We start from the raw sequence: 41,812 nt of genomic DNA on the forward strand, positions 1-41,812 counted from the left end.
GCCCTGGGCCCCAAGGGTTCTATCCGGGACCGGCTGACGCCTCCCGGATGGGTTGAGGGCCTTCGGCCCAGGGAGTTATATAATACCGCTGCGTTGGCGAGGTACGGCGCCTTACGGCGCCATTTTGTAAGCCGCTTTGCGGCAGTTTTCCGCCGTCAGGCGGTATATCATGGCGCCCGACAGGGCGCCCACATCGCCAGCGCAGCGATGCTTTATAACTCCCGAGGGCGGGAGCCCTCAACCCGCCTGTCAGGCGAAGCCGATCACAGGCAGAACCCTTGGCGCTGAGGGCCGCAGGCCCGATAGCGCCATCAACCCTCACGCCGCAGGCGTGTCAACCTTCGGGAATACAGGTAAGCACCGTAGTGCCTCAACAGTGCCACATAATTTGTCAAGGAAATTTCATTGACAGGTACCACCGACTTGTATATAATTATTCTGTTATGGTGTGCGAAAAATGGCACTGCCAGCATGTAAGGAGGTGTTACTCATGGCAAAAATGACATTCCAGCCGAACAACCACTGGAGAAAACAGACTCACGGTTTCCGCGCTCGTATGAAGACAAAAGCAGGCCGTATTGTTCTGAAAAGAAGAAGAGCAAAGGGCAGAAAGGTATTAAGTGCCTAATCTAGATGAGAAGGGAAAGGCGGATTTCAGTCTTCCCCGCTCTTCCCGTATACGACAGAATAGGGATTACCGAAGAATTTATCGCCAGGGTAAGCGTTTCAGCAACCGGGCGGGGCTTCTCTATCTGGTGAAATCCAGGAGAAGCGATGTCCGCATCGGCTTTGTGGCTACGAAGAAAATCGGCCATGCCTTTGCCCGGAACCGGGCTAAACGGCTGATGAAGGAGGTTTACCGCCTCCACAGGCATGAGCTTGCTTCCCACTATGAAGCCATCCTGCTGGCCAGTCCCTTCCTTACCGGCGCAAGCTATGGGGAAGCGGAAAAAGCGATACTGGCATTATGGCGAAAAGCCGGGATTCTGGAGCATTGATATGAAAACTGTACTCATGGCGCTCATACGCTTTTACAGAATTTTCATTTCTCCGTTGAAACCTCCCTGCTGCCGGTTTACACCTACCTGCAGTGAATATGCGCTGCAGGCGATAGAAAAATACGGTGCCCTGAAAGGCAGCTGGCTCGCAGTCAAACGGATTATCCGCTGCAATCCTTTTTGCAAAGGCGGTTATGATCCTTTGCCGTGATGTGGCTGCTTTTTTTGTACCACAAACAGCACGGCAGAAGAAATGAACAGGGATTTTCCTGCGGACATCTTTCGCAGAGGACCCATTGTACCACGGACGCAGGGCATCACCGGGCGTCCCCAATTTCCGGCATCCTTTTCCATGCCCATAACAATGAGAGCGGATTCCCGCTCATACCCACATACAGAGCAGGTTTTGAAATGCAGAGACCTGCCGTTACACGGTTGAAATGAAGACCGTACAAGGAGTTATAATGAGTGATTTTCAGATTCCGCTTCTGAGCAGTCTGGTAGGATTTCTGGCCGATATCATGCGTGTCTGCCTGGAATATGCCTATAAACTGACCGATGATCTGGGATTCCCCAGCTACGGGATTGCCATCATCGTTTTGACCATTATCATTAAGACCGCTCTCCTTCCCCTGGCCGTTAAGCAGATCAAATCCATGAAGGCCATGCAGGAAATCCAGCCTCTGATGCAGCAGGTACAGAAGAAATACAAAAACGACCCGAAGAAACTTCGGGAAGAAATGGGAAAGCTCTATAAAGAACACGGCGCCAACCCCATGTCCGGATGCCTTCCTCTTCTGATCCAGATGCCATTCCTGGTTTCCATTTACTATGCCCTCCAGGGATTCCCCTACGACCCGGCCCATGAAAGTTTCCTCTGGCTGGAAAGTCTGGCCGTACCGGACAGCACCTACATCCTGCCTATCCTTTCCGCCGCATCCACCTTCGTCATTTCCTGGCAGACCACGCCGAAAGACGCACCGGGAAACCAGAAGACCATGCTTCTCGTCATGCCTCTTATGATTGGCTGGATGTCCCTGAATTTCCCAAGCGGCCTCGTCATTTACTGGATCGTGGTGAACCTGTACCAGCTGGTACAGCAGACCATTATGTTCCGTGAAGAAATGGCGGAGCGCTTCAAAGGCAGCAAGCCCAAAAAAGGCGTTGTCACCGTTCATGGCGATGTGCAGCAGGAAAACCTGAAGGAAACGAAGAAGAAAAAAGTGATTCGCAAGAGAGTCATCAGGAAAGTGGTCAGAAAGAAAGACGATGGCCCAGAAGCGCACAAAGAAGAAAACAAAGAAGCCTCTGCAGAAAAGGATGCTCCTTCTGCTGATTCAGTGAAAGAAGAAAAGAAATCCAGTGCTGCAGATACTCCTTCCAGGGAAGAAACTGTGAAAACAGAACCTTCCGATACAAAAGAGTCCAAAGATTCCGGGGAGGCTGAAGACAAAAAATGAAAACAGTGAGAATCACCGCAAAAACCATTGAAGCAGCCGTAGCCGAAGGCTTAAAGCAGCTTGGCATCAGCCGGGAGGAAGCTGTGGTTCATGTAGTGGAACAGCCCTCCAGCGGACTTTTCGGCCTGATTCATAAGAAGATGGCCGTCGTGGACATTTCCGCTCCTGACGAAGAAGTGCCGGCAGAAGAACCGAAACAGGAAGAAGCAGCTCCTGCCGAAGCACCGAAGGAAGAAACAGAGACGAAAGCACCTTCTGCAGAAGAAACACCGGCGGAAGAGAAAACGGCCGAAGAAGCAGAAGCACCGAAAGAAGCTCCTGCTCCCAAGGCAGAGGAAACGGAGAAGAAAGGCAGAGAAGACTTCGTCTTCAAACAGGAAGAACAGGAAAAAACGGCAGAAGAAGCCAAGAAATTCCTGGCTTCCGTCTTTAAGGGCATGCACCTGGATGTGACCATGGAATGCCTGATGAACGAAGAACGGATTCTTCTGAACCTCCACGGCGAAGGCCTGGGCATCCTCATCGGAAAGCACGGCCAGACCCTGGATGCGCTCCAGTACCTCACCAACCTGGCAGCAGGCAAAGCCTTCCACCATCACTACTTCGTCCTTCTTGACGTGGAAAACTACAGGGAACGCCGCAAGGATACCCTGGAAGCCCTGGCAAGAAGACTGGCAGCCAAGGTAAAGCGCACCGGCGAACCGGTGAAGCTGGAACCCATGGCAGCCGGCGAACGCCGCATTATCCATCTGGCACTGCAGGATGACGGCGCCGTCACCACGGAAAGTGAAGGCGAAGCACCGCATCGCTATGTAGTCATCAAGAGAAACGACTGATTCTGGCGGCATCAAAAAACTCCCCTTTTTGGGGGAGTTTTTTGATGCGTCACTTACGGCAGGGGGATGTATTCCCGAAGGTTGACGCCCGCTTTCGCGGGCGAGGGTTGAGCCAGCCGCCGGGCTGACGCCCTGGGCTGGCAGGGTTCTGCCTGTGATCGGCTTCGCCTTACAGGCGGGTTGAGGGCTTGCGCCCTCGGGAGTTATAAAGCATCGCTGCGCTGGCGATGTGGGCGCCCTGTCGGGCGCCATGATATACCGCCTGACGGCGGAAAACTGCCGCGAAGCGGCTTACAAAATGGCGCCGTAAGGCGCCGTACCTCGCCAACGCAGTGGTACTATTTAACTCCCTGGGCCGAAGGCCCTGAACCCATCCGGGAAGCGTCAGCCGGTCCCGGATAGAACCCTTGCCAGCCCAGGGCCGTCAGGCCCGGCGGCTGCCTCAACTCGAGCGCAGCGAGGTTGGCCTGTTTTCCTCGGGCGAAGCCCGGTTGTCCGGTTTTCGCCGCCAAAGGCGGCATAAAAAATGGCGCCCCATAGGGCGCCCACCTTCCCAATCGGTCGGGCGATTAAAAGGAAGGCCTCCTGTTGGGCAGGCTAGAGGCCAACTTCGCCCGACTTGCGTATTCCATGCGGAATACGCACAGAGCGATACTATATACCTCCCGAGGGCGGAGCCCTCAACCCGTCCGGGAGGCGTTAGCCGGTCCCGGACAGAACCCTTGGCGCCCAGGGCCAGAGGCCCGGCGGCGCCATCAACCCTCGCGGCGAAGCCGCGTCAACCTTCGGGAATACAGGTAAGCGCCGAGCCCCGGAAGAGTGCCGCCACTTTCTGCGCGCCGCATATGTTATAATTATAATGATACATAAACCAAAGGAGAGGAGGAAAACATGGGACCTTCTGATGTGTTGAAGCGGTACTTCGGCTATGACGCTTTCCGACCCCGGCAGCGGGAAGTGATTGATGCCATTGTCAAAGGAGAAGATGTGATGGCCATCATGCCTACGGGAGCCGGAAAATCCATCTGCTTCCAGATTCCTGCCCTCCTTTTTCCCCACGGCACCATCATCATTTCGCCCCTGATTTCCCTTATGAAGGACCAGGTGGAGACGCTGACGGAACAGGGGATTCCGGCATCCTTTGTGAACAGCACCATTCCCTATGAAGAGTCCATCGAGCGCCTCCGGAATCTGTACCGGGGGAAGATCAAGCTCCTCTACATGGCGCCGGAAAAGCTGGAGCCTTCCTATTTCACCCAGTGCCTGGCCCAGGTACCTCTTTCCATGATCGTCATTGACGAGGCACACTGCGTGTCCCAGTGGGGCCACGATTTCCGCCCCTCTTATCGGAAAATCAAAGATTTCATCGATTCCCTTCCCCGCCGTCCGGTGGTCACCGCCTTTACCGCCACGGCCACGCCGCTGGTGGAGGCGGACATGAAGGAGAGCCTGGGACTGGAGAAGGCCCGGGTGTTCCGCACGGGACTGGACAGGCCGAACTTGTCTTTCCGGGTTATCCAGGGGGCAGCGAAGGAGGATTTCATCCTTCGCTATGTGAAGAGTCACAAGAAAGAAAGCGGCATTATTTACTGCGCCACCAGGAAAGCGGTGGATACGGTGTATGACCTGCTCCGCCGGCGGGGCATCAATGCAGGCCGCTACCATGCAGGCATGGAAGATGAAGACCGCCGCCAGGCCCAGGAAGATTTTTCCTTTGATAATGTGACGGTCATGGTGGCTACCAATGCCTTCGGCATGGGCATCGACAAGAGCAATGTGCGCTATGTGATTCATTACCAGATGCCCAAAAGTCTGGAAGCCTACTATCAGGAAGCCGGCAGGGCCGGCAGAGACGGGGCTAAGTCCGAGTGCATCCTCCTTTACAGCGGACAGGATGCCGGCATCCAGCGATACCTCATCGAACAGGGAAATCAGGATGAGGACCAGCGAAAAATGGACTATCACCGGCTGAACGCCATGGTGGACTACTGCCAGACCACCTCCTGCCTTCGGAATTTCATCCTTGCCTATTTCGGCGAAAAGGTGACGGAGCCCTGCGGCCACTGCGGCAACTGCGAAAGCGGGAAAGGCAGGGTGGATATCACCGACATGGCGGTGCTCGTTTTCAAAACCATCCGATCCCTTCATGAAAGGTTCGGCGCCTCCCTCATTGCCGACGTACTCCATGGCAGCCATTCCCGTGCGATTGTGGAGAGGAAACTGGAGGATACGCCGACCTACGGGAAGCTGTCCTTTGAAAAGGCGTCCCATATCAAGAGCGCATTGAACAATTTCATCGCCGACGGCTATCTCCGGCGGGAAGGGGAGCCCTATGCGGTGCTGAAGCTCACCGACAAAGCCCGGCAGGTGCTTGCAGGCAGGGAAAAGGTATACGGCCTTGCCTTCGGCGCTGAAAGCGTCATGGCCGACGCGGCGGTGGAAAAGAAGATCGATCGGAATCCGGTCCGGCGGGGCGGCCTTTTCGAAAAACTCAGAAAGCTGCGCACCCTTATTGCCAGGGAGGAACAGGTACCGCCTTTTGTGGTATTTTCCGATGCCACTCTGGAAGATATGGCAGCGGTGAAGCCAAAGAACCTGGAAGACATGGGAAAGGTGCATGGCGTGGGCGCCTTCAAGCTGGAAAAGTACGGCGCCCGGTTTCTGGAAGTGCTGCTGGATCAGAATGAGGAGGAAGAAAAGGAAGAGGAAACGGACAGTCATGAGGACAGCGCCCTTCTGGAGGAACTGAAAAATCTGCGTCGCCGTATGGCCGGCGAGGTGCACAAGGCGCCCAAGTCTATTTTCTCCGATGAAATCCTTTCTTCCATGGTGCTCCAGCGGCCCGGGACTTTGGAGGAATTAAAGCGCATCCGGGGCATCGGCTCTAAAAAGGCAGCGGCCTACGGCATGCCCTTCCTTCGTCTGCTGGGAAACAACGTGCCGACGGCTCAGCCGGTGCCAGCGGATATCAGGCAGAGTGCCTGTTTCCTCTTCCTGAAAAAGGTAAGGGACCGGCTGGCAGGCGGGAGGAAGGGGGATGCCTTCTTCTCCGACGAAAGCCTTCACCGCCTCGCTTCCGGCGACAGCTCCGTGCTTTCATCCCTTTCCGAAAGGGATGCGGCGGAATTCAGGAAAGCCCTGGAAACTTATAAAAAGATAAGAAGCTGCTGAGAGGGCGCATCATTCCGGTGGGCGCTGTCAGCCTTAGAAAATGCAAATACAACTAGAAACAGGAAAGTGAAACTTTCTATATAACCATCACAAAGGAGGACCTATGAGCCTTGCAGATAAAGAATACCTGGGAATTGTAAAGAATATCCTGGAAAAGGGAAAGCTGGGACAGAACCGCACCGGTATGCCGGCCTACAAGCTGCCCCACCAGATCATGCAGTTTGACCTGGAAAAGGAATTTCCTATCCTTACCACTAAATTCGTGGCTTTTAAGACGGCGGTGAAGGAAATCCTCTGGATATGGCAGAAGCAGTCCAACGATGTGCGGCTTCTCCAGAAATGGAACTGCCATATCTGGGACGAATGGATGAGGGAAGACGGCACCATCGGCAAGGCCTACGGCTACCAGCTGGCCAAGTATCACCAGGTGGACACCCTGCTGAAGACACTGAAGGAGGACCCCCAGAGCCGCCGCATGGTGGTGGATCTCTGGAACGCCGGTGATCTGCCGGATATGGCTCTCTATCCCTGCGCCTTCCTCACCATGTGGGATGTGTCCGATGAAGGGAAGCTGAACTGCATGCTGGTGCAGCGGAGCGGCGATATGGGCCTGGGAGTACCTTTCAACATGGCCCAGTATGCAGCCCTAATCTGTATGATTGCCCAGGTGAGCGGCCTTAAGCCCGGCCTTTTCACCCATGTCATCAATAACGCCCATATTTATGAAAACCATGCGGAGGCTCTGCAGATGCAGCTGAAGCGCCTGCCTGAGGCCTATGAAGCGCCGAAGCTGGTGCTGAATCCGGAAATTCACGATTTCTATGATTTCCAGCCCGAAGACATTGTGCTGGAAAATTATAAACATCATGACAAAATCGCCATGGAGGTATCGGTATGAGCCTTTCCATCATTGTGGCCCGGGCGGAAAACGGAGTCATCGGGAAGGACAACCGCCTGATCTGGCATCTCTCCGATGATTTGAAGCGGTTCAAATCCCTCACCATGGGTCATGCCATCATCATGGGCCGGAAGACCTTTGAAAGCCTGCCCAAAGTGCTGCCGGGACGGGTGCACTATGTACTCACAGGCAGCAGGGACTATGAAGCGCCGGAGGGTGTGCGCCTTTTCCACAGCGTGGAGGAGCTCCTCTCCGCCCTGCCGGAGGATGAAAATTTCGTCATCGGCGGCGAGCATATGTACAGGGAAATGCTTCCCTATGCCGATACCCTCTATATTACGGAAATCCGGAAATCCTATGAGGGCGATGCCTTCTTCCCTGAGTTTGACGGGAAAGATTGGGAGCTTGTGGAAAAAGAAGCAGCATCGGGGGACATTCCCCATGATTTCTGCACCTATAAAAGAATCAAAAAGTAAGAAGGGATACTATGAGGATTGCAGTTCGTTATTACAGCCGCGGCGGTTCCACGGAAAAGGCAGCCAGAGCCATTGCCCGGGAAGCGGGAGAAAGGGCGGAAACCACAGATAAGCCCCTGAACAGGAGGGTGGACCTCCTGTTCATCGGCAGCGGCATTTACAAAGGCCATATTGACAGCCATGTGAAGGATTTCATCGAAAGCCTTTCGCCGGACAAGGTGGGCAAGGCCGTTTTCTTCAGCACTGCCATGATGGGCGGTGGAAAGAGCGATGAAGAGGTGAGAAAGCTCCTGGAAAAGAAGGGGATTCCCATGGACACCAGGACCTTCCACTGTCACGGACAGTTCCTCTTCTTCCATAGAGGCCATCCGGACCGGAAGGACCTTCTGGATGCGGAAATCTTCGCCAAGAAAATCATAAGGAAATAAGAAAAGGAAAGCGCGCTCCCCGGAGGGGCGCTTTTTTTATTGGAGAAATTCCAAGATTACGTGGCAGGCAGGGAGGAAATTTTGCTGGCATATCTTAACTATACATTCAGCATATCGAATTTATTAAATTAAATATAGAGTATTTAAATTTTAGTAAATTCTACAATTAATAATTCCCTAATTATCAAAAGTAACTTAAAAGATATAAATACGGTATACCATGTAAAAATATTTTGGCATATTGACTAATAGGTTATGGGCAGCTTATTATATGTCTGCGATAACGAAAAGAATTATCAAATAGCGGAAAGCGGTGCGGCCTGTATCAGGGCGCCTGCTTTCCTGAAAGAAATGGGGTGAAGGGTATGATGCCTCTTGTTTTTGCCAAAGAAGGGGAAACCGTCACCATCCGCCGCATAGGCGGGCGGGATGATGTGCGTCAGCATCTGGCGGAACTGGGGTTCGTAGTAGATTCACCGGTTCTGATTGTGAGTCATATGGCGGGAAACCTGATTGTCCAGGTGAAAGGCAGCCGAGTGGCTCTGGATCGATCCATGGCACAGAAGATATTTTACTGAAAGAGGGATAACAGATGAAAACATTAAGAGATGTACCGGTAGGCGCCAAAGCCCTGGTGAAGCGGATTCACGGCGAAGGACCTCTCCGCCGCCGCATTATGGATATGGGCATCACCAAGGGTACGGAAGTGTATGTACGCAAGGTGGCGCCGCTGGGAGATCCGGTGGAGCTTACGGTCAGAGGCTATGAACTTTCCATTCGTAAAAATGAAGCGGAAGCTGTAGAAGTAGAACCATAATCAAAAAATGAGAGGAGAAGCTGGTATGGCTATCAGAATTGCCCTGGCGGGCAACCCGAACTGCGGTAAAACGACCTTATTTAATGAACTCACCGGCAGTTCCCAGTATGTGGGAAACTGGCCCGGCGTTACAGTAGAAAAGAAGGATGGCATCCTGAAGGGACACAAAGATGTGATTATCCAGGACCTGCCCGGTATTTATTCCCTTTCTCCCTACACCATGGAAGAAAAGGTGGCCAGGAACTACCTGGTCAATGAACAGCCTGATGCCATTCTGAACATCATCGATGGCACGAACCTGGAAAGAAACCTCTATCTTTCCACCCAGCTCATTGAAATCGGACTGCCTGTGGTGATGGCAGTGAACATGATGGACCTGGTGAAAAAGAACGGGGATGCCATTGATGTGAAAAAGATGGCGGAAGAACTGGGCTGTGAAGTGGTAGAAATTTCCGCCCTCCAGGGAAAGGGCTGCATGGAAGCGGCAGAAAAGGCGATGGCCGCGGCGAAAGCGAAGAGGACGGTTCATCTGCCTTCCGTATTCACCGGCAGCGTGGAGCATGCCATCGCTCATATCGAAGAAACCATTGCGCCGAAGGTGGAGGACCGATTCCTGCGCTGGTATGCCATCAAGGTATTTGAACGGGACGAAGATGCCACTGGCGCCCTGCAGCTGGACCCCAAAACCATGAGCCATCTGGAAGGCCATATCAAGGACTGCGAAGATGAACTGGATGACGATTCCGAATCCATTATCATCAACCAGCGGTATGCCTATATTGCCAAAATTATTGACGGCGTACTGAAGAGGAAAACCGCGGCCCACACCATGACCGTTTCCGATAAGATCGACCGGGTGGTGACAAACCGTATCCTGGCCCTGCCGATTTTCTTCCTCATTATGACGGCAGTCTATTTCATTTCCTGCTCCCTCATCGGCGGACCGGTGACAGACTGGGTGAATGATGATTTCTTCGGCGGCATCGTTACCGACACCGCATCGGACCTGCTGGAAGCCATTGAAGCGCCGGACTGGCTGGAAAGCCTTCTGGTAGATGGCATCATCGGCGGCGTAGGCACGGTGCTTGGCTTCGTGCCCCAGATTTTAAGCATTTTCTTCTTCCTCTCCCTTTTGGAAGATTCCGGATACATGGCCCGGGGAGCCTTCATTATGGACAGGATTTTCAGGAAATTCGGACTTTCCGGTAAATCCTTCATTCCTATCCTGGTGGGCAGCGGCTGCGGCGTGCCGGCAGTCATGGCTACAAGGACCATTGAGGACCAGCGGGACCGCCGCATGACCATCATGCTCTGCACCTTCATCCCCTGCTCCGCCAAGGCCGTCATCATTGCCATGATTACCTCCACCTTCTTCCCGGACTCCGTGCTCATGGCACCGTCCATGTACTTCCTGGGCATTGCCGTCATCGTGCTGGCAGGCATTGCATTGAAGAAAACATCCATCTTTGCCGGCGACCCGGCTCCCTTCGTCATGGAACTGCCGGCTTACCACATTCCGTCCATGAAGGGCGTACTGATTCATATGTGGGAAAGAGCCCGGGGCTTCATCATTAAAGCAGGCACCATCATTTTCGCTGTATGCGTGATTATCTGGTTCTTCTCCTCTTTCAACATCACCATGGATATGGTAGATGATATTGAAGACTCCATGCTGGCAGGCTTTGGCCATCTGATTTCCTGGATCTTCGCTCCCCTGGGCCTGGGCGATTGGAAAGGCGCTGTGGCCGTCATCTCTGCAGAAATGGCAAAGGAAGACGCCATCGGTACCCTGGCTGTGCTGAACGGTGTAGCCAAGGATGCAGAAGATGAAGCTGTGATGGCCGGCATTGCCGGTATGTTTACACCCATTGCCGCCTTCTCCTACATGATTCTGAACCTCTTCGACCCGCCCTGCATCGTGGCCATGGCCACCATTGCCAGGGAAATGGGCGACAGGAAATGGGCAGCCCTGGCCATCGGCTTCCAGGTCATCCTGGGCTACTCCCTGGCCTTCATTGCCTACAACCTGGGCGGCTGGCTTTTCTATGGATTTGCCTTCGGCTTTGCCCAGATTCTGGCCATCGCCCTCTGCCTTGTGGGCCTCTACTTCATCCTTCGCCCGGCACCAAAGGTCAAAGATGAAGGGGTAGAAGGCGCCGGCGCCAAGGCGTAAAATCATAAAAATGCTGCGGGAATCCCTATTCCCGAAGAAAGGAAGGATATCCATGAGTATTGGCACTTACGCAGTACTGGCTGTCATTGCCATCGGCTTCGTTCTGGCCTGCCGTCATATTTACCGAGTCACCCTGGGCGGCGGCAGCTGCTGCGGCGGTGGGGACGGGGAATGTCCTGCCTGCCGTGCCAGGAAGATGAAACTTCATGGCGGGCTGAAAAAAGAATAAATAAAAGGGCTGTGAAGAAATGAAAATCATTTCATCGCAGCCCTTTTTATGTGGTAAAAACAGGAAACCGCAGCCACCCCTGCCACCGCAAGGGGTAGATGCAAACCGCCACCACCACCCTCGCGCCAAAGGCGCGTCAAACTTAAGAACCCTCCGGCCCATAGGGCCGGTCAATCTTAAGAACCTTCCCCTATGAACCCTTTTAGGATAGCAGAACCTGCCTCATCCCGCCTTTCGGCAGGCGGCGCGGAAGTCCCTGGGCGTCATGTGGAAGCTGCGGCTGAACAGTTTGGCAAAGTAGCTCTGGCTGGAAAAGCCGCAGGCATAGGCAATGTCCGCAATGGGCGTATCCTGGTATTCCAGAAGGGTGCGGCTTACAGAAAGGCGGTACTCATTGACATAATCCATGGGCGAGGAACCCATGTAGGTCTTGAATATGGAGGAACATTTACTGCGGGATACTTTTCCAGCGGCGGCGATTTCATCCAGGGTGATTTTTTCTCCGTAATGGCGGCGGATAAAGTCGGCCATGTCCTTCAGCACGGCCCGGTCGGAAGGAGAGGGAAGAGGGATGGCCTTTTCCTCTACTGGGAACAGGGTGCAGAGACGGTAGAGGAGAAGGTGGAGGAAGGCAATGACCTGCAGGCGGCCCAGCGGATCCCTGCGCTGGCCTGCCTTTTCGATATCCTCCATGAGGGAGGATATCTCGCCGGCCCCTTTTTGAGAGGCAGGAATGTACAGAAAATCGGACCGGCGGCTGTCTAAAAAGGGATGAATGAGACGGCTTCGGATTTCCTGGTCCGCCGTCATTACCTCCTGGTTCACTAGCACCCGGATCAGGGTGGTCCCTTCCGCTTCCCTGCCGTTCCGGTGGATCACATTGGGGAAGAGAAGGAGCGTGTCTCCGGCATGAAGGGTGATGACGGCCTCATTGATTTGAAATTCCAGGGCCCCTGAAAGAAGGGTGAGACACTCTGCTTCCTCATGCCAGTGGGTGAGGAGGGTGCCTTTCCGGCCCTTTCCCTCCCGTTCGGCATAGAGGGTCTTCGTTTCAGTGCCTATGACGGAAGGGGTGCCGGGGATAAGGGAGTAAGATTTCATAATACACCTCGATTTGTAAAATCCTTATAAAAATAAAGATAATTTTGCTATTTTTATTTCATTTCTGACGATATAATTGTATCAGAAATTGAGATAAATAGATATGATTTCCAAAGAAAAGTATTCAAAATTCATCTTATTATAAGGAGGAACTATCATGGAAAAATTACTGAACAAATTACTGGCTGACCTGGTGGTGGAATACCACAAACTGCAGAGCTATCACTGGTACCTGAAGGGCTACCATTTCTTCGACGATCATCCGAAGCTGGAAAGCTACTATGACATGATTGCCGGCATGGTAGACGGCGTGGCAGAGGATATGCTGAAGCTGTCCCTGAAACCGGAATCCACCATGAAAGGATTCCTGGCCCTCACTTCTGTGAAAGAAGCAGAAAACGGGGAAGTCACCTCGGCAGAAGCCTTCGCTTCCACCCTGAAGGACTTCGAACTCCTTCGTGACGACGTGCTGGCTGTGAAGAAGGCAGCTGACGAAAGCGGCGACTACCTCACCAGCGCTCTCATGGACGACTACATCGAAAGCTTCTACAAGGAAATCTGGATGCTGCGTCAGGTACTGAAATAAGAATATCCGCTGACTGGCAGAAGGGGCTGTGGGAAATGGAAATCATTTCCCACAGCCCTTTTATTATGGCCCTGTGATGACGGGCCGCCTGCCGCCATGTGCGTGTACCATGGGGGAGTGAGATTTTGCTGCTCTGCTGCGCTTTCGTCGAAATGACGACAGGGCAAGGCGGCGTTTCTGCTATCTGAGGCGTGAGATTTCTCCACTCCGCTCCGCTACGGTCGAAATGACGAAGTGGCGAGTTGGCGTTTCTGTCATTTGCCCCTTTGAAATGACCGTATGCTGCCTGCCGCCACCGTCATCTCGAGCGGAGGGACATGGCGGTATGGGGATAAAGACCTCGGGGGCTATTGAAACGCTGAGTCGAGAGATCTCCGGTCGCTATGCTGCATACCATGGGAGAGTGAGATTTTGCTGCTCCGCTGTGCTGCGGTCGAAATGACGAAGCGGCGGGTCGGCGTTTCTGTCATTTGAGGCGTGAGATTTTGCTGCTCTGCTTTCGTTGAAATGACGGTGGGGCGGAGGGGGTTCGGTGTCCATCATTTCCCACAGCCCTTTTGGCATGGTTCCATTTCCTTCGTGAAAATGTTGCCCCACTCTGTTACAATAAATATATAAATTTCAATCTATTTTCCTTAAGGAGTTTTATATGTACGAAGAAACAACCATTGCAGCCATAGCCACCGCCCCCGGTGAAGGGGGCATAGGCATTGTCCGCATCAGCGGCAGTCAGGCTGCCGATGTGGCGGATGCCCTGTTTCATACGAAAAAAATCGCATCCTTTCATGAGGCCGAGCCTTACCGGCTCTACTTCGGCCATGTAGTCAGGAAGGACCAGAGGGTAGATGAAGGGCTGGCGGTGTACATGAAGGCACCCCATTCCTACACCGGCGAAGACGTGGTGGAAATCCAGATTCACGGCTCCACCGAAGCTCTTCGGGAGACATTGGAGCTGGCTTTGGAAAACGGCGCCCTCCCTGCCAGCCGCGGCGAATTTACCAAAAGGGCCTTCCTCAACGGCCGGCTGGACCTGACCCAGGCAGAAGCGGTGATGGACATCATCGAAGCCCGGGGCTCCGCCGCCCTGTCCCAGGCGGAAAGCCACCTTTCCGGTGCTCTGTCCCGCTTTGTGAAAATGAGCCGGGACGAGCTGACAGACCTCATTACCAAGCTGGAAGTAACCATCGACTATCCCGAAGAAGACCTGGAAGATTTGACCAATGAACAGATTGGGGAAGGACTGGACGGTATCGAAAAGAGCCTTTCCTCCCTGCTGAAACGGTCGGAAGAAGGAAGAATCATCAAAGACGGCCTTCGCACCGCCATTGTGGGCCGCCCCAACGCAGGCAAATCCAGCCTCCTCAATGCCCTTCTCCAGGAAGACCGGGCCATTGTCACCGATATCCCCGGCACCACCAGAGACACCATCGAAGAATCCATCAAAATCGGCGGCGTCCCCCTGGTGCTCATGGATACCGCCGGCCTTCGGGAAACCGATAATAAAGTAGAAAAAATCGGCATTGAAAGGGCAAAAAAATCCATGGAACAGGCAGATCTGGTACTGGCCGTCATCGACGGCTCCCATGCCCTGGAAAAGGAAGACAAGGAGCTCCTCTCTTCCCTGAAGGGCAGAAAATCCATGGTCATCCTTAATAAATACGACCTGCCCCAGGAAGTGGATGAAGAAGAAATCAAAGCTCTGGCAGGAGATGCACCGGTAGTGTCTCTCTCCGCCCGCTACGGAAGCGGCATGGAAGAACTGGAAGAAGCCCTCCGCCGCCTCACCGAAACCCAGGACAGAGATGCCGGAAGACGGCTCTTTCTCACCAACCTCCGCCATGTGGACCTGGTGAAAAAAGCGCTGGAAGCTGTCCGCCGCGCCCAGCAGTCACTCAAAGATGGCATGCCGGCCGACTGCATTACCGTGGACCTGGTGGAAGCCTGGAACCGCATGGGTGAAATCACGGGAGAAACGGTGGATAACGAACTGATTAACAAGATTTTCGAACGGTTCTGCGTGGGGAAATAGCGGGCTGGTGGGCTAGTGTACTAGTGGGCTGGTGAGCTAGTGGGAAAGTGGGAAAGTTGTCTGCTGTCCGCTATTGGCTATCGGCTGTCGGCTGTTCGCCGCAGGAAAGCGCAGAGAGGCCTATTCTGCCCCCTGAATAGGGGTGACCGTGATAGGCGGCCAATTCCCGCCGACTTGTATTTATCGGTAGATGAGACACTATCGGCATGTACAAAGATTCTTCGCTTACGCTCAGAATGACTGTGACGGAGGGAAGGTAAGCACGTAATGCAGCCTCCTTCCTTTGGAAGGAGATCCGCGGAGCGGTGAGGATAGGCCTTTGCGAAGCAAAGGCATCGCCCGACAGGGCGATACCACCTCCTCTGAACCCTCTGAACCCTCTGAACCTTCTGAACCCGGGCCGCCCCGCGGCCCCATAGTATTTCCCCCTTTTAAACTATCTCTAGATTTTATATAATAAAGTATCGGCTTATTATAAAGAGAAGCAGCGTTCTGCTGCTTCTTTCATTGAAGAAAGAAGGAAACCATGTATCTTATTGATACGTATGATGTTATCGTGGTAGGAGCCGGCCATGCAGGCTGCGAGGCGGCCCTGGCCGCTGCCCGCCTTGGCTGCAAGACCCTCCTTACCACCATTTCCCTGGAAAACGTGGCTATGATGCCCTGCAATCCGGCCATCGGGGGACCGGGCAAGAGCCATCTGGTGAAGGAAATCGATGCCCTGGGCGGTGAAATGGGCATTGCCGCAGATAAGACTGCCATCCAGATGCGCATGCTGAATCTGGGAAAGGGACCGGCGGTCTATGCCCTCCGCGCCCAGTCCGACAAGAATGCTTACCACCGCTACATGAAGCAGGTGGTGGAAAATACGGACAACCTGGACCTGAAACAGGTGCAGGTCATGGATATCATTGTGGAAGATGGGAAATGCGTAGGCATTACCACGGAGCTTCACGAAGAATATCGGGCCAAAGCAGTCATTCTCTGCACCGGCACCTACCTGGACAGTGAAATCATTATCGGCGACACCATGTATTCCGGCGGCCCCAACGGCATGCGTCCCTCCGTAGGCCTTTCAGAAAATCTGAAGAAACACGGCCTGGACATTCTCCGTTTCAAAACCGGCACCCCCAGCCGCGTGGACATCCGGAGCCTCCATCTGGACCATATGCAGCTGGAACAGGGAGATCCCAAGAACCATGCCTTCTCCTTCATGGACGAACGGGCAGACCGGAACCAGCGGAACTGCTGGCTCACCTACACCAATGAGACCACCCATGCCATTATCCGGGAAAACCTCATGAGAGCCCCCAAGTATGCCGGCCTCATCCACGGCGTCGGTGCCCGCTACTGCCCCTCCATCGAAGACAAGGTGGTCCGTTTCCCCGACAAGAAGCGGCATCAGCTCTTCATCGAACCGGAAGGCCTTGATACCAATGAAATGTATGTCCAGGGCATGTCCACGTCCATGCCCATTGACGTGCAGTACGCCTTCCTCCGCACCATTCCGGGACTGGAAGATGTGAAGGTCATGCGCCCGGCCTATGCCATTGAATACGACCTGCTGGATCCCCTGCAGCTCTATCCCACCCTGGAAGTGAAGAAACTGCCGGGCCTCTACTCCGCGGGCCAGTCAAACGGCACCTCCGGCTACGAAGAAGCCGCTGCCCAGGGCCTCATGGCCGGCATCAATGCGGCCCTTAAAATCAAAGGGAAGGAACCCTTCATCCTGGGCCGCCACGAAGCCTATACCGGCGCCTTAATCGACGACCTGGTGACCAAGGGCACCAACGAACCCTACCGCATGATGACCAGCCGCAGCGAATACCGGCTCATCCTCCGCCAGGACAATGCGGACCTGCGCCTTACCCAGAAAGGCTATGACATCGGTCTGGTTACAGAAGAACGGTACCGCCGGTTCCTGGACAGGAAGAGAAAATTTGAAGAAGCCATGCACTACATCCGTACCAAGCGCTTCACCCCCAAGGCGGACGTGAACGCCGCCCTGGAAAGCATAGGCTCTGCGCCCCTCACCACCGGCATGGGAGCCGATAAGATTCTGAAGCGTCCGGAAATGACCTACCAGAAAATGGTGGACGTCCTGGGCTGCCCTTCCTTCGACCCTGAAGCGGTGGAGGAAATGGAAATCACTGTGAAATATGAAGGCTACATTGCCCGTCAGGAAGCAGCCGTGAAGAAAGCGGCCCGCATGGAAAACGAAAAAATGCCCAAAGACATGGACTACCTCCATCTGGACGGCATTTCCATCGAAGCCAGGCAGAAACTGGACAAGATCCGTCCCCTCTCCCTGGGACAGGCCTCCCGCATCTCCGGCGTATCTCCGGCGGACATGTCGGTACTCATGGTGTACGTGAAGAGAATGAAAGCGGCGAAATAGGGGGAGACAGTGTCACCGGCGGCGGGAAACTGTATTCCCGAAGGTTGACGCGGCTTCGCCGCGAGGGTTGATGGACCATGCGCTAACGCGCTGGTCCAAGGGTTCTGTCCGGGACCGGCTTTGCCTCCCGGACTGTTTGAGGGCCTCCGGTCCAGGGAGTTATATAGTATTGTGGAGGTCCTGCATAGGACCTCCAAGTCAGCCAAAGTTGGCCCTTAGCCTGCCCATAAAAGGGCCTTCCTTTTAGTCGGCTGACCGTACCGCTGGCGAGGTGGGCGCCAAAGGCGCCATTTTAATGCCGCCAAAGGCGGCATATATGCTCATCGCTCCGAAGGAGCGATACCACAACCCTCGGCCCAAAGGGCCGTCAAACTTAAGAACCCTCCGGCCGACAGGCCGGTCCATCTTAAGAACCCTTTTTATATATCCATCCTTCTTCTCACAGGGAAATGAAGAGAAGAAGGACCATTTCATCACATATTTCTTTTTGGAAGGAGAAAAGAAAAAAGATGACAGCCTGCGAAATGATGGAGGCCCTGGGCCTTCCGGCCAATGAGGAGGCCGCAAGAAAGCTGACTGAGTACAATGCCATGGTCATTGCCATGAGCAAAAAAGTGAATCTCACAGGCATTAAGGATGTGGACGAAAGCCTCATCAAGAATGTCTATGATTCCCTTACCGTATACGATCCCAAATATTTTCCTGCAAAGGGACGGGTCCTTGACCTTGGCACCGGTGCCGGATTCCCCGGCGTGCCGCTGGCCATCCTGCGGCCTGATATGCAGTTCCTTCTGGTGGATTCCATCCAGAAAAAACTGACCTTCATTGAAGACGCCTGTGCCGATCTGGGAATCAAAAACGTGAAATGCCTCCATATCCGGGCAGAAGAAGGAGGACGGAGAAGAAAGACCAGGGAAGCCTTCGACGTGGTCACCGCCAGAGCGGTGAAGGCCATGCCCATTATAGCGGAATGGTCCCTTCCCTTCGTAGCCGTGGGCGGCGTCTTTGCCGCCATGAAAGGCCCCGGCGCCGATGAGGAAATGAAGACGGCAGGCCGGATCCTTCGGGAGCTTCACGGCACACTGGAAGAAAAGAAAGAACTTACCCTGCCGGGAGGAGACCGCCGCACTATCCTTTACATCCGGAAAACAGCGCCCTGCCCGAAAACCTATCCCCGGAAAGTGGGTATTGCAGAGAAAAAACCGGTATTGGGAGAATAGGGGCTGGTGAAACCTGCTCTCCGCTCTCCGCTCTCCGCCTGCGGAGACACTATGTATGCTGGACATTATGCTCATTTATCATAAGAAGGGTAAACACGTAAACGTCTTGCGCCCCCTTTAGGGGGAGAGGGCCGCGGAGTGGCGAGGGGGTGTACGAGGCTGCAAGCTCCCATGATACTCTATGTGGCGGAGATCACCGAAAGGGAGCTGTAAAATTGCGGCGCCAGCCGCCACCGCAGCCCCCAGCCCCCAGCCCAAAGGGCCGTCAGCCTTAGAACCTTAAGAACCTCCGCCTGCGGAGGGGACGTGAACCTTTTCTGCTGCACCCTTCGCATTCTGGACATTTTCTTCCGCAGCCCTTATGCACAGCCCGCTGTCGCAGGCAGCCATAACCTGTGGCAAAGCCATGCTCCCTTTTTTGACCCTGCGGCGTGAGCCGCAATTTCATATTGCGAACATTGTCTATTTCTTGTATACTATAGAAATGAAAAAGTGACTGGCGGTTAAAAACAGGAATAAGCCAGCAGGCATGGGAGGTTCGCATGGCATTAACGAAAAAAGCGGAAAGAACGAAGGCCAAACTTCTGGCATCAGCAAGAAAGCTGATTGGGGAAAGAGGATTTGACAGGGTTTCCGTGGAAGATATTACAAGGGACAGCGGCGTAGCCAAAGGAACTTTCTATCATTATTTCAAATGCAAAGAAGATGTGGTGGCAGAGCTTTCGTTCCAGTCCAGCCAGACGATTCTGGAAGAGTCCGTCCATTTTGATGGGACGGCGGATGAACGGTGCTTTCACTATGTGACAGCCCTGTGCCGTGATGCGGACTGGGCCGGCGTGCGGCTGGTGCGCCAGTGGATTCGGGAGGCCATGGAGTCGGAGGAAGAGGATTCGGAAGCCAAGGCCTGCCTTTACGATATCTACAATGCCATTGTGAAAATCTGCGCCGTGCGCCAGGGCCGGGGCCCGGGGGAACTGACGGAAGATGCTCCCCTGGATACGCTGGCCAAACTGCTGATGAGCCATGTCTTCGGTGCTTTAACTATCTGGTGCATGATGAATGGTTCCTGGAATCTGTCGGAGCAGTCTGTGAAATATATGGAAATCGACATAAAAAACCTTTTCAAGCCCTACATGATAGGGAAATAAAAAGAGGCTGTGAAAAAATGTTCATCATTTCTTCACAGCTTTTTCTATTACTTTTTTTGATGGTAAGATTCCCGCCCGTTCGAGCGGGGCTTCGTGCCGGTATGGGTGGGAAGGGCGTGGGCTCTATGGAAACTCTGAGCCGGGAGATTTCTCCACTCTGTGGAGACTCTGCATAGAGTCTCCAAGTCAGCCGAAGTTGGCCTCTAGCCTGCACAATAAGAGGCTTTCCTATTGGCGGCTGATCGGCTGCGGTCGAAATGACGGAGGGAAGGGATCGGTGTCATTCATGGCATGTGATTGCAGGAGCTTGCATCCGCTCCTTCTCTTTGCTTACTATCTGATAGAGGGTCCATCATTTCTTCACAGCTCCTTTTCTATTGACCAGTTTCCATAAAAATGGTATGATTCATATCATAAGAGACAATAAAGTCTCAAAAGACATAGTAAAGTTTTTACAGGAAAGGAGTGTGCCATGCATCTGGAAAGCAGGGAAGAAGAATTGAAAAAACTGGCCCTTGCCTTCTGCACGAATCCCCGCAGGACCGCCGGCGAGCTGGCGGCAGCGGCAGGTATCAGCAAAGCCACCTTCTACCGGGTTTACGGCTCTCGAGAAAACTTGTCCCGTCTGCTCAGCGAAAAGGCACGGGAAAAAGTGTCCTTCCTCATGGAACTGGTGAATGAGGAAAAGGGCGATACGAAAAGCTATCTGCGGAAAATCATTCACTGCTGCTGCGATAACAAGGAGTTTCTTATGCTCCTCTGCTACGGCTATGCCACCGGCAGTATCGACAGCTGGTGCCAGGACACCTATACCCGGCAGATGACCGATTTCTTCCTCCGGGGACAGAAATCCGGCGCCTTTCGGGTAGATATTCCCGCTTCCGTGATGACGGAGCTTTTTGCAGGAGCCATGTGGTCCCTTTTTGAAGGAGAGTGTCATGGCCGGGTGGCATCTGCCAGCCTGCCGGACTACTGGGAAGCCTTTTTCCTGAAGGGAATTGAAAATCAGTCAGAAAGAGAGGAAGAACATTGAAAGAAGTCAAACCGTCCAAGCGGCCTATACTGGCCTACTACGTCATCATATTCCTGGTGATCATCTTCTTTAACTCCCTCATCATGCCCATGTTCAAGAGCAATGAAGTGAAGAGCGTGGATTATTCCAGCTTCATCACCATGACGGAGAACAAGGAAATCGATAAGGTGCAGGTAGAGCAGGACCAGATTCTTTTCACCAAGAAAGGGGATAAGCAGGCCTATAAAACAGCGCCTATGAATGATCCCCAGCTGGTGGACAGGCTCCATCAATCGGGAGCCGATTTCACCGGCAAAATCACAACCCCCATGAATCCGATCCTTGATCTGGCCCTGACCTGGATTCTGCCGATCCTCATTTTCTTCGGCATCGGCCATTATATGAACAAGAAAATCATGAAGAACATGGGCGGCCCCGGAGCCATGCAGTTCGGCCTGGGGAAATCGAATGCCAAAATCTTCGTGAAGCCTACGGACGGCATCAAATTCTCCGATGTGGCAGGGGAAGATGAAGCCAAGGACAGCCTGAAGGAAGTGGTGTCCTACCTCCATAACCCCAGCCGGTATAAGGAAATCGGTGCCAAAATGCCGAAGGGCATCCTGCTGGTGGGACCGCCAGGCACCGGCAAAACCATGCTGGCCAAAGCAGTAGCCGGCGAATCAGAAGTTCCCTTCTTTTCCATTTCCGGCTCTGAATTTGTGGAAATGTTCGTAGGCATGGGCGCCGCCAAGGTGAGAGACCTCTTCAAGCAGGCCAAGGAAAAGGCACCCTGCATCGTGTTCATCGATGAAATCGATGCCATCGGCAAGAAGCGCGGCGGCGCCGCTATCGGCGGAAACGACGAAAGAGAACAGACCTTGAACCAGCTGCTCACGGAAATGGACGGATTCGAAGACAATACAGGCGTCATCATTCTGGCAGCCACCAACCGTCCTGAATCCCTGGATCCCGCCCTCACCAGACCGGGCCGTTTCGACCGGCAGGTGCCGGTAGGACTGCCGGACCTCCAGGGCCGTGAAGCCATCCTCAAGGTGCATGCCAGCAAAATCAAGCATGCCCCCAATATCGACTACAACAAAGTGGCCCGTATGGCTTCCGGCGCTTCCGGCGCCGAACTGGCCAATATCGTGAACGAAGCAGCCCTTCGGGCCGTCCGCGACCACCGCAGCTATGCTACGGAAGAAGACATGGAGGCCTCCATCGAAGTGGTTATTGCAGGCTATGAGAAGAAACATGCCATTCTGTCGGATAAGGAAAAATGCGTGGTTTCCTATCATGAAATCGGCCATGCCCTGGTGGCTGCTCTCCAGTCCCATTCTGCCCCGGTACAGAAGATTACCATTATCCCCCGTACCAGCGGCGCCCTGGGCTACACCATGCAGGTGGACAAAGGAAACCATTACCTCATGACTAAGGAAGAACTGCTGGACCAGATTGCCACTTTGACCGGCGGCAGGGCCGCAGAAGAAGTGGTCTTCCACACCTCCTCCTCCGGCGCCTCCAACGATATCGAAAAAGCCACCAAGCTGGCCCGGGCCATGATTACCCGCTTTGGCATGAGTGATGAATTCGGCATGGTGGCCATGGAAACAGTGACCAACCAGTACCTGGGCGGCGATACCACCTTGGCCTGCTCGCCGGAAACGGCGGCCCGCATCGACCGGGCCGTATCGGACCTCATCAAGACCCAGCACGCCAAGGCAGTGAAACTGCTGGAAGAAAACCGGCCCAAGCTGGATGCCCTGGCCAAGTACCTCTATGAGAAAGAAACCATTACAGGAGAACAGTTCATGCAGATCCTGGAACATGGGGTGCCGGAAGAAAAACCGGCCGCACCGGTTCCGTCCATGGACCTGAATCTGGAAAAATAAAATTCTGTCATATCCCGTGAAAAAGGGGCTGCCAGGAAATGGAAATCATTTTCTGGCAGCCCTTTTGCGAATCGTTTCCTGCCGGCTTGGTGCAAAAGGACTCACCGAATCATGTGAACTGCCGGTCAATTTGTGGTATAATTTATAGATATTTCATATCTTTTTTACAGATTTCTTACGCGAGGTGCATGGTGAAACAAGTGATTCTATCCGCCCTTTCCTGGGTGGTATCCACGTCTCTGGTGATTATGGCGCTGCTCCATTTGGGCGGGGACTTCCCCGACATTCACAGCTTTGTACAGCCCCGGCTGGGTGCGGCGCTTCTGGTCTTCCTGATCGTATCCTTCGGTCTCTTTACCGTGATGAACAGGAAATATCTGAAGGCCCTCCTTCCCTGGGCAGTGATTCTGCCCCTTCTCTGGATGGGCACCTTCACCTGGGCCTACGGCTTTGCTTCCCTGCCGGAGAAAAAACATCTGGGCGACTACTACGTGCTGGGAGGCCTCCTCATGGCGCTGCCCTATGTGTATACCGCCCTCACGGCCCGCAGGAAACGGTTCTCCTCCCTGTGGACAGTCATTGCCGGGGTGTATACCTTCTTCATGGTGATAATTCCTTTCATCTATATCGGCTACTACGTCCTCTTCGGCGGTGAAATGGATATGTTTGCCATGATGGCCGTGCGCTCCACCCATTTGAAGGAAATCAAGGACTTTCTGCGTACCATGGGCTCCCCAGCCCATGCAGTCATGGCAGCGGCAGCTCTTGCCATTGTCATTGCCTGCGCCGTCACCCTCTCCCGGAGCCTCATGAGAAAAGCCAGAACCTTTGAAGGAAACATCCTCCGGGGCAGCGGCAGATCCTTCTCCATCGGCCTTCTTGCGATTTCCCTCCTCTTCTTCGGCGGCTTCTACCGTCAGATTACCCATGTATTTCCTGCCTCCATCATTAAAGCACTGAACTCCTCAGGCAGCGAATTCCAGCTCCTCCAGAAACTGAACGACAACCTGGACAAGAATGTCAAAACCATGACCTTCCTTGCGCCGAATCCGGAAAACGGCATTGACGAAGGCACCCACATCGTCATTATCGGCGAAAGCGCCAATAGGGACCACATGAAAGCCTTCACCCCGGACTATCCGGAAAATACCACCCCCTGGCTTTCGGAAATGGCCAAGTCAAAGGACTTTGCCCTGGGATACAAGGCCTACTCCAATTTCCCCAATACCCTTTTCTCCCTGTCCTACGCCATGACCAGCGCCAACCAGTACAGCGACATGTCCTTTGAAGACGTGGTGAGCATGGTGGACGTGGCCAAAGCCGCCGGTTACCGTACCGACTGGATTTCTTTCCATAACCGGAGCTCCATGTCCAGCGCCGGCGTCACCATGATTGCAGAACGCTGCGACGATTCCTACTGGGAAAAGAACTATGACGGCTACACCCTGGAAGTGCTGAAGAAACTGCCGCCTGCCAAAAAGCGGATCATCTTCATCAACATCGACGGCAGCCACTACACCTACATTGCCCGGGTGCCTGTGAACCTGCGGGACAAACTGGGCATTTCCAAAGAAGATCCCTATCATGACTACGACCTTACCATCGCTTATGACGACCAGGTGATGAAGGACATCTTCGAATACGCCAAGGCAAACCTGAACCTGAAATCCATGATTTACTTCTCCGACCATGGCGAAAATATGAAGCACTACCACACCACATCCCCCTTCTACTACGACATGGTACACATTCCCTTCTTCGTCTACCTCTCGCCGGACTACCAGGCCGCCCATCCGGACCTCATGCCTGCCCTGAAATCCCATGAGCAGCAGGTCTTCACCAACGACCTGGCCTTCGACACCGTCACCGGCATCTGGCAGGCAAAGACCAATTTCTATCAGTCCAAATACGACTTCTCTTCTAAGGACTACGCCATCAACATGGACAACGCTACCACCTTCGAAAGAAAGAAGAAAATCAAAGACGACCCTGTGTGGCAGGGCAAATAAAAATAAGCAGGAAACCAAATCGGTTTCCTGCTTATTTTATGCCTTTTATGCCTTGGAAATAGTGAACCATGCCATAACTGTCAGAGGCGTAAGAGATGTATCCCTGAGCCGGGAGGCGCACATGGCCTGACCCTAACCGGCAGGGAAGCCGTCCCGAGAGCCTCAAAGCACAGGCCCCGAAAGAACCCCTTCCAAAGGTAAAAATCTCAGTCCCTTGAAAACAAATCCCTGGTATATACCTTATCCTTTACCGGCAGGAGATCTTCACTTACCCGGTTGGCCAGGATGATGTCCGATGTCTCCCGGAAAGATTCCAGATCATGGGTGACAGGCACGCCTTCAAAGGTGTCCTTGTCCAGGGTGGGTTCATAAATGATAAGGTCTATGCCCTTTTCCTTCAGCCTTTCGATGATACCCTGGATGGCGGAAGAACGGAAATTATCACTGCCACTCTTCATGGTGAGGCGGTAAATGCCCACCCGTTTTGGCGAAAGAGAAGCGATATGGTCTGCAATGTACTGCTTCCTTGTTTCATTGGCCTCCACCACCGCGCGGATCATGGTTTCCGGCACATCCCTGTAATTGGCCAGAAGCTGCTTCGTATCCTTGGGCAGGCAGTAGCCGCCGTAGCCGAAGGAAGGATTATTGTAGAAATCGCCGATGCGGGGATCATAGCCCATGCCCTTGATGATATCGGCGGTGTGCAGCCCTTTTTCTTCGGCGTAGGTGTCGATTTCATTGAAATAAGCCACCCGGATGGCCAGGAACGTATTGGAAAAGAGCTTGATGGACTCCGCTTCCGAAGACCCCGTAATAAGCACAGGAATCTCCTCCTTAATGGCCCCCTCCTGCATGAGGGACGCAAAAAGGCGGGCCCCCGGAAGAAGGGATTCCTTCCCCTTCGGAATACCGACGATAATGCGGGAAGGATAGAGATTGTCATAGAGTGCCTTTCCTTCCCGGAGAAATTCCGGCGCAAAAAGAATGGAAAGGGTGGGGTACCTCTCGGAAATCTTCTGCGTATAGCCGATGGGGATGGTAGACTTGATGATTACCAGCGCCTTCGATTTCACCCGCTGGATCTGGGACAGGATGGACTCCACCGCCCTCGTATCGAAATGGCCGGTGACATCATCATAATTCGTAGGCGCCGCAATGATGATGAGCTCCGCCTCCCGGTAAGCACTGTCCCCGTCCAGAGTGGCAGTGAGAGAAAGATTTTTATGCTTCAGGTAGTCCTCAATATAGGCATCCGCAATGGGAGACTCCCGGCGGTTCACCATATCCACCTTCTCCGGAATCACATCCACCGCAGTCACCTCATGATGCTGGGCAAGAAGAATGGCGTTGGACAGTCCCACATAGCCGGTACCGGCAATGGCAATTTTCATAATATTTCCTCGCTTCTTTAAAAGATTATTTACCTTATTATACTCTTTCCCCGCCCCCTTTGCGACAGCCCATGAGACACCGCTGCGGCCAGGATGACTCTATAGACAGAGAAGCGAGGAGCCCGGAAGAGCGGCCGCCACATCCTGCCTGCGCACATCCATGGAAAGCAGGATCGCCGCCCTTCCCTATGATCGCTTCCCTGTCAGCCGGCTGAAAACCTCATAGAAAAACTTCCTGGATTCCCCAAAGCGCTTTCGGTGCCCGCTTCAGGATTTCAGGGAGTTTTTTTGCGTGGCTTTCGATATCTATGGAGCAGGAGAGGGCAGCGTGAGTCTTTTAGGAAATGACAGGCCGGCGAAGGGAGAAATATGTAAATGGAAAAGGAACCAACTGATGAAGAGTGCACAGCTTTGGCCGGTTCAGGTGGTTGAGTACACTTTATAGCGATTTATAAATTACTTTCATATGCTTTCAAATTGTTATTTATAGGGATAGGGCATATAATATTGTAAAGACTTTGTAAAAAGCCTGCATTTCATTTTAGTCATGCGATTTAACTTCAGAAATTCCAAGGGAGGACAAAATGAATCGGTTCAAGCGTTGTCTCATTGCTGCAGCGGCAGCAGGTTTTGCGGTTATGCTGGTGGCAGGTTGTGGAGGCGGTTCCGGTAAGGCTGATAGCAGTGCTGCTTCCGGTAAGGCTTCTATAAATATTGTTCAGGTAAAAAGTGAAAAAGAGGCTGACCTGGTTGATCAGGCTAAAAAGGAAGGGGTCGTTAAGGTCTATTCTATTACCAGCCGTGTTGCTAAGGCCGGTGCCGGATTTGAAAAGAAATATGGCATCAAAGTGGAAGCCAGCGACATGAAGGATTTTGAACTGATTGATAAGGTGACTACTGAAGTGAAGGGAAATGCAGACGGTGCGGATATGGTTATCTGTCAGGATTCAGGCCGTGTGTATGGAGAACTTCTGGCAAGCGGCTATCTTGAAAATTACATCCCGGCAGACCTGAAAGGTGATATTCCTGAGAAGAATCAGACGCCTCTTGTATTTGCCTACATGAATAAGGTATTTATGTATAACGATGAAAACGGGAAGCCCTGTCCGATTTCCAATATCTGGCAGCTTACAGATCCATCCATGAAGGGGAAATTCTTCTTTAAGAGTCCGATGCAGGAAGGTATTAATGCCAATTTCCTGACTATGCTTACAAAGCCTGAGATATCAGACAAACTGGCCAAAGCCTATGAAGATTATTATCACAAGAAACTGGAACTGACTACGCCTAATGCAGGGTATGAATGGATTAAGCTGGCTTTTACCAATGGTCTTGTTATGGGATCCAGTGATACATCTATGACTGAATCCATCGGTGTGAAGGGTCAGGATAACACGGCTGTAGGACTTTTGAACTATTCCAAGATTCGTTATAAAGATAAAAAGAACCTGGCCCTGGCAGCTGCGGATAACATTAATCCATATTCCGGCTTCTATTATCCGGAGTATGTGCTGATGGTGAAAGGCGCAAAACATCCGGCAGCAGCAAAACTCTTTATCCAGTACCTGATGACACAGGAAGGATTCAAGAGCTGGTCTTCCGATATGGGTACCTATTCCGGTAATACGACCATTGCTGTAGCTAAAGGAGATAAACCGCTGGCTGAATGGGAAAAGGTACTTGTAGGCGATGATCCGCAGTATATTTTTGAACATCGTGCGGAAGTCGAAGAATTTATCAGTCAGTTTATCTGAAAGAAATCTATGTAAGTATTGGAACACCGGGACATGATGCGGGAATCTGTGAAGCGATCAGTGCGGTTCTCCCTCATTCCCGGTTTTCTATATAATGAATGAGGTCTTAATTATGAATGCAGCTGTCAGGCTGAAGATGTTTTTCCGAAAGCCTTATAATGTGATACTGGTGGTGCTTTTTGTGGCCCTGGTACTTCTTACACTTCTGCCGCTGCTTTCCATCGTTATGGATACAGTGACGGTTCATTCTTCTGAGGTTATGCGTATTCATGGAACGCATGCAGGAGATTTTACGGATTATCATTGGCGCAAAGTACTGATGGATGGTCAGAACAGTATTAATATTTTTTATAAACCGCTTTGGAATACTATTATGATTTCCATTGCTACCTGTGTCATTGCAATTGGCTGCGGGGGCGGGATGGCATGGCTTATTACGAGAAGTGACATCCGGTTTAAACCACTGCTTTCAGCACTGTTTGTGGTTCCCTATATCATGCCTTCCTGGACATTGGCATTGGCATGGCTGGACTTTTTTAGAAATCCACTGGTAGGCGGGGTGCCCGGCATATTCACGGCACTTACCGGAATTGTTACGCCCAACTGGTTCGCCTATGGCTTTTTCCCGATTTCTGTGGTTCAGGGACTGCATTATGCACCCTTTGCCTATATTCTGATAGGCGGGATTCTGAAGCATATGGATGCTAATCTGGAAGAAGCTGCACAGCTTCTCCATGCATCGCGGATGCAGATTTTAAAGAGAATCACTCTGCCTATGGTGAAACCGGCGATTCTTTCTACTTTCCTTCTCGCGTTTTCAAGTTCCATGAGTGCTTTTGCAGTGCCGGCTTTCCTTGGGGCGCCGGTGCGATATCAGGTGCTTACGACCCAGCTCTATAGAACACTGCAGGGGTTAAACCCGGGTTATGGATATCTCATGGCTCTGGTGCTTATCCTGATTGGCGTAGGGATTATGCTGGTGAACCAGAAAGTACTGGACAGCCGTAAATCCTATACAACGATTACCGGGAAAAGTTCCCAGATTTCTCTGGTGAAGCTGCGTTCACTCAGGAACCCTCTTTCCGTTATTCTTTCTATCCTTCTTATCTGTGTAACGGTAGTACCTCTTATTACTTTCGCGGTGGAATCCTTCATTGTGGAACCGGGAAATTATTCACTCAGCAACTTCAGTACCGTTTTCTGGACCGGTGCCGGTTCGACAGACATTGCTAATGGAGAACCTGGAATTCTTAGAAATCACAGCGTGTATCGCGGACTGATAAACAGCCTTGTGCTTTCAGTGATTTGTGCATTCTTTGCTGGTACCATTGGCATTCTGGCCGGATATTCCATTGTTCGCAAAAAGGGGACTTTCCTGTCTAATGCAGTCAGCCATCTGACCTTTTTCCCCTACCTGATTCCAAGTATGGCTTTCGGGGCTATTTACCTTTCTATGTTCAGTGTTCCACGTGGACCGATTCCTGCTCTTTATGGTACATTTGCCATTCTGGCCCTTATTGGAACAGTAAAATATCTGCCCTTTGCCTCCAAATCCGGCATCAACTGTATGCTGCAGCTGGGAAATGAAATAGAAGAGTCAGCCATTATTATGGGGATTCCCTGGTGGAAGCGTATGGTCCGTATTATTATTCCTATTCAGAAGACCAGCATCCTTTCAGGGTATCTGCTGCCGTTTATTTCCTGCATGAGAGAGTTATCTCTCTTTATCCTGCTTGTTACACCGTCTACGGCTGTATTGACAACCATGCTTTTCCAGTACAACGAAAAAGGCTGGAATCAGTATGCCAATGCCATTAACCTGCTGATCGTATTTGTCGTATTATTTGTGAACTGGATTATTAATAAGCTCACCGGAGCGTCTATTGATAAGGGGATTGGTTGAAGATGCCTGAAATTATCTTAAAAAACGTCACGAAAACATTTGATCATACCAACGCCGTAGACCATTTGAATCTGGTTATAAAAGACCGCGATTTCATTACCCTTCTGGGGCCGTCAGGCTGTGGTAAAACAACGACCCTGCGTATGATTGCAGGCCTGGAAACGCCGACTTCAGGAGAAATCATTATTGATGGACAGACCGTCTTTTCTTCTGAAAAAGGGATTGATGTACCGCCGCAGAAGCGGAACGTTGGCTTTCTGTTTCAGAATTATGCCCTTTGGCCACATATGACAGTGCTCCAGAATATTACCTTTGGCCTTGAAAATTTGAACTGGGAAAAGGAAAAAATCAGGGAGCGTTCTTCCAAGCTTATGAGAATGCTGCAGATTGAAGAATATAAAGACCGCTATCCGGCAGAACTTTCCGGCGGCCAACAGCAGCGTGTTGCCATAGCCCGCACTTTGGCAACAGGTCCCCGCATTCTTCTCATGGATGAACCCTTATCCAATCTAGATGCAAAGCTTCGCATGGAAATGCGTTCGGAACTGAAACGTCTCCATATGGAAACAGATTCCACCTTTGTATATGTAACTCATGACCAGTTGGAAGCTATGACACTGGCTACCCGGATTTCCCTTATGAAAAAAGGTAAACTCCAGCAATTTGACGCACCATTGACTGTATATAACTGCCCGTCTAATGCATTTACTGCGGATTTTATAGGTAATCCAAGCATTAACCTGATTCCTGTGAAAGTAGAAAGCAGGCAGGAGCAGGAAGTGCTTCTGCATATGGGATCAGCCTCCATCCATTTCCATGCTTTAGATTCCATGGAAGCGGAGAAAGGGGAATCCCTGCTTTTAGGCATAAGACCAGAAAATATTGAAATTTCTGATGAAGGTACCATTGAAGCCAAAGTTTACTCAGCCCTTCCCAGTGGAATGGAAACAGTGGTTAAGCTGGATGTGCTGGGGCTGATTCTTACGGCCGTAGTCTTTGGAGATCGTGAATTTCATATCAATGATAAAGTCAAAATCCGCTTCCGCTCACGGAAAAATCACCTTTTCCGTCATGACGAGGAAGGCAGGCGTATCGCCAGCGGCGAACTGGATTAACGTAACTTTGGCTTTATTCGGGCTGCACAAAAATAAGAGAAACTAAAAAACAGGTCATCCTCTCTCCGCCCAGAGCGGTGCTTCAGAGGATGGCCTGCTTTTTTGTTCGAGGAGGCCCAACCTTTCCTTCCGGAAAAAATCATGAGCAGTTTTTTAACAGAAATATATCAAATGGAAACATCCTTATCAGCGAAGTGTGTAATCAATGAATCCGGACAAACCTTGGCTTTCCCAGGTCAGGAAATAGGACTGTAGCAGACATTTACCATGTTAACGAAAATATGCCAGAAGTAAAAATATTTTGGTAAAATAAGTAAGAAATCGCAGATTCTCGATAAGTGCAGCTTTCTTTTCGGGAAATGGTCAGTTCACTGCCGCATAGGCAGTTTAGAAATCAAAGTGAATGGGATGTGCCTTGTAGTTCATTGATTTATCCAAACTTCTATAAATTTTATAAATTATCCGAATATCATCTATTTTTGCTCCTCCTCCTCATTATCATCGTCATCGTCATCATCTTCTTCATCCAGCGGTTCGAATGGAATCTTTTTCCTGATACAAAAGGCGTATTGGGCAATATCTCCGCCGTTTCTGATGATTCCGGCTGTAATAGTATCCGCTAACATCTGCCGCTCCTCATCATTGGAAAGGCATAGCTGCACTCCTGTGATAAAATTTTTTTCGTCCCAGATTTCCTTCAAAATGTTTGTAAGTTCATTCTTTGTCATTTGTGCCTCCTTGTTTTAATTTCATTTTATCATAATCATGCATAATCCTGTATCTGTCATTTCCCTTCTTACATTTGAGACTCTGATCCGTTCGCCGCGCAAGTATGACTTTATTGCAACCGCAAACATTGAAACTTTACTATTTGATATTTGACTCTTTTGCTATTTCTGCTATACTAAGGCCAGAGGTAAGAAAGGTCTTATCTCCACCACATTGTCAGAGGAAATCCTGCTGCTGTCTGCATATAAACCCCGTTTGTAGATTTGTATTAGCATCACAACCTCAGCGATTCGTTTTTTTCATAGTCAGATGAAATGTGGATCCGGAATTGAGCTCGTTAGTGATGGCGGCAGGGCAATGAATCCCCTCCTTTCCTCTGGCAGTATTTTAAAGGAGCCACGCTCTTGGTTCCTGAAAACGCCTTCGTTCCCCGCAGACGAAGGCGTTTTTCCATGGGAAAAGGAGTGGAGGATTGAGGGTTGCTGTCAGCTTTTTGCTTTTTCTCCTGCCTGGCAGGAGGGCATGAAAAAAACAGTGGAGAAAATCCACTGTTTTTTTTATTTCAGCATGTCTTTCCATTCGTCGGGGTAGTCGCCGCGGTATTCTACCACCTGGTCCATAGGTTTTCTGGGCAGGGGGCGGACTTCTTTGTCGGTGTAGCCGAAGGCGATGGCAGCTGCCATTTCTCCGTCTTCATGGAGCCATTCTTTCAGTTCGTCGTAGGCAAAGAAGACGTTGCAGGTCCAGAGGCTTCCGATGTTGCGGTTGGTGGCTTCGAGGCACATGTTCTGGATGGCAGCGCTGATGGACTGGATGTCGGCCAGTTCCATGAGGTATTCGTCCTTGGGATGGTCTTCGCGGTAGTTCAGGCCTTTGGTGTTCATGACGAATACGATGACCGGCGCCTGTTCCAGCACCCGGGCGGTGTAGATGGCGGAGGGGATGAATTTTTCGTATTTCTTCCCGAAAATGGCGTTTTCTTCGCCTTTTCTGTTTTTCATGATGCCTTCCTTCAGGCATTTCACCATGGCTTTTCTTTCGGCGCCGCGGATGACGATGAATTTCCAGGGCTGGGCGTTCTTTTCGGAGGGGGCCCACATACCGGCTTCCAGGATCTGGTTCAGGTCTTCCTGGGGAATCGGTTTCTGGAGAAAATGACGGATACTTCTTCTTTTGTAAATAGCTTCTAACACGGTGGTAATCCTTTCAATGTATAAGTTTCGGTTGTAGATAAGACTGCATAAAAGAAATTATATGCAATTTTGAGTGATAAAGCAAGTTTTTTTAGACTGAGGGTCATATCAGGGGGCGTGGAGCAGGGGGCCTGGAAGGGAGGAAATCTGCTATAATATAGGTAAGGAATTATGGGAAAGTGTCAGTTCAAAGGAGGTCTTATTATGGACATCAAAAAAATACTCGTTCCCATTGATGGCTCCGATGCTTCGGAGAGAGCCTTTTCTTACGCCGTGGCTTTTGCGAAGAAAACGGCGGCGGAGTTGATTCTTCTTTATGTGGTGGATGCGGACGTCCTCATGTATCCGGTGTACCGGGTGAGCCTGGCAGAGACGGATACAGCTTCGGTGAAGAAGAAGGGCGAGGATATTCTGGCACTTTATGCCCAGGACGCACCGGAGGATGTGAAGGTGCGCCGTATGGTGACCATCGGTGTGCCGGGGTCTTCTATCATCCGCACGGCTGAGGCGGAGGGAGTGGACCTCATTGTCATGGGCAACAGCGGCAAGGGTTCCGTTTCTTCTTTCGTCATGGGCAGTGTGAGCCATTATACCGTGCATCATGCCAAATGCCCGGTACTGATTGTGAAATAGTCTGTCTTTTTTGAAATCGCGGCCTGGCGGGTACGATTTTCCCAGGCAGAAAGAAGGGATTTTTATGATAGCTAGAGAGATACATAAGATTCTGATTCCGGTGGACGATTCGAAAATGTCAGACCGGGCTTTCGATTACGGCATGGACATGGCAAAGCTTTTTGATGCAGAGGTGCATGTCATTTATGTGGCCAACGGGGAGGGCATGAGTACTCCGGATTTCACGGTCCATTTCAATGAAAAGAATGATGATACCAGTCCGCTGAAGGAAAAGGGAGCCGCCGTGCTGGCCCGTCTCATGAAACGGGTGCCGGAGGGGGTGAAGGTGCATCAGGAAATCCTCCTGGGTTCGCCGGAGGTGATGATTGCCCTCACTGCCGAGGATGACGGCGCAGACCTTATCATCATGGGCAGCAGCGGAAGAAATTCCTTCTCTTCCATGTTCCTTGGCAGTGTGAGCTACTACACTGTGCATCATGTGAAGTGCCCGGTACTGCTGATTAAGTAAGACTGCTGGCAGCTGGACGCTTACTGCTGCTATTGTCTGCTGGACAATATTTCCGAAGGCAGGAGGGTTCAGGCGCCTTAGGCGCCCGGGTTCAAGCCGCCGTCGGGTTGCGCCGAAGGGCGGCATATATACTTATCGCCCGATAGGGCGATACCACAACCCTCAGGCCGCAGGCCTGTCAAACCTGAGAACCCTCGGGGTGAAGCCCCGTCAATCTTTAGAACCTTCCGCACCCAGAGGGCGCGGGGTCTCAAAGCGGCTTACAAGCTGCCGCGAAGCGGCCGCCTTAACCCTCGGGGCATCAGCCTCGTCAAACCTAAGAACCTTCCGGCCATCGGGCCGGTCAATCTTAAGAACCTTTTCTAAAGTAAGGAGGCGTAGAAATGAGCCGGGAAACGAAAATAGGCATCGTGGCATTTATCCTGCTGTTCTTCGTCGGTGCAGCCGGCTTATTTCTTGAGCCTTCCCGCTGGTTCCACAAGGATTTTTATGAGATTCATGCCGTTTTTGACAATGCCCAGGGCATCCGGGATCATGCCCAGGTGCTTTATGCCGGGGTCTCTGTGGGCCGGGTGCGCAGGATCCATGTGAAGGATGGGAAGGCGGTGCTGGATCTGGACATCCGGAAGGGTACGGTGATTCCGGAGGATGCCAGGTTTACCATCGACAGTTCCGGCGTGGTGGGAGATCTCTATGTGAAGATTTCCGGCGGCCGTCCGGGAAGCAGGAATCTGTCCGACGGCATGACGGTGCAGGAGTATAAGAATGACCGCATGGATGAGCTCATGGAAAAGGCCGGCCGCCTCATGGATACGGCAAAAAGTCTGCAGGGAAATATAGAGGGATTTAAGGAGAAATGAGTGATACAGTGAGCTGGTGAGCTGGTGCGAGCTGCAGCTACGTCATGTGTGGAGGGAGATTTCGGGGCTCCGCTGCTGACCCTCGAAATGACAGCGGCGCCATGAAATAGGAAATTTTTAAGGAGGCAGTTTTGTAGGATAAATTTATCCTACAAAACTGCCTCCTTTCTGATATAATGAGGGAGAGGTGATTTTTATGCGCATTGATACGAATACCATGATTCCCATGACCGAAGCAAATCGTAATTTTTCTAAAGTAGCACGCATGGTGGATGAAAAAGGGGCGGCTGTGATTATGAAAAATAACCGGCCCCGCTATCTGATTCTGAATTTTGATACCTTAGAGGATGGAACTGCCGGCGATGAAGAGGTGGAAGCCATTTCTAAAAAGCTGATGCAACAGAACCGGACTGCTTATGAGGTATTGGCTAAATGAAGAAACTGACCAAAGCACAAGTACTTCGAATGTACAACGATATGGTCAATCAATTTGGTGGAACCAGGGGAATGAGGGATGAAGGGCTTTTAGACTCAGCACTTTCCGCGCCTTTTCAGACTTATGACGGATTTGAATTATATCCGGAGATAGAGGAAAAGGCGGCTTGTCTGGGATATGGTCTTATTGAAAATCATGCAATGGTAGATGGAAATAAAAGACTGGGAGTTCATGTTATGCTTGTGTTTCTTGCGCTGAATGGCATTATGCTGACATATACCCAAGAGGAGCTTTACACGATTGTTCTTCAGATAGCCTCTGGGGACAAAAGCCGGTCTGACTTATTGACCTGGATTAAAAATCATGAGGATAATAATTAGCTTTTATACAGTAAAACCTAACAGCGTCATATCAGATAGGAAACTAAAAAAGCACGGCCGCGGGGCCGTGCTTTTTGCTATTCTCAGAGCCGGACTTCGATGACGTCGTCTTCGCTCTTTCTTGCCAGGGGGCAGGGGTTGTGGTTGGGGTAGCCGAAGGACATGGCCATGACCATTTCCCCTTCGCCCAGCCAGTCATGGAGTTCATCGTAGGCGAAGAAGATGTTGCCGATCCACAGGCTTCCGATGCCCATGGAGGTAGCCTGGAGGGCCATGTTTTCAGCAGCGGCGCCGATGGCCTGTACGTCGGAAAGTTCGTGGATTTTTTCAGCGGCAGTCCAGTTGTCGGTGAGGGGGCGGCCCTGGGGATTTACGATGAATACCAGTACCGGTGCCTGTTTCATGCACTGCAGGGTGAAGCGGGCGTTGGTAAAGAGTTCCGGTGCTCCGGCCAGGACGCCTTCACCTTTTTCTGATCTTTCAATGCCCTTTTCCATGAGGGCCAGTGCCGTTTTCTTGCTCTCTCCCTTCACTACGATGAATTTCCAGGGCTGACGGTTCTTGGCAGAGGGGGCCCACATGCCGGCACGGAGGATTTCGCGCATGTCTACCTTGGAAATGTCGGTGTCCTTGAAGAAACGGACGCTTCGTCTTTTGAAAATCAGATTGTACATAGTATTTCCACCTTTCCTGATATTTGATCCTTGTGATTATGCTTTTTTCATTATACACCGTTTTGAGGTTTTAGTGTTGGAATGCCCAAAGTTTCCTGTGGGAAAGAAGGACCAGTGGTGTCATGCCGGGCAGGAAACCATATGCCCACAGTTTCCTGTCGGAAAGGAACACCAGTGGTATCATGCCGGACAGGAAACCCTTTGCGAAAAGTTTCCTGTCTGGCATGAAGCCGCAGTGTTTCAGCAGAGTAGGAAACTCTTTGCAAATAGTTTCCCGTCCGGCAGGAGACAAAGGCGTTTCCTCTGGGTAGGAAACCCTTTGTGAAAAGTTTCCCGTTTGGCATGAAGCCGCAGTGTTTCAGCAGAGTAGGAAACTCTTGGCGAATAGTTTCCTGTCTGGCATGAAGCCGCAGCGTTTCCATAGAGTGGGAAACCTTTTGCTTATAGTTTCCTGTGCGGCATGAAGCAGCAGTGTTTCAATAGAGCAGGAAACCCTTCGCCTCTAGTTTCCTGTGCGGCATGAGAGTACAGCGTTTCCATAGAGTAGGAAACCTTTCGCGAATAGTTTCCCATCTGGAATGAAGCAGCCGCGCTCCAACACCATAGGAAACCTCTCACGAATTGAGCCTTAAAAGAAGCCCCCGGCGCTTTTGCACCAGGGGCTTTTTTTATTTCATCTGATAGTTATAGTTCTCATCTAGGCTTCCTGTGAGGTGGAGGAGGGCAGGGGCGTCGGCGGCGTCGATTAAGAGGGAGCGGTTTTTCAGAATCGCTTTGGCGCTGCCATAGGGGGTGCGGATCTGGTTCCAGTTGGGGGACCAGTCGGCTTTGATGCCGGCGGCCCGGGCCAGGGGCATGACGGGGAGGTAGATATGGCCGTCTTTGCCGAAGGCTCTGGCATCCAGTTTCCTGCCGTCCAGATAGATGTCGTAAACCTTGGCCACGTATCTGGGATTTCCATCGGAGGCTTCAATGGCCTGCTTGATGTCATCGTCCGATACGCAGGAGGCCACGCCGAAGGGGGCCAGTTTGGCCTTGACTTTGCTTACGTCCAGGGGCTCTTTGCCGTAGCCGTCGGGGTAGATGTAGTAAACTACGGTGTGGTCTGCTTCCCGCTGCACTACGACCCGCTCATAGAGGATGTCCACAGGGATGCCTTTCACGATATGGGCGTAGAGGTCTTCCACGTCTGCTTCGTTCATGCGGACGCAGCCGTGGGAGGCGTAGGTGCCGATGGCAGAGGGCACGTTGGTGCCGTGGATGCCGTAGTTGCCTCCGATGCCGATCCAGCGGTAGCCGATGGGGCAGTCAGGGCCTGACGGGATGGAGGTGCCGCTGTCGGGGTCAATCCAGGTGGGGTTGATTTCCATGTCCACCACTGTTCTTCTGCCGGTGGGGGTGGGAGAGGAGGGTTTGCCGGGGGCAATGGGATACATGCGGATGCCCACGTCTCCCTGGTAGAGGGTGAGGAGGCGGCTGGCCAGGTTGATTTCAATGCGCTTGTCTTCAAACCGCGGCTTTTCTGGTGCCTTTTTCAGGGCTTCTGCATCTTTAGGTGCCGTTTCTGCTGCTTTTTCCACAGCTGGTGCCTGTTTGGCCTCTTTTACGGCTGTTTCAGCAGCAGAGGCTTTGGCTTCTTTTTTGGCAGCAAGGACTGGCGCTTCCTTTGAGGGAGCTCCTTTTTCTCCTTCTGCTTTTTCTTTTTTCTCTGTTTTTTGGATTTTCTTGTGATGGTCTGCTTTCTTTACGGTTTCGGTCCTCAGGATTTTCCCTTTGATTACAGTCACTTCTTCGTGGCCGTTCCATACTTCTTCGGCGGCATTGACTTCTGCCAGGCCGCAGGTCCCCAGGGCAGCGCAGAGGGCCGCTGCCAGAATGATGTGTTTCACTGATTCAATCCCCTTTTTATTGTAATGATGACATATGATTTCCTTCATGCCGCCGTTTCCGCTCTTCTGTGAGGTTTTCCAGAAGGTTCGGCATGGTTTCGCTTTTCCATACCCACTGTGGCGAGAGGGCGGCTGCTTTTTCTTTAGCTGCCAGCAGGTCGTAGTATACCTGCCATTTGGCGTCCACCAGGCTTCTTCCGCTCTGCCGGAGGAGGTAGGCGGGATGGAAGGTGGGCATCACCGGTATGCCGTGATAGTCGATCCAGTGGCCCCGGGAGCGGATGATGCCGGCTTCGTGGCCCAAAAAGAAGCGGAGGGCCACTTTGCCAAGGCCGACGATGACTTTGGGCTTCACCAGGGCGATTTCCGCGGCCAGCCAGATGGAGCCGCAGAACCGTCCTTCTTCCATGGTAGGTGTCCTGTTTCCCCGGGGACGGCATTTGACGATGTTTGTCACATACACATGGTCCCGGGTAATGCCTACGGAAAGGAGGGCTTTGTCCAGAAGCTGTCCGGAGGGGCCCACCAGGGGTCCTCCGTAATCATCTTCGACACCGCCGGGGCCCTCCCCTACGATCATGAGAGGCGAGTCGGAAGGTCCTGTGGAAAGCACGGGCCCCAGGCCTCCCTCTTTCCTGAGAGGGCAGCGGCTGCAGCTTCGGATTGCCTCTGCCAGGGCTTCATGGGAAGGATAGGTTATTTTTTCCGTCTCTTCATAAAGTTCCCGATGGCGGCGTGCCGCATATTCTTCGGGGTCTTCATGTCCAAATAAATCCAATGGTATCACCGATCCTTTATAATGGGCCGCCTTTGGCGGCCCCGCGCCCTTTGGGCGCGAAGGGTTCTAAAGATTGACGGGGCTGCGCCCCGAGGGTTCTCAGGTTTGACAGGCCTGCGGCCTGAGGGTTAAGGTATCGCCCTGGGACACACCTTCGGTGTGAGGGTTGACGGGACTTCGTCCCGAAGGTTCTTAAGGTTCGTAAGTTTGACGGCCTTTCAGGCCGAGGGTGGTGGTATCGCCCTTACGGTGCACAGCGAACACATTTTGCACTATGCGAACTGGATTTGTAAGGGAGCATCAGCGACCTGAAAATCCAGTGAGTCAGTGACAGCAGTGGATGCACTATGCGAACTGGATTTGTAAGGGAGCATCAGCGACCTGAAAATCCAGTGAGTCAGTGACAGCAGTGGGTGAAGGAGCGCTAGCGACGCGCAAAATGTAGTGAGTCGTTTCCCCTTTAGGGGGCGATGAACATAAAGTCAGCGTTACGGGATGACATTGCTGTATCATATGGTATGATAAGCATTCTGCAGGCTGGCTCGCTGCGCTCGCCTCCCCCTATCCGGCTTTGCCGGACTTCCCCCTGTTCAGGGGGAAGAATAAAACACCTCGAAGCCTCGCTTCGTAAGCGGCTCTACAGTAAGCACGGGTTATTGTGCCACCTCGAAAAGGAACTGGATTCATAGGGGAGCTTTGAGACCCGCGAATCCAGTGACATGCTTCCCACCGGGCAAGGTGGTGGCGCCAGCCACCAAAGGGGAATCTCCATCGCCTGCCAGGGCGGTTGTAAAGGTTTTATCATAAGAGGGCGCCTTCTATAAATATAAGGCGCTCACCACAACCCTTGGTCCCAAAGGGGCCATCAAACTTAAGAACCCTCCGGCCAAAGGCCGGTCAATCTTAAGAACCTTTTGCTCACCTCCTGAGCGCCAGCATCTCGCCACCCATGTCTCAAACTACTGCATATCCGGCGGCGGTTCCTGGTTGGTGATTTCATAGAACAGGGTGAACTGGCCGGCGAAGTGGAGTTTCACTGTATCCACCGGGCCGTTTCTGTTCTTTGCCAGAATCACTTCTGTTTCATTTTTCCGGGGGTCATCGTCTTCGATTTCCCTGTTGTAGTAAGCCTCCCGGTAGAGGAAGCTCACCATGTCTGCATCCTGTTCCAGGGAGCCCGATTCACGGAGGTCCGAAAGGAAGGGACGATGGTCCTGCCTGGATTCCACGCTTCGGGAAAGCTGGGACAGGGCGATGACCGGTACATTGAGCTCTCGGGCCAGACTCTTCAGGGAGCGGGAAATTTCCGAGATTTCCTGTTGCCTGTTGTCTCCGTTCCGGGAAACGTTCTTGGCCTGCATGAGCTGGAGGTAGTCGATCATAATAATGTCCAAACCGTGCTCCGCTTTCAGACGGCGGCACTTGGACCGGATTTCTGAAACGGAAATGCCCGGCGTGTCGTCGATGTAGAGGGGCGCGTCCATGAGCACGCTGGCGGCGTTGGCCAGCTGGTCCCATTCCTTCTGGGTAGAAATGCGGCCGGTGCGCAGGCGGGAGCTGTCCACCAGGGCGGTGGAGCAGAGAAGACGCTGTACCAGCTGTTCCCGGGACATTTCCAGGGAGAAGAAGGCTACGCTCCGATGGGCGGAGGAAATACTCATGTTCTTGGCAATGTTCAGCACGAAGGCCGTTTTACCCATGGATGGGCGGGCGGCGACGATGATGAAATCGCCTTTCTGGAAACCGCTGGTGAGGGCGTCCAGGGAGGGGAAGCCGCTGGCCAGGCCGGTGATGGATTCCTTATTCCTGAATTTCCGGGTGATTTCCTGAAGCTCCGACTGCACGGCTTCGCCGATGGGGGTGAAATCGGAACGCCTTTCGTCACGGGTCACCTCCAGAATGGATTTCTCCGCGTCATCCGTAATATCTGCCACGTCCTGCCGCTCTGAATAGGCTTCGTCGGCAATGGTGCCGGCAGCGTCAATGAGCCGGCGCAGTTTGGCCTTGCCTGCTACGATTTCCGCATGGCGGTCCACGGACTTGGTGGTCACCACGTTGGCAGGAAGCTCATTCACATAGAGCACGCCGCCTACATCGTCCAGCCGCCCCATGCGCTTCAATTCTTCCGTCACTGTCAGAATATCCGCCGGTTCGCCCCGGTGGGACAGGTTCAGAATGGCCTGGAAAATAATGGCATTGGCTTCCCGGTAGAAATCGGCCGGCGTGAGGAGGTCCTCAGCTGTCAGAATGGCATCCTTGTCCAGCATCATGGCGCCCAGCACCGATTTTTCCGCATCAATATTCTGCGGAGGCACCCGGGATACGATCATGGTATCGGTATTCGATTTTTTCTTCCATTCCTTTTTCTGGAAGTTCTTACCGTCAAAGGTATCAGCCAAAAAAATGCCTCCTTTCGTAGGACATATATCTTTATTATTCTATCATATTTTTGGGAAATAGGAGATGAAAAGGGGCCGGGCCTTCGTAGGGGTGGCCGCCAGCGGTGTCCCTTTTTTTATAATCTGCGCCCCCTAAAGGGGAAACGACTCACTACATTTTGCGCGTCGCTAGCGCTCCTTCATCCTCTGCTGTCACTGACTCACTGGATTTTCAGGACGCTGATGCTCCCTTACAAATCCAGTTCGCTAGTGCAAAATGTGTTCGCTGTGCACCGAAGGGCGCCACCAC

At 52.2% G+C, this 41,812-nt stretch carries 38 protein-coding genes; 29 read left to right on the forward strand and 9 right to left on the reverse strand.

Annotation, left to right across the window (positions count from 1 at the left end; genetic code table 11):
• Positions 1-490: 490 nt before the first annotated feature.
• From rpmH to yidD, 3 genes are read left to right on the forward strand one after another with little or no spacing between them, the layout of a single operon-like run.
• Positions 491-628: a 50S ribosomal protein L34 gene (rpmH, locus tag HMPREF9453_RS10380; RefSeq protein ID WP_008860520.1), complete on the forward strand. Its 138-nt coding sequence runs from the start codon at positions 491-493 to the stop codon at positions 626-628.
• Entirely contained in the window at positions 621-998 is a 378-nt protein-coding gene (rnpA, locus tag HMPREF9453_RS10385) for a ribonuclease P protein component (RefSeq protein WP_008860521.1), read from the forward strand. Before rpmH ends, rnpA begins: the two co-directional genes overlap by 8 nt.
• Positions 999-1,014: 16 nt before the next feature.
• Positions 1,015-1,209: a membrane protein insertion efficiency factor YidD gene (gene yidD / locus HMPREF9453_RS10390; protein WP_353887503.1), complete on the forward strand. Its 195-nt coding sequence runs from the start codon at positions 1,015-1,017 to the stop codon at positions 1,207-1,209.
• Here the strand turns inward: yidD and HMPREF9453_RS12330 are convergent.
• Complete coding sequence (locus tag HMPREF9453_RS12330) at positions 1,191-1,358, reverse strand: hypothetical protein (RefSeq protein ID WP_222859653.1); 168 nt, start codon at positions 1,356-1,358, stop codon at positions 1,191-1,193. The two genes, yidD and HMPREF9453_RS12330, sit on opposite strands and share 19 nt — an antisense overlap.
• A 104-nt stretch (positions 1,359-1,462) precedes the next feature.
• Here HMPREF9453_RS12330 and HMPREF9453_RS12435 point away from each other — a divergent pair, with 104 nt between their 5' ends.
• The 10 genes from HMPREF9453_RS12435 to HMPREF9453_RS12000 all read left to right on the forward strand — a co-directional run bounded on the left by HMPREF9453_RS12435 (position 1,463) and on the right by HMPREF9453_RS12000 (position 11,486).
• Positions 1,463-2,458 carry a YidC/Oxa1 family membrane protein insertase gene (locus tag HMPREF9453_RS12435; RefSeq protein ID WP_008860523.1) on the forward strand — a complete coding sequence of 332 codons (996 nt, stop codon included), beginning with the start codon at positions 1,463-1,465 and terminating at the stop codon, positions 2,456-2,458.
• Positions 2,455-3,294 carry an RNA-binding cell elongation regulator Jag/EloR gene (gene jag / locus HMPREF9453_RS10400; RefSeq protein ID WP_008860524.1) on the forward strand — a complete coding sequence of 280 codons (840 nt, stop codon included), beginning with the start codon at positions 2,455-2,457 and terminating at the stop codon, positions 3,292-3,294. The genes HMPREF9453_RS12435 and jag overlap by 4 nt, the downstream gene beginning before the upstream one ends.
• Positions 3,295-4,185: 891 nt before the next feature.
• On the forward strand, positions 4,186-6,465 hold the full coding sequence (gene recQ / locus HMPREF9453_RS10410) for a DNA helicase RecQ (RefSeq protein ID WP_008860525.1): 2,280 nt from the start codon (positions 4,186-4,188) through the stop codon (positions 6,463-6,465).
• 103 nt (positions 6,466-6,568) lie between these two features.
• Positions 6,569-7,363 carry a thymidylate synthase gene (locus tag HMPREF9453_RS10415; RefSeq protein WP_008860526.1) on the forward strand — a complete coding sequence of 265 codons (795 nt, stop codon included), beginning with the start codon at positions 6,569-6,571 and terminating at the stop codon, positions 7,361-7,363.
• Positions 7,360-7,839, forward strand: a complete 480-nt coding sequence (locus tag HMPREF9453_RS10420) for a dihydrofolate reductase (protein ID WP_008860527.1) — start codon at positions 7,360-7,362, stop codon at positions 7,837-7,839. The genes HMPREF9453_RS10415 and HMPREF9453_RS10420 overlap by 4 nt, the downstream gene beginning before the upstream one ends.
• Before the next feature lie 11 nt (positions 7,840-7,850).
• Positions 7,851-8,267 (forward strand): flavodoxin family protein, encoded by a 417-nt coding sequence (locus HMPREF9453_RS10425; RefSeq protein WP_008860528.1) that lies wholly within the window; start codon positions 7,851-7,853, stop codon positions 8,265-8,267.
• A 365-nt stretch (positions 8,268-8,632) separates the two neighbouring features.
• Complete coding sequence (locus HMPREF9453_RS10430) at positions 8,633-8,845, forward strand: FeoA family protein (protein ID WP_040380693.1); 213 nt, start codon at positions 8,633-8,635, stop codon at positions 8,843-8,845.
• Between the two features lie 14 nt (positions 8,846-8,859).
• Positions 8,860-9,084, forward strand: a complete 225-nt coding sequence (locus HMPREF9453_RS10435) for a FeoA family protein (protein ID WP_008860530.1) — start codon at positions 8,860-8,862, stop codon at positions 9,082-9,084.
• Positions 9,085-9,109: 25 nt separating this feature from the next.
• On the forward strand, positions 9,110-11,257 hold the full coding sequence (gene feoB, locus HMPREF9453_RS10440; protein ID WP_008860531.1) for a ferrous iron transport protein B: 2,148 nt from the start codon (positions 9,110-9,112) through the stop codon (positions 11,255-11,257).
• Positions 11,258-11,309: 52 nt separating this feature from the next.
• On the forward strand, positions 11,310-11,486 hold the full coding sequence (locus HMPREF9453_RS12000) for a hypothetical protein (protein ID WP_008860532.1): 177 nt from the start codon (positions 11,310-11,312) through the stop codon (positions 11,484-11,486).
• A 222-nt stretch (positions 11,487-11,708) separates the two neighbouring features.
• Here HMPREF9453_RS12000 and HMPREF9453_RS10445 read toward each other — a convergent pair whose 3' ends face one another.
• Entirely contained in the window at positions 11,709-12,587 is an 879-nt protein-coding gene (locus HMPREF9453_RS10445) for a helix-turn-helix transcriptional regulator (RefSeq protein ID WP_008860533.1), read from the reverse strand.
• 157 nt (positions 12,588-12,744) lie between these two features.
• Here HMPREF9453_RS10445 and HMPREF9453_RS10450 point away from each other — a divergent pair, with 157 nt between their 5' ends.
• The 8 genes from HMPREF9453_RS10450 (at position 12,745) to HMPREF9453_RS10495 (ending at position 24,881) form a co-directional block, all read left to right on the forward strand.
• The gene (locus HMPREF9453_RS10450) at positions 12,745-13,173 is read left to right on the forward strand and encodes a Dps family protein (RefSeq protein ID WP_008860534.1); all 429 of its coding nucleotides are present in this window, start codon (positions 12,745-12,747) and stop codon (positions 13,171-13,173) included.
• Between the two features lie 649 nt (positions 13,174-13,822).
• Positions 13,823-15,202, forward strand: coding sequence for a tRNA uridine-5-carboxymethylaminomethyl(34) synthesis GTPase MnmE (gene mnmE, locus HMPREF9453_RS10460; RefSeq protein ID WP_008860535.1), 1,380 nt, complete (start codon positions 13,823-13,825; stop codon positions 15,200-15,202).
• A gap of 526 nt (positions 15,203-15,728) precedes the next feature.
• Positions 15,729-17,600 carry a tRNA uridine-5-carboxymethylaminomethyl(34) synthesis enzyme MnmG gene (gene mnmG, locus HMPREF9453_RS10465; RefSeq protein WP_008860536.1) on the forward strand — a complete coding sequence of 624 codons (1,872 nt, stop codon included), beginning with the start codon at positions 15,729-15,731 and terminating at the stop codon, positions 17,598-17,600.
• A 509-nt stretch (positions 17,601-18,109) separates the two neighbouring features.
• Positions 18,110-18,820 (forward strand): 16S rRNA (guanine(527)-N(7))-methyltransferase RsmG, encoded by a 711-nt coding sequence (rsmG, locus tag HMPREF9453_RS10475; protein WP_008860537.1) that lies wholly within the window; start codon positions 18,110-18,112, stop codon positions 18,818-18,820.
• Positions 18,821-19,362: 542 nt separating this feature from the next.
• Complete coding sequence (locus tag HMPREF9453_RS11140) at positions 19,363-19,968, forward strand: TetR/AcrR family transcriptional regulator (RefSeq protein ID WP_008860538.1); 606 nt, start codon at positions 19,363-19,365, stop codon at positions 19,966-19,968.
• 472 nt (positions 19,969-20,440) lie between these two features.
• On the forward strand, positions 20,441-21,001 hold the full coding sequence (locus tag HMPREF9453_RS10485) for a TetR/AcrR family transcriptional regulator (RefSeq protein WP_008860539.1): 561 nt from the start codon (positions 20,441-20,443) through the stop codon (positions 20,999-21,001).
• A complete protein-coding gene (gene ftsH, locus HMPREF9453_RS10490) occupies positions 20,998-22,872 on the forward strand; it encodes an ATP-dependent zinc metalloprotease FtsH (RefSeq protein WP_008860540.1) in 1,875 nt (624 codons plus the stop codon). Before HMPREF9453_RS10485 ends, ftsH begins: the two co-directional genes overlap by 4 nt.
• A 191-nt stretch (positions 22,873-23,063) precedes the next feature.
• On the forward strand, positions 23,064-24,881 hold the full coding sequence (locus HMPREF9453_RS10495) for a sulfatase-like hydrolase/transferase (protein WP_187368087.1): 1,818 nt from the start codon (positions 23,064-23,066) through the stop codon (positions 24,879-24,881).
• Between the two features lie 206 nt (positions 24,882-25,087).
• Here HMPREF9453_RS10495 and HMPREF9453_RS10500 read toward each other — a convergent pair whose 3' ends face one another.
• Positions 25,088-26,272 (reverse strand): nucleotide sugar dehydrogenase, encoded by a 1,185-nt coding sequence (locus HMPREF9453_RS10500; protein WP_008860542.1) that lies wholly within the window; start codon positions 26,270-26,272, stop codon positions 25,088-25,090.
• A 584-nt stretch (positions 26,273-26,856) separates the two neighbouring features.
• On the opposite strand from HMPREF9453_RS10500, the gene HMPREF9453_RS10505 reads away from it, so the two are divergent.
• The 3 genes from HMPREF9453_RS10505 (at position 26,857) to HMPREF9453_RS10515 (ending at position 31,044) form a co-directional block, all read left to right on the forward strand.
• Entirely contained in the window at positions 26,857-28,026 is a 1,170-nt protein-coding gene (locus HMPREF9453_RS10505; RefSeq protein ID WP_008860543.1) for an ABC transporter substrate-binding protein, read from the forward strand.
• A gap of 112 nt (positions 28,027-28,138) precedes the next feature.
• Complete coding sequence (locus HMPREF9453_RS10510) at positions 28,139-29,929, forward strand: ABC transporter permease (protein WP_008860544.1); 1,791 nt, start codon at positions 28,139-28,141, stop codon at positions 29,927-29,929.
• Between the two features lie 2 nt (positions 29,930-29,931).
• Positions 29,932-31,044, forward strand: coding sequence for an ABC transporter ATP-binding protein (locus tag HMPREF9453_RS10515; RefSeq protein ID WP_008860545.1), 1,113 nt, complete (start codon positions 29,932-29,934; stop codon positions 31,042-31,044).
• 473 nt (positions 31,045-31,517) lie between these two features.
• Here the strand turns inward: HMPREF9453_RS10515 and HMPREF9453_RS10520 are convergent, their stop codons facing one another.
• Both HMPREF9453_RS10520 and HMPREF9453_RS10525 read right to left on the reverse strand, forming a co-directional pair.
• The gene (locus tag HMPREF9453_RS10520) at positions 31,518-31,772 is read right to left on the reverse strand and encodes a hypothetical protein (protein WP_008860546.1); all 255 of its coding nucleotides are present in this window, start codon (positions 31,770-31,772) and stop codon (positions 31,518-31,520) included.
• A 558-nt stretch (positions 31,773-32,330) separates the two neighbouring features.
• Positions 32,331-32,966, reverse strand: coding sequence for a nitroreductase family protein (locus tag HMPREF9453_RS10525; protein WP_008860547.1), 636 nt, complete (start codon positions 32,964-32,966; stop codon positions 32,331-32,333).
• A 204-nt stretch (positions 32,967-33,170) separates the two neighbouring features.
• On the opposite strand from HMPREF9453_RS10525, the gene HMPREF9453_RS10530 reads away from it, so the two are divergent.
• The 5 genes from HMPREF9453_RS10530 (at position 33,171) to HMPREF9453_RS10550 (ending at position 35,783) form a co-directional block, all read left to right on the forward strand.
• Entirely contained in the window at positions 33,171-33,599 is a 429-nt protein-coding gene (locus HMPREF9453_RS10530) for a universal stress protein (RefSeq protein ID WP_008860548.1), read from the forward strand.
• Between the two features lie 64 nt (positions 33,600-33,663).
• Positions 33,664-34,107, forward strand: coding sequence for a universal stress protein (locus HMPREF9453_RS10535; RefSeq protein ID WP_008860549.1), 444 nt, complete (start codon positions 33,664-33,666; stop codon positions 34,105-34,107).
• A gap of 383 nt (positions 34,108-34,490) precedes the next feature.
• The gene (locus HMPREF9453_RS10540) at positions 34,491-34,967 is read left to right on the forward strand and encodes an MlaD family protein (RefSeq protein WP_008860550.1); all 477 of its coding nucleotides are present in this window, start codon (positions 34,491-34,493) and stop codon (positions 34,965-34,967) included.
• A gap of 196 nt (positions 34,968-35,163) precedes the next feature.
• A complete protein-coding gene (locus HMPREF9453_RS10545; protein WP_008860551.1) occupies positions 35,164-35,403 on the forward strand; it encodes a prevent-host-death protein in 240 nt (79 codons plus the stop codon).
• The gene (locus HMPREF9453_RS10550) at positions 35,400-35,783 is read left to right on the forward strand and encodes a type II toxin-antitoxin system death-on-curing family toxin (RefSeq protein ID WP_008860552.1); all 384 of its coding nucleotides are present in this window, start codon (positions 35,400-35,402) and stop codon (positions 35,781-35,783) included. Before HMPREF9453_RS10545 ends, HMPREF9453_RS10550 begins: the two co-directional genes overlap by 4 nt.
• An 83-nt stretch (positions 35,784-35,866) precedes the next feature.
• On the opposite strand, the gene HMPREF9453_RS10555 is transcribed toward HMPREF9453_RS10550, so the two are convergent.
• The 4 genes from HMPREF9453_RS10555 to dnaB all read right to left on the reverse strand — a co-directional run bounded on the left by HMPREF9453_RS10555 (position 35,867) and on the right by dnaB (position 41,523).
• Positions 35,867-36,457, reverse strand: coding sequence for a nitroreductase family protein (locus HMPREF9453_RS10555; RefSeq protein WP_008860553.1), 591 nt, complete (start codon positions 36,455-36,457; stop codon positions 35,867-35,869).
• 668 nt (positions 36,458-37,125) lie between these two features.
• Positions 37,126-38,394 carry a L,D-transpeptidase gene (locus HMPREF9453_RS10565; protein WP_008860554.1) on the reverse strand — a complete coding sequence of 423 codons (1,269 nt, stop codon included), beginning with the start codon at positions 38,392-38,394 and terminating at the stop codon, positions 37,126-37,128.
• Positions 38,363-39,124, reverse strand: coding sequence for a uracil-DNA glycosylase (locus HMPREF9453_RS10570; protein WP_008860555.1), 762 nt, complete (start codon positions 39,122-39,124; stop codon positions 38,363-38,365). The genes HMPREF9453_RS10565 and HMPREF9453_RS10570 overlap by 32 nt, the downstream gene beginning before the upstream one ends.
• 959 nt (positions 39,125-40,083) lie before the next feature.
• Entirely contained in the window at positions 40,084-41,523 is a 1,440-nt protein-coding gene (dnaB, locus tag HMPREF9453_RS10575) for a replicative DNA helicase (RefSeq protein ID WP_008860556.1), read from the reverse strand.
• Positions 41,524-41,812: the final 289 nt, after the last annotated feature.

It is taken from the genome of Dialister succinatiphilus YIT 11850, from assembly GCF_000242435.1.
Taxonomy (GTDB): domain Bacteria; phylum Bacillota; class Negativicutes; order Veillonellales; family Dialisteraceae; genus Dialister; species Dialister succinatiphilus.

What these genes read in the sequence shown, in the direction of transcription:
- HMPREF9453_RS10555 (WP_008860553.1), bottom strand. Translation starts at nt 36,457, where the DNA reads ATGTACAATCTGATTTTCAAAAGACGAAGCGTCCGTTTCTTCAAGGAC.
- rpmH (WP_008860520.1), top strand. Translation starts at nt 491, where the DNA reads ATGGCAAAAATGACATTCCAGCCGAACAACCACTGGAGAAAACAGACT.
- HMPREF9453_RS10430 (WP_040380693.1), top strand. Translation starts at nt 8,633, where the DNA reads ATGATGCCTCTTGTTTTTGCCAAAGAAGGGGAAACCGTCACCATCCGC.
- HMPREF9453_RS10530 (WP_008860548.1), top strand. Translation starts at nt 33,171, where the DNA reads ATGGACATCAAAAAAATACTCGTTCCCATTGATGGCTCCGATGCTTCG.
- HMPREF9453_RS10415 (WP_008860526.1), top strand. Translation starts at nt 6,569, where the DNA reads ATGAGCCTTGCAGATAAAGAATACCTGGGAATTGTAAAGAATATCCTG.
- HMPREF9453_RS10435 (WP_008860530.1), top strand. Translation starts at nt 8,860, where the DNA reads ATGAAAACATTAAGAGATGTACCGGTAGGCGCCAAAGCCCTGGTGAAG.
- HMPREF9453_RS10505 (WP_008860543.1), top strand. Translation starts at nt 26,857, where the DNA reads ATGAATCGGTTCAAGCGTTGTCTCATTGCTGCAGCGGCAGCAGGTTTT.
- mnmG (WP_008860536.1), top strand. Translation starts at nt 15,729, where the DNA reads ATGTATCTTATTGATACGTATGATGTTATCGTGGTAGGAGCCGGCCAT.
- feoB (WP_008860531.1), top strand. Translation starts at nt 9,110, where the DNA reads ATGGCTATCAGAATTGCCCTGGCGGGCAACCCGAACTGCGGTAAAACG.
- HMPREF9453_RS10445 (WP_008860533.1), bottom strand. Translation starts at nt 12,587, where the DNA reads ATGAAATCTTACTCCCTTATCCCCGGCACCCCTTCCGTCATAGGCACT.
- HMPREF9453_RS12435 (WP_008860523.1), top strand. Translation starts at nt 1,463, where the DNA reads ATGAGTGATTTTCAGATTCCGCTTCTGAGCAGTCTGGTAGGATTTCTG.
- HMPREF9453_RS10485 (WP_008860539.1), top strand. Translation starts at nt 20,441, where the DNA reads ATGCATCTGGAAAGCAGGGAAGAAGAATTGAAAAAACTGGCCCTTGCC.
- mnmE (WP_008860535.1), top strand. Translation starts at nt 13,823, where the DNA reads ATGTACGAAGAAACAACCATTGCAGCCATAGCCACCGCCCCCGGTGAA.
- HMPREF9453_RS10420 (WP_008860527.1), top strand. Translation starts at nt 7,360, where the DNA reads ATGAGCCTTTCCATCATTGTGGCCCGGGCGGAAAACGGAGTCATCGGG.
- HMPREF9453_RS10535 (WP_008860549.1), top strand. Translation starts at nt 33,664, where the DNA reads ATGATAGCTAGAGAGATACATAAGATTCTGATTCCGGTGGACGATTCG.
- HMPREF9453_RS10515 (WP_008860545.1), top strand. Translation starts at nt 29,932, where the DNA reads ATGCCTGAAATTATCTTAAAAAACGTCACGAAAACATTTGATCATACC.
- HMPREF9453_RS10450 (WP_008860534.1), top strand. Translation starts at nt 12,745, where the DNA reads ATGGAAAAATTACTGAACAAATTACTGGCTGACCTGGTGGTGGAATAC.
- recQ (WP_008860525.1), top strand. Translation starts at nt 4,186, where the DNA reads ATGGGACCTTCTGATGTGTTGAAGCGGTACTTCGGCTATGACGCTTTC.
- HMPREF9453_RS11140 (WP_008860538.1), top strand. Translation starts at nt 19,363, where the DNA reads ATGGCATTAACGAAAAAAGCGGAAAGAACGAAGGCCAAACTTCTGGCA.
- HMPREF9453_RS10550 (WP_008860552.1), top strand. Translation starts at nt 35,400, where the DNA reads ATGAAGAAACTGACCAAAGCACAAGTACTTCGAATGTACAACGATATG.
- HMPREF9453_RS10510 (WP_008860544.1), top strand. Translation starts at nt 28,139, where the DNA reads ATGAATGCAGCTGTCAGGCTGAAGATGTTTTTCCGAAAGCCTTATAAT.
- HMPREF9453_RS10545 (WP_008860551.1), top strand. Translation starts at nt 35,164, where the DNA reads ATGCGCATTGATACGAATACCATGATTCCCATGACCGAAGCAAATCGT.
- HMPREF9453_RS12000 (WP_008860532.1), top strand. Translation starts at nt 11,310, where the DNA reads ATGAGTATTGGCACTTACGCAGTACTGGCTGTCATTGCCATCGGCTTC.
- HMPREF9453_RS10520 (WP_008860546.1), bottom strand. Translation starts at nt 31,772, where the DNA reads ATGACAAAGAATGAACTTACAAACATTTTGAAGGAAATCTGGGACGAA.
- HMPREF9453_RS10540 (WP_008860550.1), top strand. Translation starts at nt 34,491, where the DNA reads ATGAGCCGGGAAACGAAAATAGGCATCGTGGCATTTATCCTGCTGTTC.
- HMPREF9453_RS10565 (WP_008860554.1), bottom strand. Translation starts at nt 38,394, where the DNA reads ATGAAGGAAATCATATGTCATCATTACAATAAAAAGGGGATTGAATCA.
- HMPREF9453_RS10500 (WP_008860542.1), bottom strand. Translation starts at nt 26,272, where the DNA reads ATGAAAATTGCCATTGCCGGTACCGGCTATGTGGGACTGTCCAACGCC.
- rsmG (WP_008860537.1), top strand. Translation starts at nt 18,110, where the DNA reads ATGACAGCCTGCGAAATGATGGAGGCCCTGGGCCTTCCGGCCAATGAG.
- yidD (WP_353887503.1), top strand. Translation starts at nt 1,015, where the DNA reads ATGGCGCTCATACGCTTTTACAGAATTTTCATTTCTCCGTTGAAACCT.
- jag (WP_008860524.1), top strand. Translation starts at nt 2,455, where the DNA reads ATGAAAACAGTGAGAATCACCGCAAAAACCATTGAAGCAGCCGTAGCC.
- HMPREF9453_RS12330 (WP_222859653.1), bottom strand. Translation starts at nt 1,358, where the DNA reads ATGGGCATGGAAAAGGATGCCGGAAATTGGGGACGCCCGGTGATGCCC.
- HMPREF9453_RS10425 (WP_008860528.1), top strand. Translation starts at nt 7,851, where the DNA reads ATGAGGATTGCAGTTCGTTATTACAGCCGCGGCGGTTCCACGGAAAAG.